Below are 55,540 nucleotides of genomic sequence, written 5' to 3' on the forward strand. Positions count from 1 at the left end.
CCCCCCGCCTCTGTGCCGCTACAGATGTCAGCCCGAATCACGGATGTCAGCCCACACCGCCGATTCGGGCTGACAAGTGTGCGGATCCACTGACATGTGTGCCGGGCTCAGGCGGTGCGGCGGGCTCAGGCGGTGCAGCAGACCCAGGCGGTGCGGCAGGCTCAGGCGGTGCAGCGCCGCGCCGTGAACGCGCCGAGGTCAGATCGTGTCGTCGGCGGCGACGATGTCGAGGCTCCAGCTGCGGGTGGCGGGGTCATCGGGATCGTGCGCGTCCTGAGCGTCCCTGATGACCTCGTGGATCCGCCGCTCGATCTCCTTGAACTCCGCCTCCGTCAGCCGAAGATTGGCCTGCGAGAAGGTGCCGTGCACCACGGGGTCGCGACCGGACACGTACTCCGGCGCCCACGCCATCACACGCCGCATCATCGCGACGTGGTCGTCGGCGAGCGCGTTCATCAGCACACCACCCAGTTCCTCATCGGCGATCGGATGCTCCGGCGAGCCGACGTTCCACGATTCCGGGGTGGCCTTCCAGACGCGATCGCGCTTGTCGCGGGCGTGCTCCGGCGCCTCTTCTATGAGTCCGGCCTCTGCGAGCACGCGCAGGTGGAAGCTGACGCTGTTTGCGGGGACTCCGAGATCGGCGGCGACGTCGGCGGCACGGGCATGGCCACGGCCCGCGACCGACTTCGCGATCCTCCGACGCAGCGGATGCGCGTAGGCCTTGAGCATCGCCGTCGTCGCGTGCTTGCCGTCCGGATGCTCGACCCGCGATTGCGCCCGGTCATCCGCCGGCGTGTTCTCGTCCGCCATCCTCCGATTCTATCCACAACGAATATTGCGCAATTATAGTTGCGCAATTTCTGTTGCGGAACTATTCTCAGTGGCATGACGACCGCACTCTCCCATCGCCTTTCGCGCAACATCCGCTACATCACGTGGCTGATCAGCGACACCGCGAAGGGTCTCGCATCTGCGCTGTTCGGCTTCGCGATCCCGCTGATCGCGCTGTTCGTCACGAACGATCCGGCGCAGGCCGGGATCATCAGCGCGGTCGGCATGACCATCCGCACGGTCACGACCGTGTTCGGCGGCGTGCTCGCCGACCGGCACGACCGCATCGTCATGATGATCGTCGGATCGGCCGCCGGCATCGTGCTCGCCGGGGCGTTCACCGCGCTGGCGCTCGCCGATGCGCTCACCTTCGTGACGCTGCTGGTGATCGACGTAGCACTCGCGGCGCGTGCGGGCTTCTTCGACATCGCCGGCGAGAGCGCGTTGAAGGAGATCGTCCCTGACGACGCGATGGGCAGGGCGCAGGCGGCGAACCAGGGACGAGACGCCGTGCTGCAACTCGCGGGCGGGCCGCTCGGCGGCGTGCTGCTCGCAGCAGGCGCATGGCTGATCGGCGCGGTGATGGCGGTGTGCCACGTCATCGCGGTGGCAACGGCATGGATGCTGCGCCGCTCGGCCCCCTCCACCAGGCCGGCACCCGACCCGGCCGTACCCGAGGTCGGCCTCGCGGCCGCCGCCGTCGCGGTCGGCCGTCCGAACGCCCTACGCGAGATCGCGGAGGGCTTCCGGTGGCTGATGTCGCGCCCCGACCTGCGCGGCGTGCTGTTCGTGGCGACCATCGTCAACCTCGGATTCAGCACGGCCATGACCACCGTCATCTACGCGCTGCAGCAGGCCGGGCATTCCACCATCACGATCGGCCTGCTCGCGACCGGCGCAGGGATCGCGATGCTCGTCGGCGCTCTCGTCGCCCCGCTGCTGGTCTCACGAGTGCGCGCGAGCGTCGTCATCATCGGCGGACTCGGCGTCGCCACACTGGGCGTCTTCGGGATGATCCCGGCCCACGAGCCGCTGGCCCTGGTCGTCGTGCTCGCCGTGACGGTGTTCTTCGTCCCCGCGGTGAACGCCGCACTGATGGGCTACTTCATGGTCGCGACACCGACCGAGCTGCTCGGGCGGGCGAACAGCGCCTCAGCCGTGCTCGGCATGGGGGCGATGCCCTTCGCGCCGCTGATCGCCGGATTCGGGCTCGCCGTGATGGGCCGCGAGAACACGCTGATCACGGCATCCGTCCTGTGCGCGATCTCCGTGCTGCTCGCCGTCGCGGACCGCGGGCTGCGCGCACTCCCCGTCGAAGCAGGATGGTCGGCGCACGCCCGTCGGTTCGAGTGAGTCAGACCGCAGTCGAGGTCACAGCGCCCCGACGAGCCCGGCGACTCCGGCGATCACCGAGACCACTGCGATCACCAGCGCGAGCGCGATCAGCACGGCGTGCACCTTGAGGAACGTCGTCGCCCTGCCCTCGGCATCCCGAGCTCGCGGATCGTTCGCGACCCGTTTGTAGAAACGGGGCCACACGATCACGTTGAAGGCCGCGTTGATGAACAGGAGCACGGAGAGAGCGATCACCTCTCCACGCTATTGCCTCCGCCGCGGTCCGCGACGACATGTATCAAAGACCCCTTGCCCTGCTCCTGGTACATGTGAGCACAATGATCTCCATGACTGACGCCTCTCCCGTGGGCGCCGTCAGCGACGGTTCGACGCGCTGGGAACGCGCCGCCGATCTGTTCGCCGATTGGCGATCCGGAAACCGACACGCCATGGACGATCTGGTGCGACTCATGACCCCCGTCCTGTGGCACGTCGTGCGCGCCTACGGGCTGGAGCGCTCGCTCGCGGAGGACGTCGTGCAGTCCACCTGGCTCGCACTCGTGCGCGGACACGACAAGATCATCGACGAACGCGCGATCTCCGGCTGGCTCACCGTCACCGCCCGCCGTGAGGCGTGGCGCGTCGGCAAGAGCCACCGGCGAGCGGATGCCACGGCAGACGAGCTCCTCGAACCGATGCTGCCGCCACAGGAATCGACCGAGGCCGAGGTGACGGCATCCGACGAGTCCCGACGCATGTGGAGCGCCGTCGGCACCCTCACGACCCGTTGCCAACGACTGCTTCGCATCATCGCCTTCGACGATCGACCCGACTACGCGGGCATCGCCGCCGAACTCGACATGCCGATCGGCAGCATCGGGCCGACGCGCAAGCGGTGCCTGGCGAAGCTGCGCACCGAACTCGTGCGCAGCGGCTTCTCCTCCGTGGAAGGAGCACCCGATGATGGATACGGATGACGCGCTGTTCGCGCGTCTGCGCATCGCGCAGGAACAGATAGATCCGGTGCCCGCCGACCTGGCTGACCGCGTGATCGCCGCGATCGCGATCGCAGACGTCTCCCGCGAGTACGCGCTTCTGACGCTGATCGAGAACGCCGAGGTCGCGGTACGCGGGGACAGCGAGACGACCACCCTGCAGTTCAGCGACGGCACCGCGAGCATCCTGCTGCACATCAGCCACACCGCGAGCGGTCGACGACGCGTGGACTGCTGGGTGGATGCCGGTGCCGCCGAGGTGCGACTCACCCAGGGCGGGCGATCCTGGACAACAGTGCCCGACGGACAGGGACGGTGCGCGTTCGACGAGATCCCGCCGGGGCTCAGCCGGGTGCTGCTCGTCACGAACGCAGACGCGAAGGATCTGCTCACCCCTCAGTTCGAGGTGTGAGTCGCCGGCGGTGACGCCACCAGAGAGGGACGGCAATGGAGCATCCGAATGGCTGGAGCTGGCAGGACCGCGCCGAGGGCTCGATCCCTCGTGGGTCGGCGCTCGATCCGAGCGTGGACCCGGTCGCCGGCATCCGCGCGTTCCCCACCGCATACCTCCCGGATCGGTTGCTGATATCCGAACGTGCGGACGATGAGAACGGCGCGTACGACCGCGACCTCAAGATACTGATGGAGGCAGCGAGCGCCTTCGGGTGGCGGCTGCAAGTGGAGTCGGACGACGTGGTGCGCGCGGGGAGACGGGCGGACACTCTCCCCGGCGTTCCCGGCCTCCGTCGCGCACTGCTCACCACGCCGGATGCGCCTGGCGAGGGCGAATCGCCGGTCGCGCCGGATGCGTGGCGCGTGCTGCAGCGCGCACGCAGGATCGCGGGCGGGCCGATGCCGCGCGCAGGGCTCGAGCATGTGCTGGCGATCGACCCTGTCGGGCTGAATCCGTTCACGCGCACGAACCCGTTCACGCGCACGAACCCCTTCACCCGCTCGAATCCGGTGCGCGGTGCCGGGGCGGTGGGCAGCGACGACTACATGGAGCCGGGGCGGGGTGGCCGCCAGCCGATCGCCTGGATCGGCGCGGCGCCGGTGCGCGGGGCCGATCCTCGGAAGGGAAGGCGCGCGGTCGTCGCCGTACTCGACACCGGATGCGGCGTGCACGAGTGGCTGCCCAATTCGATCGTGACCCGCGATGCCGAGATCGACGGAGTGCCTATCGGCCTCACCGGCGATGACGACCCGGAACGCTACCCCGATCTGTACGGGCAGCTCGACGGCGAGATCGACGCGGTGGCCGGGCACGGCACATTCATCGCGGGGCTGGTGAGACAGACCGCTCCGGATGCGGACATCCTCTCGATCCGGGTCGCCGGTTCGCTCGGAGTGGTGGATGAGACGACGTTCCTGCGAGCCCTCGCCGCCGTGGTCGAACTGCAGCGGCGGTTCATCTCCGGCGAGGAGGGCGGTCGCCCGGTCGACGTGCTGAATCTGTCACTCGGGTACTACCACGAGACCCCGGTCGACGGGCAGTTCTCGCTGGTGCTCTACGAGCTGCTGCGCACTGCGCGCGAGCTCGGCACGGTGGTGGTGTGCTCGGCCGGCAACGACGCCATCGACCGTCCTTCGTTCCCCGCGTCGCTGTGGGCGTGGCCTGCTGCGGACAACGGTCTACCTGCGGACAAGGCAGTACCGCTCGTGTCGGTCGGGGCGCTGAACCCCTCGCGGCGCTCGGTGGCGCTGTTCTCGAACGTCGGACCGTGGGTGCGCACGTTCGCTCCTGGTGCGGCGGTGGTCTCGACGAGTCCGGGGTACATCGGCGGGACGCAGGCGGTCACCAGGGCGGACATCGGCGACATGCCGCGCCAGACGATCGACCCGGACGACTACCGCGGCGGCTTCGTCGCCTGGAGCGGGACGTCGTTCGCGGCGCCGTATGTGGCGGGGAAGATCGCGGCCGGACTCGGCGAGGTGCCGCGCGACAGTTGCGCACCGACCGCCACGGCGAAGAAGACCCTGGATGCCGTGCTGAAGGAGCTGCCTCCCCTCACGCCGTACGGGTGAAGACGCTCAGGCCTGACCTCTGCACGGGGCCGAGCCTTCCGCGCACGCGCCGGACACGGCATCCTGAGAGCATGGGGACTTCTGCGCGTGAGCTGTACGAGCGAGGGCGCGACGCCTCCAACACGCAACGCTACGCAGCGGCGCGCCGACTCCTCGAGCGTGCGGCCGAGCGGGCGACGGATGCCGGCGTGGATCTGCAGTCGCGCATCGCGGGCACCATGGCCTATGTGCTCGCGCAGACCGGCGAACCGGCGCGCGCGGAGGCGCTGTGCCGCGAAGCACTCGACCGCGAGGGTGCGAGCGCCGAGACCCAGGCGATCATCGCAGGACAGCTCGGCGTCCTGTTCACGCGCTCCGGACGCCTGGATGACGCCGAGAAGATGCTCACACGCGCGATCGATGGGCTGGATTCGATCGCGCGCGCCAACTGCCTGCTGAATCGCTCCCTCGTGCACATGCACCGGCGGGCGTTCAGCGCCTGCAGCGCCGACCTCGAGCAGGCGATCGTCCTGTACGAGGCCGAAGGCGACGTGGGCGCAGCCGCTGAGGCACGCCACAACCTCGGTTACACCGCCCTGCTGCGCGGCGACCTCATCGAGGCGCTCGAGCTCATGGCGCAGTCGCGCCCGGTGATCGCTGCGTCATCACGCGAAGGAGCGGCGATGAGCGACCTCGATCGCGCCGAGGTGCTGCGCGACGCCGGGCTGGTGGATGAAGCCGAGTATCTGCTCGCGAGCGTCGCGGCCACTTTCGGCGCGTCTCGGATGCGCCAGGCGCAGGCCGAGTCGGAGTATCACCTCTCCCGCTCGCTGCTGCGCCACGACCCTCAACGAGCACAGCGGGTCGCCAAGGCGGCGGCCCGACGCTTCCGCACGCTCGGCGCCGACAGCTGGGCTGCACGCAGTGACGCCATCCGCCTCGACGCACAGCTCGCCACTGCGCTCGCCCGCGACAGCGCCCGCACCACCGCTGCGCCCTCCGCCGCCGAGTTCCAGCAGACGGCCGAGGCGCTCAAGGCGTGCGGATTCCCCGCAGAGGCGACGGCGGTGCGACTCAGCGCGATCCTCGCCGCAGGCGAACGCGGCGTGGATGAGCGCATGCCCCGTGTTGCGCGTGATTCTCCGACGCCGCTTCGACTACGCGCCGCCGAGGTGCGCACCGCACGCGCGCGCGCGAAAGGGCGATCCGCCGAAGCCCGCCGCCACGCCGCCCACGGACTCGACCTCCTTTCCGACTGGCAGCGGTCGTTCGGCGCACTCGACCTGCAGGCGTCCCTCGCGATGCACGGCACCGGGCTGATCTTCCGCGGGCTCTCCGCCGCCGCCGACAGCCGCGATCCGAGCATCTTGTTCGACTGGTCCGAGCGCGCCCGCCACCTCAGCCAGCAGGTCGCTCCCGTCCGTCCGCCGAGGGACGCGCAGCTCGCAGATGACCTGGCGGAGTTGCGGATGCTGCGCACCGATCTCTCCGGGAGCGAATGGACGACCGACACGAAGGTGCGCACGCTCCGAGATCGCGTACGCGATCGTCAATGGACCGCTACCGGCGCCGGGGACACCCGCCCGCGCATCACACTCGACGAACTGCGCACGGCACTCGACGAGCAGACCGCCGTGCTCTCCTACGTCTTCAGCAGCGACGCGCTGCTGTGCGTGGTAACCACAGCTGATGACAGTCGCATCGTCGATCTCGATCGCGCCGCCGTGCAACGCGCCTCAGACGGCCTGCGCGCCGACCTGGATGTGTCTGCATCGATTCCCAGTGGGCCGATGGCTGCGGTGGTCGCGCGCGCACTCGACGATCGGCTGCTGCGTCTCGACGATGCCCTGCTCGCGCCTGTGCGGCCAGCGATCGGCACCCGCCGACTCGTATTGACGGTGCCGGGGTTCCTCAGCGGCGTTCCTTGGGGGATGCTGCCGACCATGCTCTCGCGCCCATTCACTCTCGCCACCTCGGCGTCGAGATGGGTTCAGGAGCGGCCGGCGGCGCGTCCACTGCGGTCGATCGGGTTCGCCAGTGGTCCCCGTGTGCCGCGAGCAGTCGAAGAGGTGCAGGCTGCGGCATCCGTATGGCGCGACCCGATCGTGCTGTCGGGCGACGATGCGCGTGTGGATGCCGTCACCGAACTCGCCGGCCGGGTCGACCTGCTGCACATCGCAGCGCACGGACATCACGCCGTCGACAACCCGCTGTTCGCCGGATTCGAGCTCGCTGACGGCACGCTCTTCGGTTACGACGTCGATCTCATCCCGCACGTGCCGGACACCGTCGTGCTCTCGGCCTGCGAGCTGGGGCACTCGTCAGTGCGCTGGGGAGAGGAAGCGCTCGGGATGACGCGGGTGTGGCTGCACGCCGGCACTCGGAGCGTGATCGCGGCCCCGGCAGTCGTCTCCGACGATGTCGCGAGCGCGCTCCTCGCCGCAGTTCATGAGGGCCTCAGCCGAGGGGCGAGCCCTGCCGTCGCGCTGGCCGCGGCATCCTCCGCGACCGGTCACCGTACGCCGTTCCAGTGCCACGGCATCGGATTCTGAAAGAATTTCCGATCCGATGTATCAGAAAGGGAGATGCTCACTCCTGATCTGAGGAAGGTGTCAGGCGAAGGGCTCCGGGGAGGGTCACGGAGCGCGAGGGAGGCGCCAGTCGACTGGGGATACGTGCTGGGGACGTATACGACAGACACCGACTACTCGGAGGGTGTGCGCGGTTCACTCGCGCGCACCCTCCTCTCTCGGTCTCGGATTCAGGCCAGCATCCCCCGCCAGACGACGTCCATCGCCGCGCTCACCCTGGCGCTGGTCGCCTCCTCCTCGAGCCGGTCTCCTCGAACGACCAGCTGGTAGTAGACGACGCCGGCGATCGCGTCGAAGCACGCCTCGACGTCGAGATCGTCGCGCAGGATGCCGCGCCTGATGCCCGCAGCGAGGGCGGCTTCGACCGGTGCGCGACGGCGCGCGACGTGCGACTTCCAGTACGCCTTCTGCAGTGCGCGGTCGGCCATCACGAGACGGATGCGGTGCCGGAAGCGCGCCTCGGAGTACCCGGCGGTCGTCGCCGCCCCGGCGGCGCCGAACATCGACGAGAACAGCGCGGTGCGCAGATCGCCTTCCGCATCCACCGCGGGCGGGATCGAACGGCCGACATCCAGTGCGGCGGCGATCAGAGTCGTCAACGACGGCCACCGCCGGTACAGCGCCGCCCTGCTCACTCCGCTGCGCTCGACGATCCTCGCGACGGTCACCTCCTCCTCGGCATCGATCAGACTCAGCGTCGCGGCGATGATCTGGCCGTCGATCTCCTCATCACGAGGGCGGCCGGGGCCGCGGCGAACCGCGGCCCCGGCATCCGCCACGGCGCCCGTCATGCGGCGAGCGCCCGCTCGCGAAGTCGGGCGATCGTGTCGTCGCTGAGGCCGGCGGCACGCAGGGGAGCGAGCGCGTCACCGTGCCGCTCACGCAGGGTCGTGAGCAGTGAGCGCATCGACACCTCCATCGATCCCTCGAGCAGTCTCGACGACGCCTCACGCGCATCCGGTTCGAACCCGAGTGCCCGCCACATCGCGCCCATGACCGGAGCGGTGCGCTGCATGATGGCGACCATGTTCTCACCGGTGCGGGTGTAGTCGGCGACGATGTCGTCGTCGTTCGCCCCCAGCACCAGCAGGAGCATGGCGGCGAGCACGCCGGTGCGATCGCGGCCCGCTGCGCAGTGGAACGCCGTCGCCCCTGGCGTGTACGCGATGACGTTGAGGGCCGTGACCAGCTGCGGGGCCGCGGTCTCGACCATCCGGACGTACATCTTCGCCATGCCCTCGTGGCTGAGATCCGGAGCATCCGCTGTCATGGAATCCGCGACGTTCGCGATGAGCGGGAGGTGGTGATACCCCAGCGCGCGCTCCCCGAACGGGCCGCGGCCGGTCGCGGCGACCTCGGCCGGCGAGCGCAGGTCGATGATCGCGGTGAGGCCTGCGTCGACCAGCTCGTCGACCACTTCCGCGGTGACGTAGGCGAGGTCGTCCGTGCGGATCGCCAGCCCGTGGCGCAGCACTCCTCCGTCGATGGGGATGCCGCCGAGGTCGCGCAGGTTGACGGGCGCGCTGAGGGCGATGTCGATCGTGGGGGTGTCCATGGACGCCGTGGTCATGTGATTCTCCTTCTGATCAGGGCGCTGCCCTGGTCGATTGCCGTGACGAGCACGATGATGCAGATGATGATGGCGCTGAGGTGTCCGTAGTCGTACATCCGCATCGCCGTGGTGAGTTCGAGGCCGATGCCGCCCGCGCCGACGAGGCCGAGGATGGTCGCGCCGCGCACGTTGCCCTCGAACAGCAGCAGCGTGTACGACACGAGCAGGGGTGCGGCCTGCGGCAGAACCCCGTACTGGATGACCTGACGCTTGGATGCCCCGACCGCCTGCATCGCGGTGATCGGGCCGCGATCGACCGACTCCATCGCCTCGGCGAAGATCTTGCCGATCGAGCCGAGCGAGCCCAGCGTCATCGCGAGGATGCCGGCGAACGGGCCGAGCCCGACGGCCGAGACGAACATCAGGGCGAAGACGAGGTCTGGCACGGAGCGGATGATGTTCATCACCCAGCGCGACGGGTAGTACAGCCACCGCGGAGCGATGTTGGATGCTGCACCGAAGGCCACGATCAAGGAGAGCACCGCGCCGAGCACCGTGGCGATGATCGCCATCTGCAGGGTCTCCAGCAGCAGGGTGAGGATGATTCCGATCTTGGAGAAGTCCGGTGGGAACAGCCGGGAGAGGAACTCGCCCATGTTGATCGCGCCCTCGCCCAGCTTGAGGAAGTCGAATCCGACTCCTCCCGCAGACCAGAACAGCACGATGATCGCCACGGGGATGCCGATCAGGAATCGCGTGCGCGGAATCGAGAAGGCGCGCTCGAGCCGCGCCCGATCCGCCGTCGACAGGGTCGGCTGATCGCGCTTCGGACGCGATTCAGGTGCGGTCGAACCAGGTGTGCGCGATTCAGGCGTGGTGATCGACATCGTCATCCTCCTCGTCGTACAGGACTGCGAGCTTCGAGGCGTCCAGGTCGGCCGTGCGCGCGGACACGAGCATCTCGCCGTGGCGCAGACCGACGATCCGGTCGCTGTGCGCGAGCGCGAGGGGCAGCACATGCAGGCTGACGAGCACCGGGATGCCGTCCTCCGTCGCGATCCGTCGCAGCAGCCCGAGCACGGAGTCGGCGAGCTTCGGGTCCAGTGACGCCACCGGCTCATCGGCGAGGATCACGCGCGGCTGCTGCATGAGCGCCCGTGCGATCGCGACCCGCTGCTGCTGCCCGCCGCTGAGGGAGCGGGCTGGGTCCTTGGCCTTGTGGGCGATACCCACACGGTCCAGCAGTGCGAGCGCGCGCTGGCGGTGCGCCGACGAGAATCCGCCGACGAGGTTGATCGGCCCCGCACCGTGCAGCGCTCCCGTGAGCACGTTCGTGAGCACGCTGAGCCGCGGGATCAACTGGAACTGCTGGAACACCTGCCCGACGTCCGAGCGGAGCGTTCGCAGCTCGCCTCTGGCGAGGTTGGTGACGTCATGCCCGGCGATGCGCACAGACCCGCCCGAGACGGGCGCGAACCCGGTCAGGCTCTTCATGAGCGTGGACTTCCCCGAGCCGGACGCCCCGAGCAGAGCGACCATCTCGCCGGGGAACAGGTCGAGGTCGACTCCGTCGAGCACGGGCTTCGTCTCGGGCTTGTCGTCGTACGCGACGCGGAGTCCGCGCACCGTGACGAGCGGAAGCGCCTGGCGCAGCTCTGCCGTCGTCGTGCGATCGGTCGCGGTGACGGATGCCGCAGCATCCGTCACCCGTGTCACGGCGCTGCTCATTCCAGGTCCTTGAGCTCGACACCGGCGACCCCTGCGATCTCCGCGAAGGAGGCGAAGACGCTGGGGTCCGGTGCGATCTCGACCTCGAGGCCGATGAACGAGCTGTAGGCGGCGAGCGCCTCCTCGTTCTCCTCGGAGAACACCTTGGGCAGTGCCTCCTCCAGGAGCGTGCGGGTCTCGTCGTCGAGCGACTGGCGCGCGAGCACGGTGCCCATGACGTCCATCGACGGGCTCTCCCCGACGGCTCGCCACTCACCGTCGGCGAACGGGAACATCGGCTCGCCCATCTCGGTCAGTACGAAGGCGGTGCACGCAGCATCCACCTGATCCTGCTGCAGCGCCGCGAAACTGCCCTCGTGCCCGCCCGCGAAGATGCCCTCGTAGTCCTTGCCCTGTTCGAGGCCGGCCTCGTGCAGCATGTACACCGGCATGAAGTAGCCCGAGCTGGATGCCTGATCGGCGAACGCGACCGTCTTGCCCTCGAGATCAGCGACCGTCTTGATCGGGGAGTCGGCCTTGACCACGCAGGTGGAGACGGGCTCGTCGGATCCCTTCCACGCCAGGAGCGCGTCGACCTCACCGGTGTTGACGGCGAGGGCCGACGGGAAGCCGCTCATGATGCCGATGTCGACGTGGTCGCTGCGGATGGCCTCGACGACGCTGAGGTAGTCGGGCACGTCAGTGATCTCGACGGTGCGCCCCGTCTCCTTCTCGAGGAGTTCGACGAGAGCCTCGATCGGGTTGACCTGGGTGGGATCGTCCGATGCGGGCAGCGTGGCGATCGTGATGGGGGCGTCGGACGCGGGTTCCGCCGCGTCGGCGTCTGCCGCCGGGGTCTGGCAGCCGGTGAGGGCGAGAGCAGCGATGCCGAGCAAGCCCACCGCGGGGAGGGTGTAGCGACGCATGGATGTGACCTTTCCAAGGATGACGGGATTTCGAGAACACCTGTATTCGAACTCTCGAAGGTGTCCAGGAATTACGAGACCGTCATACCTGTAATGGAATGGCAGATGAACAGCGCGTGACCCGCGGGCCCTGGCAGATCAGCGGACGTGGAGCCCGGTCAACCCTCCGACACCCGGGCGAGCCGCTCGAATCGGCCAGGCCGGGTGAGCGCGTGCGCGAAATCCGCGAGGTCGGCGAACTCGCGCGACAACTCGGCCAGGTCCCATACGAGCTCGCGAAGTCCGCTCTCGAGCCATCGCTCCTCCGGAGAGCAACCGGTGCGTACGGCCACCTCCCTGCCCGCTGCGATGTCGGCATCCGTCGGTTCGCTCCATGTGAGCTGCCGGTGCTGCCAGGCGATTCGGCGTCGCCGCCATTCGTCGATCGATGGCACCTTGTGCATCCAGAAACGTCCCGTTCTCGAAGACATGCAGAACTGCAGCGACACCAATCCGCGCCACGCCCGCCGGCTGATCACGCGTGCAAGAGCGGATTTCTGATCTTTCAGACCGTCGTTCCATGCGCTCTCGATGCCGACGACCGCCTTCGTGACCTGATCGGCATACACGTGCTCCCGATCATCCGTCCCGAGATCTTCGAGGCATTCGCGGTTGCAGTTGAGGTGGTCGTCGCGACCCGTGCGCCAGTGATGCCGTGCCGGTGTCGCGCGCTGCGCCCACTCGTGCCACTGTCCGGCGTGATACCTCTCGACATCGAAGGTGCGCACCATCTCTTGCATCTGGTCCCCGACCGCGTTCGCCAGCGCCGTGATGGCCGGCGTCGCGCGGTGAAGCTGCTCGAGGGCGTGCTCGTCCCGACCGCGGCGGAACGCCCGACGCGCATGCGCCGCCTCGCTGACGAGCATCTTGACCGCGATCAGCGTGATCGGCAGGGCAGCTGCAGCGATTGTGGCGACGGCGACCATCGCGGCCGTCGACCAGTTCGCTGCCACCAGAAAGGACCCCACTGCCTCGGCACCCGATCGGATGGCGGAGGGGAACGCGGTCAGCACAGCGGCCAGGAGCACCGCGATGCCGAACGCGGTCAGGAAGAAGCCGGGCAGCGCCGCCAGAAACGCCCCCGTCCACCGCAGCATCAGCCAGAGGCTGCGCAGAGCCCAGCGCACGATCCTGAGCACGGCAGTCTCATCGGCGCTTCCCGGAAGGCGCGTCGGCTGCTCGATGGAGCCATATGAGGTTCGGACGACTCGGGTCGCGAGCCACAGCAGGGCCCATTCGACTCGAGCGCTGCTCGCCTCCAGTCGCCTGACGTCCTCGAGCGTCCCTCCCGTCGCGAGTTTCCTGGCGCACCAGCGCGTCGCTCGCGCGAGTGCGCGGAAGACGAAATGGAGGGCGAATGCGATCACCAGGAACACGAGCGCGTAGCCCAGGAGTGCTGCGACGAAGACCTCGCCTTCGCCGCCGGACCAGTTCAGGCCCGCTCGTATCCGTTCGAATGGCCCGAGCAGCCAGTCGATCCATTCCATTGTTCCCCCCGGACGACGTGATCTGCCGTCAGCGTTTCACGAGGCGCCGACATCGACTCTTCGGCATCCGCCCTCGCGCGCACTGGCGCGTACGTCAACCGGCGACGATGACCTCGTAGCCGGCATCCGCCAGCGCCGTCAGGTCGGCCGCGGTATCCGTGATGACCGTCGGGAAGAGCTCCGGCCCGCCGACGAACGCGAATGCGACCTGGCCGATCTTGCTCGAATCGGCCACCACGACGGCACGGGCCGCGCGCGACGCCATCATGCGGTTCACGGCGGCCTCGCGCTCGTCGTGAGTGCTCGCTCCGTCGTCGGCGGAGAGCGCGTTCACGCCGATGAAGGCGATGTCGAGTCGGATGCCGCTGAGCAGCTGCTCCACGAATGGACCGACGAGCTCGTAGCTGCGGGAGTGGATCACACCGCCGGTGACGACCACCTTGATGTCGGGCCGCGTCGCGAGCTGCGCGGCGATGTTCACCGCGTTGGTGACGACGGTGAACTCGCCGAGGTCGTCGCGGGCGGCGAGAGCCGCCGCGATCGCCGTGGTCGTCGTGCCGCCGGAGAGACCGACGACGGCACCGGTCGTGACGAGTGCGGATGCTGTGCGCGCGATCGCGTCCTTCTCCTGCGTGCGCAGGTGACTCTTGTAACGGACGGGCAGTTCGTATGCGACCGACTGCGCCACCGCGCCGCCGTGCGTGCGGGTGAGCAGTCGCTGCTCGGCCAGGCTGTCGAGGTCGCGCCTGGCCGTGGCGGGTGAGGCGTCGAGCCGCTCGACGAGTTCGTCGACGCTGACCTCGCCCTGAGCCGCCAGCAGATCGAGGATCGCGGTCAGCCGCGCTGCGCGCTTCATCACACGCCCCGCTGATTCGCGGCGACGCCCGTCGCGCCCGCTTCCTGCAGCGCGAACAGTCTCAGCATCCGCGCCGCCTCGTCCACGACCGCCGCGCGGCCGGGAGCGACGTACTTGCGAGAGTCGACCAGACGCTCGTCCGCATCGAGCGTCGCACGCACCGCCCGGGTGAAGAAGCCGTTCAGATGCGTGGACACGTTGATCTTGGTCATGCCTGCATGCACGGCATCCATGATGACAGCATCCGCGACGCCGGATGATCCATGCAGCACCAGAGGGACGTCGAGAGCGGCGTGCAGACGCCCGACGAGGTCGATGTCGAGCGATGCGCTGCGATCGGTCATCGCGTGCGACGACCCGACGGCGACGGCCAGCGCATCGACACCCGTCTCGGCGACGAAGTCGCGTGCCTCGCCGGTGTCGGTGCGCACCCCGGGCGCGTGAGCACCGTCCTTGCCGCCGACCTCGCCGAGTTCGCCCTCGACGTAGACACCGGCGGCGTGCGCGTGGTCGGCGACGGCGCGGGTCATGGCGACGTTCTCGTCGTATGGCAGTGCGCCGCCGTCGAACATGACCGATCCGAATCCGAGGGCGATGGCCTCGTCCACGAGTTCCGGATCCTCGGCGTGATCGAGGTGCACGGCGACCGGCGTCTCGGCGCGGCGCGCCACCGCGAGCGTCGCGAGGGCGATCGGCTCGAGCGCGCCGTGATACTTCGCGCAATTCTGCGAGATCTGAAGTATCACGGGCAGGCGCGCCTGGGCGGATGCTGCGACCAGCGCCTCTGCCGTCTCGAGGTGGATCACGTTGAAGGCGCCGATCCCGCGCCCCTGCGCGGCGGCGGCGCGGACGAGTTCGGCGGCGGAGACGAGGGTCATGCGTGCTCTTCCTGGTCGTGGGACGCGGCGGGCACGGGTGAGTCGCCATCGAGGATCAGCGCCCGTTCGAGGTCGCGCCAGGTCGAGTGGATCTCGCCGGCGAGCGGCATCAGCACCGCCGCGGCCGACCACGCCGTCGCGCGGCGGAGGATCTGCGCGGGGTCGGTGGCGCCGTCGGCGATCAGTGTCGCGGCGGCAGCGACGGCGGCGTCGCCCGCCCCGGTCGGATTGCCGGCGAGCGGCTCGGGCAGCCGGGCCCGCAGCATCCGATCGGCCGTGACCGCGTACATGCCCTCGGCGCCGAGCGACAGCAGCACGAGCCCTGCACCGCGGGCGATGAGGGAGCGAGCCCCATCGATCGGGTCGGCGATGCCGGTGGCTTCGGCGAGCTCCGCCCTGTTCGGCTTGAGCACGGCGACCCCGGCATCCGCCGCCCTGAGCAGCGCAGGACCGGAGGTGTCGACGATCACCGGACGATCCCCGCCTGCCGCGATGAGGTCGGGGAGGAGCGTCGACGGCGCCCCTGGTGGGAAGCTGCCCGAGATCACGAGCACGGACGCCGCGGCGGCCTGCCCGCGCACGGCCGCGATGAACGCCGACCACTCTTCCGCGCTCGGGTTCACGCCGCGCTCGTTGACGATCGTGGTGTCGCCGAGCGCACGATCGACCCATGCCACGCTGCGGCGGGTGGCGGCGGAGACAGGAACGAGCACGTGCGGCACGCCGCTCGCGGTCAGCTCTGCGCGCAGTTCGGCACCGGTCGCTCCACCGCACGTCGCCACCGCGCGAACGTCATGGCCCTGCGAATAGGCGACGCGCGCCACGTTGAGACCCTTGCCGCCGGCGCGCACCGCACCGGCGTCCGCGCGGTGGGCGCCGCCGATCTCGATGCGATCGATCTCCCACGTCAGATCCAGCGCCGGGTTCGCGGTGACCGTGACGATCATGCCGACTCCCTCGCGCGCAGCGCGGCCCCGAGCAGGCCGGCGTCGTCCCCGAGCTCGGCGGGAAGCAACCGGGGCACGCGGTGGAAGCTGAGCCTGGACGCCAGGCGTGTGCGCAGTTCGTCGAACATGGCCCCGCCGGCACGGGAGAGTCCGCCGCCGATCACGATCGCCTGCGGCGCGAACATCGCCGTCTGCTGCGCGAGCGACATCGTGAGCGCCTCGAGCGCCTCGTCCCAGACGCGCGCCGCGACCTGATCGCCGGCGGCCGCGCGTGCGATCACGTCTCTGGCTCCGTCAGGGGCCGTACCGGTCTCGGCGGCGTAGCGACGGGCGATCGCTCCGGCCGAGGCGATCGCTTCGAGGCAGCCGCGCGCCCCGCACGCGCATTGCGGACCGTCGGCGATCGGTGAATGGCCGATCTCGCCGGCATAGCCTCCCGCCGTGTACGGCTCGCCCCCCACGAGGATGGCGCCGGCGATGCCCGTGCCGATGATCAGCACGATGACGTCGTCGTGCGCGCGTGCGCCGCCGAGGCGGTGCTCCGCCCAGCTCGCCGACCGCACATCGTGGTCGAACGCGACGGGGAGTTCCAGCCGCGTCGCCGCGAGCTCGCGCAGCGGTGCGTCGCGCCAGCCCATGTTGCTCGCGAAGACGCCGACTCCGGCATCCGCATCGACGATGCCGGGCACGACGAAGCCGAGTGCGGCGGGTATGACCTGTGGATGCTGCGCCCGCAGCTCGTCCGAGAGACGGGCGAGCTCGTCGATCAGCGCGGTCGCCGGCTCACCGCCCAGCGCGGGGGTCGGAGTACGGCGCAACCCCCGTGCTGCGCCGTCGGCATCGAAGAGCGCCGACTTGATGTCGGTGCCCCCGACGTCGAAGGCGAGCACGGGCGCGCCCTCCCCGATGCCCCGCGGAGTCGACGGCATCAGGCGTCCAGGATGACCGAACGGGTGAGGTTGCGGGGCAGATCGGGGTCGAGCCCCTTGGCCAGAGCGCGGTCCAGAGCCACGCGGTGCAGTCGCACGAGGTCGGCGAGCGGGTCGACGTCGTGCTGCACGAAACGGGCCCCCGTCGCCTCGACCTCACCCGCGAGGCCTTGGGGTGCGGCGCCGAACTGCCACGTGATGCGACCGGGGGCGGCGATCGCGATCGGACCGTGCCGGTAGTCCTTCGACGGGTACGACTCGGTCCACGACTGCGAAGACTCGCGCATCTTCAGCGCCGCCTCATGAGCGAGGCCGATCGTCCAGTTGCGACCCAGGAACGTGTACTGCTCCGCGTCGGAGAGCGCGGCATCGTCGTCCGACGCGAGCACCGCTTCGGCGTCGGCGATCGATCGTGCGACGTCGGCGGTCAGGCCGAGCGAGGAGCGGAACAGCGTGAGAGCCGTGGTCGCGAACCGCGTCTGCACGACCGACTGCTCGTCGGCGAACGGCATCAGCACGGACTCATCGACGAGGTCGACGAGCGGCGAGTCCGGGTCGCCGATCACGCCGATGACCGGGATCCTGCCCTTGAGCTGCTCGGTCACCTCGAGCACCTCGCTGGTGGTCCCGGAGCGGGTCAGCGCCACGACGGCGTCGTAGTCGCGGTCCAGGAACGCCTCGGATGCCGCGTACGCATCCGTCACGCCGAGGCCGGCGGTCTCACGCAGAGCGGCATACGACTGGGCGATGAACCACGACGTGCCGCAGCCGATCACGGCGACGCGGGAGCCCGCCGCCGGCAGCATCCGCTGCTCGTCGCGCATGTCGGCCGCGCGCGCCCACATCTCGGGCTGGGAGACGAGCTCCGCCTGCATGAATGCCCCGGGGACCGAGTCGGTCATCTGAGCCGCCTTTCGTAGAGATGCTGTTTTCTGATTGTTTCTATCCTGATTCAATCATAGAGTGACTCTCATGGTTGTGCGAAGGCGCTCGACATCACCGCAGACCCGCGACGGTCTCGCGGAGTCTGGCGAGCGTATCGGCCGAGACCGCGACGCCGGCGGCCCGCAGCGCCAGCAGCCCGGCGCCGCCGGCGCCGTCGAGGACCGGACGCATCTCGAGCCCGGACGCGGCACCGCCCAGACGCTGCACGAAGGCATCCTGCACCGGACCGGGGCGGGAGATCACGCTGCCTCCGACGACAAGCGGCCCCGGCCCGGTCAGCACAGCCCGCAGCGAGTCGGCGAGGTGACGACCCGCTCTGTGCAGGATGCGCTCGGCCACCGGATCATCGGCGGTGAAGGCGAGCGGGGCGAGCGCCGCGAGTTCGATCGGACGCATCGCATACAGCGACTCGACGAGCTTCTCCAGCATACGCGGGCGTCCTTCCCTGCGCGCGGCATCCACCGCGATGCCGAGGTGCTCGAGCACCGCAGGGGTCAGGGAGGTCGTCGCTCCAGCGTTGTCGAGATCCCTGACCACCGCCCTGGCGACGCGGTGCCCGATCCAGAAGCCGCTCCCCCGATCGCCGAGCAGCCACCCCAGCCCGTCCGCCGTCGCCTCGATCGCACCTCCCGAGACGCGGACGGCGGACGCACCCGTGCCTGCCACGATCGCGTAGCCGAACGGCTCCGCCGATCCGCTGGAGTACGTGGCCATCAGATCGGACTCGAAGGTGAGACGGCCAGTGAACCCTTCGGCCTCCAGCCGGGCGAGCAGCCATCCGCCCTCGCCGTCCTCCGCGCGCTGCCCGGCCATCGCCGCGGTGATCACCGAGACATCGGCCAGGGTTCTCGATGAAGACGCGAGCGCCCGAACGACCGCGTCGACCACGCCGTCCGCAGCACGATCGGGGCCTGCGGATATCGGGTTCCCGCGCCCGCCGGTGCCGTAACCGATGCACTCGCCGCGTCCGGTCGTCAGCACCGCTCTGGTCGAGGTCCCGCCGGCATCCACGCCCACCGTCAGCATGTCGTGACCCATTTGTTACGCGTCCTAACTTGACGTTCCTCAACGGTGAGAATAGTTTTCAACGCAACGCAGACTTACTGCGACGAGTTCTGGGGGCAATGGTGCCACGCAGCATGAACACCGGCAATGGCGCGATCGTCGGCCGTATCGCCGAGCGCCGCCACGCCATGCCGGCTGCGCTGTCGAAGATCGCCGATCTGGTGATCTCGCACCCGACCACGCCGGCGGAGCTGACGATCACCGAGCTCGCCGAGCGAGCGGGCAGCTCCCCTGCCAGCGTGACCCGTTTCTGCCGTTCACTCGGCTTCGCCGGGTACACGCAGTTCCGTGTCGCGATCGCGACCGAACTCGGTCACGCATCAGCGGAGCATGCCTGGATCACGGACATCGGTGCGGAGTTCGAGCCGACGGATTCACCGGAGAAGATCCTTCGGACACTGCTCAACGTGCACGTGAGCGGCCTCGAGACGACGCGGGAGGGCATCGACCTGGATGCCGTCGGCAAGGCCGCGCGCGCGATAACGACCAGCCGCCACGTCGACATCTACGGCCTCGGCGGCAGTGCGGGGATCGCGCAGGAGTTCCAACGCCGGATGCACCGCATCGGCATCAGTTCGCACGCGTGGTCGGATGTGCACGACGGCCTCGCCAGTGCCGTGCTGCAGGACGAGAACTCGGTCGCGATCGGCGTCTCCAGCACGGGGCAGACCAACGAGACCGTGCAGATGCTCGCCCAGGCGGGGTCGGCCGGTGCCCTCACCGTCGCGATCACGCACGACGACGAGAGCTGGATCGCGGATGTCGCCGACGTGTCGATAACGACTGCGGCGCCCGTGGGCTACCTGCGACCGGACGACATGTCGGTGAAGCATTCGCAGCTCTTCGTGATCGACCTGCTGTACCTGCTCATCGCGCAGCAGATGTTCGGCACCGCCACCAGGCGCCTCGCCGCGACCGCGACGGCCGTGTCGGCGCATCGTCGACCTCGAACGATGAAGTCGCATTCGCCTGAGGCGTCATCCGAGATCCAGGAGGAAGCAAGTTGAGCGCCACACCGTCCGATCTGTTCCGTGAGGCGAGCGAACGCCTCGCCCGTCTCACCGCGGATGCCGAGTCGGGGGCCCTCGAGCCCGCGATCGCGCTGATGGTCTCGGCCCTCGACGGCGGCGGCGTGATCCACGCGTTCGGCACCGGCCACTCCGAGGCCTTCGCGATGGAGATCTCCGGCCGGGCGGGAGGGCTGATCCCGACCAACAAGTTCGCCCTGCGCGACCTCGTGATGCACGGCGACCGCGAGGTGGACGTGCTCACGAGCGCGCTGGAGCGCGAACCCTGGCTGGTCGACGAGCTCATGGCGACGGTGCCGGTGGGAGAGGCGGATGTCTTCCTGATCGCCTCGAACTCCGGTGTGAACGGTTCGATCGTCGGCGCGGCGCTGTGGGCGAAGGAGCGCGGACACCGCGTGATCGCCGTGACGAGCATGGAGCACACCATGCGCGTCGAACCGAAGCATCCGTCCGGCAAGCGTCTCGCCGACGTCGCCGACGTGGTGATCGACAACCTCGCCCCCTACGGCGACACGACGCTCGAGGTCACGGGCGGCATCGGCGCAGGGGCCATCTCGTCGATCACCGCCGCCTTCATCGCCCAGCTGCTCACGCTCGGCGTCGCGCGCACCATCGCCGATCGCGGCGACACTCCCCCGATGTACATCTCCGCCAACATCCCGGGCGGCGATGAGCACAACTCCGTCCTCGAAGACCGCTATCGCGGTCGCATCCGTCGGGGAGCCTGACCGGCTTCCCGCTTCACCAGAACCCGAACACCACAACGAAAGGTACGAAGATGGAACTCACACAAACCTCCATCAGCCGCCGCAACCTGTTGCGCGGCGCGGCAGCGACGGCGCTGCTGCTGCCATTTGGCATGTCCCTCGCATCCTGCGCAGCACCCGGCGGTGGCGGAGGCGGCGGCGGTGCCCAGGGCGAGGTCACGGCGGACAATCCCTTCGGTGTCGCGGCCAACACCGAGGTCGACGCGGTGATCTTCGACGGCGGCTACGGCGTCGACTACGTCGAGAACGCGGCCAAGATCATGGCGGCGAACAAGGGTCTGGACGGCGTCACCGCGAAGGTCTCCGCCTCCACCAAGATCGCGCAGGAGCTGCAGCCGCGGTTCGTCGGCGGCAACCCGCCCGACCTCGTCGACAACTCGGGCGCGAACTCGATCGGCTGGAACACCATCCTCGACCAGCTCGAGGATCTCAGCGACGTGCTCGAGTCCGAGAACCTCGAGGGCAAGAAGATCGCCGACACGCTGTTCGACGGTGTGAAGGCGCCGGGCACCTTCGGCGACAAGTTCGCCGCACTCAACTACGTGTTCACCACGTACGGCCTGTGGTACTCGGGCAGCCTGTTCGAGGAGAACGGCTGGGAGCCGCCGACCACGTGGCAGGATCTCAAGGCCCTCGGTGAGGCCGCCAAGGCGCAGGGCAAGTACCTGTTCCTGTGGGGCAAGGAGGCTGCGACCTACTACCAGACCTTCGTCGTGGACTCCGCGGTGATCCAGTCCGGTGACGAGGTGCGCCTGCCGCTGGAGAACCTGGAGGAGGGCTGCTGGTCGCATCCCACCCTGCAGTCCATCCTCACGATCCTGCACGAGCTCATCCAGTCCGGCTACGTCAAGCCCGGCGGTGGCGGCACGCAGTTCACGCAGGCGCAGTCGCAGTGGAGCCTCGACATGGAGGCGCTGCTGTACCCCTCCGGCTCGTGGATCGAGAACGAGATGAAGAAGACGACCGCTGAGAACTTCCAGATGAAGGGCGTGCGCGAGATGCCCCTGGATGACAACGCGACCACCCCGGCGGGCTTCATGCGCGCCGAGGCCGGCGAGCCCTTCATCGTCCCCTCCAAGGCGAAGAACCCTGCCGGCGGAAAGGAGCTGCTGCGCACGATGCTCTCGAAGGAGGCGGCATCGGCGTTCTCGAAGGAGAAGCTCGCCCCCACCGTCGTCAAGGACATCGTCCCCGAGGACGGATTCGGATCGACCGCTCTCGTGTCGCAGGTCGAGATGATCGCGGCGGCCGGAACGGGCATGTTCACGATCAAGTCGTTCAACCTGTACGGCATGAACTCCGACCAGCTGCCGATCTGGAACTCGTTCCTGGACGGCAAGATGACTGTCGCGGAGATCACGAAGCAGCTGCAGGACCTGACCGACAAGATCCGCAACGACAGCTCCATCGAGAAGATCGAGATCAAATGAGCCTCAGTGCTCCCGGTCTCGACGTGGCGCTGGACACCAGCGCCGTCGTCACGGCCCGCGCGGGACGCCGCAAGGCGCCCCGTGCGGGCCTGCGGCGCAGGATGACCTTCGACTACGCGTCCTTCCTGTTGATCTTCCTCGGGCTGCCGGTAGCGATCTTCCTGATCTTCGTCATCTCGCCGTTCATCCAGGCCGTGTACTACGCGATGACCAACTGGACCGGTTTCTCGCCGAACATGGACTTCGTCGGCTTCGACAACTTCGTACGGCTGTTCCAGGACCCGACGTTCCTGCAGGCCATGGGCAACAACATCCTGCTCGCCATCGTCGTCCCGCTGATCACGATCGTGATCGCCCTGATCTTCGCGAGCATGATCACCGTCGGCGGCCCGAGCCACGGTCAGGTGCGCGGGCTGAAGGGCTCGAGCTTCTACCGGGTGGTGTCCTTCTTCCCGTATGTCATCCCGGCGATCGTGATCGCGATCCTGTGGAACATGATCTACACGCCCAGCGGCCTGCTGAACGGGCTTCTCGGTGTCGTCGGGATCGACACGAACGACTTCGCGTGGCTGGGCGATGCGCGCACCGCGATGGGCGCGACGATCTTCGTGATCGTCTGGAGCATGGTCGGCTTCTACATGGTGCTGTTCATCGCCGCCATCAAGGGGATCCCCGGGGAGACCCTCGAGGCTGCGCGCATCGACGGGGCGGGCCGGTTCCGCACCGTCATCTCCATCGTGCTGCCGCAGATCCGCGACAACGTGCAGACGGCGTACATCTACCTCGGCATCCTGGCCCTCGACGCCTTCGTCTACATGGCCGGTCTCAACTCCACCGGCGGCCCTGGCAACAGCACGCTGGTGATGAGCCAGTACCTGTTCCGCACCGCCTTCGAGAAGGGGCAGTTCGGCATGGCGAGCGCGATGGGCGTGGTGCTCGCCGTGATCACCCTGCTGTTCGCCGCGATCGTGATCAGCGTGTTCCGCCTCGCAGGCGGCAAGGATGAAGGAGGACGCGCATGAGCCTGCAGACGCGAGCCGCAGTAACGATCGATCCGAAGTCGGCACGACGCACGGTCACCACGAAGTCCACCAAGGGCGACAAGGCCGTCGGCGGCGCATCCCACGTCGTTCTCGTCATCTGGTCGCTCGTCGTGATCATGCCGATGCTGTGGACCCTCATCGGATCCTTCAAGACCACGAAGGAGATCTTCGCGTCGCCGTTCGGCCTGCCGGCGGACTGGAACTTCGACAACTACATCAACGCCTGGGTGGGCAACAACTTCGGCGGCATGTTCATCAACACGGTCATCGTCGTGGGCGTCTCGCTCGTGCTGGTGATGGTACTGGGGGCGATGTGCGCGTATGTGCTGGCACGGTTCTCGGTACCGGGCAGCCGCGTGATCTACTACCTGATGCTCGCCGGTCTCACCTTCCCGGTGTTCCTCGCGATCGTGCCGCTGTTCTTCATCCTCCAGGGGATGGGCCTGCTGAACACGCTCCCCGGCCTGATCATCACGTACGTCGCGTTCGCACTGCCGTTCACGGTGTTCTTCCTGTTCTCGTTCTTCAAGTCGTTGCCGTACGAGATCCAGGAGGCCGCGTACGTCGACGGTGCGAGCGAGTGGCGCACCTTCTTCCAGGTGATGCTGCCGATGGCCAAGCCGGGAATGGCGGCGGTGGCGATCATGAACTTCCTCGGGCTGTGGAACCAGTTCCTGCTGCCGATCTCGTTGAACACCGACAAGAGCAAGTACGTGCTCTCGCAGGGAATGGCGTCCTACGCCTCCTCGGCGGGCTACGCGCTCGACTTCGGCGAGATGTTCGCCGCCGTGGTCATCACCATCGTCCCCGTGCTGATCGTGTACATCTTCTTCCAGCGCCAGTTGCAGGGTTCGGTGTCGCAGGGCACCTCGAAGTAGCACTTGCCGTGGGGGGCCCCTTCCGCCGCCGGGGCCCCCTCTGGCCAGCGGCCGCACGAGGGGGCGCCGACGGTCAAAGGGGGCGCCGATAGGATCGAATCCATGCGAATCGTGGTCATCGGAGCAACCGGACACATCGGCAGCGTCGTCAGCGCGACGCTCGAATCGGACGGGCACGAGGTGCTCCGCGCGTCGCGCGGCAGCGAATGGACTGTCGACATCACGGATCCGCGATCGGTCCGCGCCCTGTTCGAGAAGACGGGCGAGGTGGATGCTGTGGTCGTCGCCTCCGGATCCGTGCCGTTCGCGCATCTCACCGAACTGACCCGCGACGACTACCTCACCGCGTTCACCTCCAAGGCGCTGTCGCAGATCGACGTCGTGCGCACGGCTCTGGACCACGTTCGCGACGGCGGATCCATCACCCTCACCTCCGGCGTGCTCGCCCGTGAGCCGATCGCGACCGGTGCAGCGGCGGCTGCCGCCAACGGCGCCGTGGAGTCGTTCGTCGTCACGGCCGCCGCGGAGGCGCCACGCGGCATCCGCATCAACGCCGTCTCACCGAACGTGCTCGAGAACTCGCCCGGCTACCACTCCCTGTTCGCCGGCCAGCGACCGGTGACCGACGCTGAGATCGGCCGCGCCTACACGCTGGCCGTGCGAGGGCTCGTGACCGGCCGCGTGATCACGATCTGACGCGCACGCTCTCTCGAGCGTCGAGCGACTGCGCGACAGCATCCATCACGAGCTGTGCCCGGAAGCCGTCCTCGATGCTCGGCAGACCTTCCACATGGTCGCCGCGGGAGACGCGGGCGAAGTCACCGATCTGCGCGCCGGCGCCATCGATGAATGACGTCACCGGTACGGGCCGCCGTCGGATTCCGGATGCTGTCCCGATCACGACATCCGGCTCGTTGGAGTCGGCGCGGATCCACCCTTCGGCGCCGAGGATCTCGATCGTGACGCCGCCCGGCACCGCAGCATCCGGCGCCACACGGCTGATCGTCAACGACACCGACGCACCCGACTCGACGCTCAGATGCAGGTCCGCGTCATCGTGGTTGGTGACCTTGCGAGCGCGACCGGACCCGGCATCCATCCGCTCGGAGATCGTCGTGCGCGCGAAGGCGGTGACCTGCGTCACATCTCCGACCATCCACCGCACGAGATCGATGGCATGCGGGCCGAGGTCGGAGATGACGCCGAGCGGCTCATCGGCGGCGTCGAAATGCCAATCCCATCCCCTCGCCGGCGTCGCGGCGGATGACTGGAGGTAACGGATGCGGACGTGCCGCGCAGTGCCGACGACCCCCGCGCTGATGGCGTCGCGCAGCTGCCGGAACAGCGGATGCCACCGCAGTGTGAAGCCCGTGAGCGCCGGCCGCTCAGCGAGCAGGTCCCGGATGCGACGGGCGCTCTCCACGTCCAGCGCGAGGGGCTTCTCGCAGAGGACAGCCGCTCGGAAGCCCGACACCGCGCGTACGGCATCCTCGTGCTGCGCCGGTGGGGTCGCGATGATGACGCCGTCGAGGTCCTCGGCGACCAGCATCCGCTCGACCGAGTCGTAGGAACGTGGGATGCCGTGCGCCGAAGCGAAGTCAGCGGCCCGTGCAGAATCGCGCCCACACACGGCGACAAGGTCGATGTCGTCCACCTGGCGCGCGCCGGGGACGAGGTACGTGGACGGCCACATGCCATGGCCGATGATCCCGAGCCGAAAACGGCCGTCCCTGTGTTCGATCGCCGACCGAGTCATGCGGTCAGCGCCCCTCTTTGGCCTCGGTGTGGTGGCGGATGACCTCTGCGACGACGAAGTTGAACCACTTCTCAGCGAACTCGGGGTCGAGGTGCGCCTCTTCGGCGAGCGCACGCAGGCGGGCGACCTGCTGCTCCTCACGCTTCGGATCGGATGCCGGCATCTCATGCTCCGCCTTCAGGATGCCGACCTGCTGAGTCGCGCGGAACCGCTCGGCGAGCATGTAGATGAGCGCGGCGTCGATGTTGTCGATGCTGCCTCGCAGTCGCAGCAGCTCAGCGCGGGCGTCTTCTGCCTCGGTCATGTGTCTCCTCCTGGTCGCAGCTACGACGATATCGCGAGGGGCACAGGGAGCGGCTCCCGTCAGGCCGGATTCCACGCCATAGAGTGGGCGCATGAGCACCGATGAGCCTGGGTCGACCGACGACACGACCGCTGCCGAGGCGCCGGTCACCCGGCGGGCCGAAGCCGCGACGAAGGCGAAGCCCAAGAAGCAGAAGACGGTCAAGGCCGAGCCACCGGCAGAGCCTGAGATCAAGACCAAGCCGGTGATCGAGCCGGTGCTGTCGAGCCGTTCCTTCTGGACGCGCATCGAGCGGCCGTTCGCCTTCGGGTTCCTGGTCACGCTCGGGGCTCTCGCCGCCATCCTGCTCGGGCTGGCACTGTCGAACCTCTCGACCGTCATCATCTACATCGCGCTCGCGCTGTTCGCGGCGCTGGGCCTCGATCCCGCGGTGCGTTTCCTCGAGCGACGAGGGTTGAACCGCGGCTGGGGCGTCGTGATCGTGCTGCTGGGTCTCATCGTCGCGCTGGGACTGATCATCTGGGCCATCGTCCCGGTCGTCGTGACGCAGATCGCGACCTTCGTGAAGGACGTACCGGGGATGATCGCAGACTTCCAGGGCAGCGACCTCTACGCGACCCTGGAAGATCAGTTCGGCGACCAGTTCCAGTCGCTCGTGGGCGACGTGCAGACCTTCCTCACCGACCCTGGCAACATCGCCACGATCGGCGGGGGCGCGCTGCAGGTGGGCGCATCGATCGCCAACGGCATCTCCGGTGCGGTCATCGTGCTGGTACTCATCATCTACTTCGTCGCCACGCTGCCCGGCATCAAGACCGCGATGCTGCGCCTCGTGCCGGCGCGCGACCGCGCGAACGCCGACATCATAAGCACGCAGATCACCGACTCGGTCGGCGGCTACGTCATGGGCATGGTGACTCTGGCGTTCATCAACGCCATGGTCGTGCTGGTGCTGTACACCGTGCTCGCTCTGCCGTTCCCCCTGCTGCTGGCCGTCGTCGCGTTCCTCATCACGCTGATCCCTCTTGTGGGCTCGCTGCTGTTCTGGGTGATCGGCACCGGGATCGCGCTGTTCGGCGACAATATCGTGTTCGCGCTCGTGTTCGCCGTGATCTACCTCATCTACATGCAGGTGGAGTCGTACTTCCTCACACCGCGCGTGATGAACAGGGCCATTTCGATCCCCGGATCGCTGGTCGTGATCGGCGCCCTCGTCGGAGGAACCCTGCTCGGGCTGCTCGGGGCGCTCGTGGCCGTACCGGTCACGGCATCCATCCTGATCATCATCAAGAAGATCTGGATACCGCGTCAGGACTCCAGGGTCTAGACGCCCTCGATCGACTGGTCGACCACGCCGACGAAGCGGCTTCCGACGCCGTCGAACTCGCCCCGGTGCTGTCCGGCGGCAGGTTTCGGGAGCTCGCTCAGTGAATGGTGGCGGCACATCACATAGGTGAACTCCGGCCACCACTTCTTGGGTCTGGTCGTCTCGGTGTAGCCGCACACATCGCAGGTCAGCGTGGCCCACACCGGACGAGCACCCTTCTTGCGGTTCTCCCTCGACTGGGTGAGCCATGCGGGCGGGTCCTGCTCGAGGGCCGCGAGCTCGGCCTCGCTCATGCCATCGCCGAGGCCGTGGCGGTCGACCATCTCCAAGGGGATGTCGAGCCGCTGAGCGAGATCGCGCTTCGAGATCATGCGCGTGAGTCCATTGCCATGGGCTCCATTGTCTCAGGCGGTCGCGTCGTGCACGTCGAAGGGGCCGCCCGATGCAGACCGGACGACCCCTCGATACCGCGCGATCAGAGCAGGTCGTTGTCCTCGAGCCACTGCTTCGCGATGTCCTCAGGCGACTTCTCGTCGACCGTGCTCTGCACGCCGAGAGCGACGAGGTCGTCAGCGCCGAGTGCTGCGCTGACCGCATTGATGACGTCGGCGACCTCGTCGGCCACATCGCTCGAGGCGATCGGCACGACGTTCGACGCCAGGATCAGATTCTCCGGGTCTTCGAGCGCGACGATCTCCTCGGTCTCGAAGGCCGGGTCTGCGCTGTAGATGTCGGCGACCTGGATCTCGCCGGCCAGCAGCGCCTCCAGCGTGGTGTCGCCGGTAGCGGAGAAGCCGAGGTCGACGCCGTACAGCTCCTTGGCGCCGGCAGGCCCGTACGGACGCTGCTCGAACTCCGGTGCGGCGCCGATCGTCGGCTTCTCACTGACGTTCGCCAGGTCGGCGATCGTCGTGAGGTCGTTCGCCTCGGCGAACTCCTTCGTGACCGTGTACGTGTCCTGGTCGCTCGCCTCGGCGTAGTCGAGCGCCGTCAGACCCTCCGGCAGCGCGTCCTGGAGTGCCGTGTACACGTCCTCCGGGCTGGTCACGTCGGCCGAGTCGTCGTAGAACTCCAGCAGGTTGCCGGTGTACTCGGGGAAGAGGTCGATCGCGCCCGACTCCAGGTCGGGCATGTAGGCGTCGCGCTGACCGATGTTGAACTCGCGTTCGACCGTGATGTCGGCGTTCTCGAGCGCCTGAGCGTAGATCTCGGCGATGATCTCGTTGGAGTAGTAGGCCTGGGAGCCGATCACGATCGTGTCGGATCCGGCGCTCTCGCCGCCTTCGTCGGTGGGCGCGTCCAGCGGGTTGCTGCTCGCGCAACCGGCGAGCACGAGCGAGGCTGCGAGCCCGATGCCGCCGATGAGGGCGAGGCGTGACTTTCGTGCGGTGAACATGATGTTCCTTCCTGGTGGGGAGTGCTGTTCCTGGTGTGGAGTTCTGGTCAAGTACTGGAGGCCGTGGCGGGTGCAGCCGCGGATGCCGCGCGGCGAGCCGCCTTCGACGTCTCGGAACGCGGCGTCCGGGAACCGGGTTTCGCGGCCCGGATGCCGCCGGGCACGGCTGCCCGCTGGGCGAGCGCGAGCAGCATGTCGGCGACCAGCGCGAGCACCGCGACGAGGATGGCACCGCCGAGCACCTGGTCGAATCGGCGCAGCGGGATGCCCTGGATGATCGGCCAGCCGAGGCCGCCGAGGTTCACATATGCGGCGATGGTGACCGTGGCGATCACCTGCAGGGTCGCAGCGCGCAGTCCGCCGACGAGCAGCGGCATACCGAGCGGCACCTCGACCTTCCAGAAGATCTGCCATTCGGTCATGCCTGTCGCACGGGCGGCGTCGATCACACGGCGGTCGATGGCCTCGAGGCCGGTGTAGGCGCCGGCGAGCAGGGACGGGATCGCGAGCAGCACGAATGTGATGGTCGCGGCCTCCGGCACGCGCAGGACTCCGAGGAGCAGCACGAGCAGCACCATGAGGCCGAACGAGGGCACGGCTCGCGCCGCGCCGGAGATCGCCACCGCGACCTCGCGTCCGCGGCCGGTGTGACCGATGAGCCAACCGACGGGGACGGCGATCACCGCGGCGATCAGCACCGAGATGACGGTGTAGAACAAGTGCTGACCGAGCAGCACGGGCAGCGCGTACTGACCCTCCAGCCGCTCGGGCGAGAAGAGCCAGGCGAGAGCCTCCGCGAAGACGTTCATGCGGCGGCCCTGACGATACGAGCCGGGCGGCGAGCCGCATTCGGAGTCTTCATCGCGCGCGTCCACGGCATCAGCGCACGGCCGGCGAGCAGAAGGAGAAGATCGATGATCAGGGCGATCAGCACGACGGCGATGACCCCGGCGAACACCTCGGCGATGATGCGCCTCTGCAGTCCGTTCGTGAAGAGGTAGCCGAGGTTCTCCACCCCGACGAGTATCCCGACAGTGGCCAACGAGATGGTGCTCACCGCGGTGACCCGGAGCCCGGCGAGGACGACCGGCGCCGCGAGCGGGAAGTCCACCGTCCAGAACCTACGAAGGCCCCCGTAGCCCATCGCGGTCGCAGACTGCCTGATCGCCGGATCGACCGAATCGAGGCCGTCGGCGACCGCACGTACGAGGATCGCGATCGCGTAGATGGTGAGACCGATGATCAGATTCGCCGGATCACGTGTCGATACGCCGATCAATGCGGGCAGCAGGATGAGCAGCGCGAGCGAGGGGATCGTGTACAGCAGACCGGTGAGAACCACCACCGGTCCTCGAACGAGCCGGTAGCGCCAGGCGACCCACCCGAGCGGCAGCGAGAGGAAGAAGCCGAGGACGATCGGGATCGCGCTCTGCCAGAGGTGGGCGAGCGCGAGTTCGAGGATGAGCCCGATGTTGTCGGCGATCCAGTTCACGAGGCGCCGGCCTCCTCAGCGCGGACCTCGGATGGCGCATCCGATGGCGCATCGTCGTCGAGAAGCGCCCCCTGCGTGCGTCCCTCCGAGTCAACGACGACCCGGCCGCGCGGTGTCTGCTTGATGCGCAGCGCCCGCCTGCCGCGCTCGGCGCCGATGAACGCCGACACGAAATCGTCTGCCGGGTTCTCGATGATCTCGCTCGGGCTGCCGACCTGCACGATGCGTGCGCCCTTGTCGAGGATGACGACCTGGTCACCCAGCAGGAATGCCTCGTCGATGTCGTGCGTGACGAAGACGACGGTCTTGTCGAGCTCCTGCTGCAGGCGGATGAGCTCCTGCTGCAGATCTGCGCGCACGATCGGGTCGACGGCACCGAACGGCTCGTCCATGAGCAGGATGTTGGGATCGGCCGCAAGGCCGCGTGCCACGCCGACCCTCTGCTGCTGCCCGCCGGAGAGCTGACTCGGGTAGCGGTCTGCGAGCGCCCGGTCGAGACCGACGGTGTCGAGAAGCGTGCGCGCGCGCTCGTGCGCCTCCTTCTTCGACGTGCCGGTCAGCCGCAGCACAGTGGAGACGTTGTCGATCACCGTGAAATGCGGCATGAGCCCGGAGTTCTGCATGACGTAGCCGATGCTGCGCCGCAACGTCACCGGGTTCTTGTCGAGCACGCTCTCACCGTCGATCTCGACGTCGCCGCCCGTCGGTTCGACCATGCGGTTGATCATGCGCAGCAAAGTGGTCTTGCCGCATCCGGATGACCCGACGAACACCGTCGTCTTGCGTGACGGCAGCACGAGGCTGAAATCGTCGACGGCGAGAGCTCCGCCGGCGAATCGCTTCGAGACCGAACGGAACTCGATCATGCGTGCCCTGCTTCCGTCGCCCGGCTTATGATCCGACCTCCACCTGGCGTGGATCGAACGCGATGTGGCCGGAGATGTCCTTGCCGAGGCGTTCGAACGCGGTCGGGTACGGGTTCGGGTAGCCCCAGGCGGCGTCGGCGTATGTCTCGCCGTCGACGATCGCCGAGTGGTACTGCGCCTCGCCCTTCCAAGGGCACGTGTACGGCGTGGGACTGTCGACGAGCACGCCATCCTTCACAGAGGTCAGTGGGAAGTACCAGTTGCCCTCGATCGAGATGAGATCGCTCTGGTCGGCTTCGGCGATGACGGTTCCTGCGAGTACAGCCTTCATGGTCATGTCTCCTCAGATTCGGTTTCGAGCGTATGGGAAGGGTCGGACATATGGGGGCATATTCTTCGGCTGTTCGGAGCCGAGCACGAGATGGATGGGACCGCAGCGGTCTCAGGCGGAGTCCCGCCCGTACTGCTCGAGCAGCCGCAGCCAGACCTCGCTGACGGTCGGGTACGCGGGTACGGCGTGCCACATCCGCGAGAGCGGCACTTCACCCACGATCGCGACGGTGGCCGTCTGGAGCAGATCCGCGACGTCCGGGCCCACGAAGGTGACGCCGAGGATGACGTCGCGTTCGGTGTCGACGACCATGCGGGCCTGTCCGCTGTACCCGTCTTCACGGAGGCTGGAGCCGGCGACGGCCCCGAGGTCCTGATCGATCACGCGGATCTGGAATCCGGCATCCTCGGCAGCCTTCGCCGTCAGCCCGACCGATGCGACCTCCGGTTCGCCGAACACGACCTGCGGCACAGCGGCGTGGTCGGCGGTCGCGACGTGGCTACCCCATGCGGCGTCGTCGACGTCGCCACCGTTCGCGCGCGCCGCGATCGCATCGCCTGCCGCCCTGGCCTGGTACTTGCCCTGGTGGGTCAGCAGCACCCGTCCGTTCACGTCGCCCACGGCGTACAGCCAGTCGCTGCCTGTCACGCGGAGCGTGTCGTCGGTGGTGATGTACCTGCCCGGCTCGAGGTCGACGGTCTCGAGGCCGATGTCGCTGCTGCGCGGAGTGCGTCCGGTCGCGGCGAGAACTTCGGATGCTGTGACCTCCGTGCCGTCGTCGAGCGTCACGGTGACCCCTGCAGCGCCGCGCGCGACGCGCGTCGTTCCGGTGTTCGTGCGGACGTCGACGCCGAGCTCGCGCAGTCCCTTCTCGACGAGCTCACCTGCGAACGGCTCCATCTTCTCGAGCAGTCCGCTGCGTGCGATCAGTGTGACCTCCGCGCCGAGGCCGGCGTAGGCGGTGGCCATCTCGACGGCGACCACTCCGCCGCCGATGATGGCGAGGGATGCCGGGATCTCCTGCGCACTCGTCGCCTCACGGCTCGTCCAGGGTTTCGCTTCGGCGAGTCCAGGGATGGGCGCGATCGCGGCATCCGTTCCTGTGCTGATCGCGACCGCGTGCCGGGCGCTGAGCACCCGCGTGGTGCCGTCTTCCGCCGTCACGGTGACTTCACGCGGACCGGTGATGCGGCCGTGGCCGCGGGCGAGATCGATGCCGGCAGAGTCGAGCCACTTCACCTGACCGTCGTCGGACCAGTCGCTCGTGAACGAGTTGCGGCGGGCGAGCACGGCGCGCACGTCGAGCGTTCCGGTCACCGCCTCGGCTGCGCCGGCCACGTGCTGCGCCGCGCGCAGCGCCTGAGCGGATCGCAGCAATGCCTTGGAGGGCATGCACGCCCAGTACGAGCATTCGCCACCGACGAGCTCACTCTCCACGATGATGGCGGTGAGCCCGCCCTGGACGGCTCGATCGGCGACGTTCTCACCGACGGGCCCGCCGCCGAGGACGATCAGGTCGTATGAATCCGTTGACATGTCGTCGCCTCTCGTCGGAACCGGTACCGCACCAGTCTTGTCGAGATGCAACGCGATGTCACCGGTCTTGTTCCCCGGCGCGGTCGCATAACTCCGGAGAAACGGGCCGAATCGGCCTCGAGGTGGACCGAATCACGCCAGAGTGCCGAGAAGCTCCGGAGTTATGCAGTCGTGGTGTACCGGCATCCGCCGGATCACGCCGTCGTCACGGGATCAGGACGACCTTCCCGCGCTGACGTCGCTGCTCTATCGCCGCGTGCGCGTCGCCGGCGCGCTCGAGCGGATACTCATCGACCGGCGGATTCACCCGGCCGTCGGCGACCGCGGCGAGTGCCCGCGCCTCAAGCTCGCGCAGCTCCGAGATCGGCCGTCCCAGGGGAACCGTGACGGTCAGCGACCGGTCGACGATGTCGTCGGTATCGATCCGCACGGCCTCACCGCTTGACCATCCGATGATCACCACGCGCCCGCCGCGCCCCAGTGCCTCGAACGCGGCCCGCCCGGTCGCACCGCCCACGCCGTCGATCAGCAGCGACGGCTCGCGCTCCTCGAGCAGTGCGGTCATCTGAGACGGCCAGGACTCATCCGTGGCATCCAGCGCGAAGAATCTCTCGACATCCGACGCCAGCCCCTCCACGACTGCGCGCTTCGCCTCACCTCCGTACAGGGCGACGACGGTTGCGCCGACCGCGAGGGAGAGGTGGACCAGCTGGCTGCCGAGCCCTCCGGATGCTCCGGGCAGGATGACGACGTCCGTCGCCTTCATCCGTGCCTCATCCAGCACGTACTGCGCCGTGCGTCCCGTGCCGATCGCCGCGACGGCCTGAGGGAAGGACACGCCGTCCGGCACAGAGTGCAGCGCGGTGGCCGGGGCCAGGGCGTACTCGGCGTATCCACCGTTCAGGAATCCGACGTGCGCGACGACCCGACTGCCGATCAACGATCCGTCGACGTCCGGACCCACCGCATCCACCATGCCTGCCACTTCGCGACCCGGCGTCATCGGCAGTGCGGGTCGCGGCATGGACGGCGGCCCGTCGGCCTGCCTGATGTTCGTGTCCACGGCATGCACTCCTGCCGCCGCAACCCGGACGCGCACCTGCCCTTCCCCCGGCTCCGGAAGGTCAGCCTCGCCGATCACGAGAACCTCCGGTCCGCCGAACTCCCGCTGCACGATCGCCCTCATGCCGTCGCTCCCTTTTCCATGTCGTCATCTGATGCGGCCTCGACGTCTGCTGCGACTCTGACGGTCGCGACACCGTCCGCGGGCCCGACCCGCTTCGCCAGGACCACCGCCACGGCCGCGATCGCCCCCGCCAGTGCGAACACAGCGGTGAACGGATCCGTGATCGTCGCGAGCGCGGCGAAGAGCGTGCCGGTGATCGCCAGCACCATCGCGCTGCCGAACGAGTCGGCGACCGTCATGGCCGCACTGTTGAAGCCCTGATTCGCTGGCGTCGACAGCGACAGCGTCAGCACGCTGCTACGGGGACTCATGAGTCCCATGCCCGAGCCTGCGACGACCCATGCGACGGCGATGACCAGCGCATCCCACCGGAAGGCCGAGGTCGCCAGCACGATGGCGATGCCCACCAGCACCAGTGCGGTTCCGATCCGCAGGGCGATCACGTTCGGCAGTCGGGCGCCCATCCGCCCTTGCACGGTCGATGCCGTCGACCAGGCGAGGGCGCCGCCCGTCAGTGCGAGCCCGGCGAGAGTGGGCGTGAGCAGGTACCTGTCGGTCAGCAGATACGGCACGTACACCTGCGTGCCGAAGAAGGCACCGGCCACGAGTCCGCGCACGAGGATCACCGATGGGAGCCCTCGACGCGCGATGAACGTCCCCCGAGGCACCAGCGGCCGCACGGCGATCAGCGCGATCACGACTGCGGCCACCGCCAGCACCGGACCGACACCGGGAACGTCGCCGACGAGGTTGAGCGCGAGCACCGCGAACGCCGCGAGTACCGACCAGCCGAGCCGTCCGAGCGCCCACGGCGCCGTCGCATCACCGCCGCCGGACAGGCCGCGAAGCGCCGGAACCACCATCAGCAGCGCGGCCAGGGCGAGCACGACGACGCCGAGGAAGACCCAGTGCCAGCTCCACAGGTCGGTGACGACAGCGGCGATCGTCGGCCCGATCAGCGACGGCACGACCCACGCCGCGGAGAACGCGGCGAAGATCGCCGGATGCTTGTCCTGTGCGTACACCCTGGCGACCACGACGTAGAGCGCGACCATCATCGCCCCACTGCCCAGCCCCTGCACGAAGCGGCCGGCCACGAGGATCTCCATGGTCGGCGCGAGTCCGGCGATGAGCAGGCCGGCGACGAACGCGGCCACAGACGTGTACAGCGCGGCAGTCGGTCCCCGGCGATCGGACCAGTTTCCTGCGACGACCATGCCGATGACTCCCGTGGCCAGCGGTCCGGCGAACGCGAGTGCGTACAGCCGCTCTCCGCCGAGCTCGTCGCTCACGACCGGCATCACCGTCGTGACGGCCAGCGATTCGAACGCTCCGAGGAACACGAGAGCGCATGCCCCGATCGTGATCCAGAGGTACGTGCCGCTCATGATGCCCGGTGCGGGCGGCTCGGCGGCCCGCACTTCTCCTGTGTCCGTCGTCATTCCCCCGACGTTAGAACCTCAACCATGGTTGAGGTCAAGCGGGGCACACTTGTCAGTCCGAAATACAGATGTCAGTCGATCCGGGCCGATTCCGACATGCATGTGTGATCCGGGCTGACAGGTGCACCGGCGACGGGCCGACGAGGGCGCGTGACGGACGAGTCAGACCGTACTCAGAGCGCCTAGCGCGCGAGCAGCAGACTCGTCGGCACCGGCGCGGAGGTGCGGTGCCGGATGCCGCGGGGAGCACCCGTGCGATCGTCGAGGTCGAGCACGCTGATCTCATTCGAGCGCTGCCCGGCGACGAGAAGCGAGCCGTCGTGGACGAGATGGTGGCGGGGCCAGTCCACCCCTGATTCAGCGAGCGCGAGCGGTTCGATCGTCTCGCCGGCGCCGCGCACGCGAAGGGCGGCGATCGTGTTGCTGCCCCGCAGCGCGGTGTACAGGGTCTCGCCGTCTCGGGAGAGGGCGAGCTCGGCGGGGAAGTCGGTGCCGATCTCGGCCGCCGGAGTCACCGTGGTCGCTGCGGCGAGCGCCCAGCGGCCGTCCGGCTGCACGGCGAGCGTGAAGATCTCGCAGGAGTACTCGGTCACGATGTGCAGATGCCCGCTCGGGTGGACGACCATGTGCCGAGGGCCGGTGCCCAGCGGCAGCATGATCTCGTGATCCAGCGTCAGCCTGCCCTGCGCCGGGCGCCAGATGCGCACGAGGTCGAACCCGAGGTCGGTGGTCGCGATGCGTCCGTCCGGCAGGAATGCCGCGGCGTGCGCATGGGATGAGCGAGCGGGCTGCTCATCCTCTTCGACCGCCGCTTCGGGCTCCGGTGCCGCAGGAGTGTTGAACCCGAGCACGTCGTCGAACAGCAGCAGCCCCGAGCGCGGCGGCTCCACGACAGCAGCAGGGGGCTCCTCGAACGTCATGGAACCGCTGCGCAGCATGGCCGCGGCGATCTCCTGCGCCGAGGGCTGCGAAGGATCGTCTCCTGCGGCATGCTGCGCAGCATCCGGATCATAAGGATCGAGCGCATACGCCGCGATCGTCGGCTTCAGGAGCGACCCATCAGCAGACACGTCGATGCGCACGACCCGGCCGTCGCCGTAGCAACTGGCGATCAGGTACGCGCCGCTGGGCGCGACCGCGAGGTGGCAGACGGAATCGCCCGCCGCGACCGGGCGGCCCATCGGCGCAAGTCCAGACTGGCCGGTGCGGGTGAACGCCTGCACGGTGCCGTCGCCTTCGAGCGCCGCGTAGACGACGTCGAGAGACGGATGCCGCGTGAGCCACGAAGGAGACGCGGTCCGGGTCACGACGCCGCGGTAGGCGAGCGTGGCCGGCTCGCGCCCCTCATCACCTTCGAGCAGGCCGATGCCGGTGGCATCCCCACCCATGTCGGCGCCGTAGCCACCGACCCAGAACTGCGTCACGACTCAGTCGAGCAGGTCGTGACGCACGATCACCTGATCGCGCTCCGGGCCGACGCCGATCACCGAGATGCGGGTCCTGCTCATCTTCTCGAGTGCGAGCACGTACTCCTGCGCGGTCTGCGGCAGGTCCTCGAAGGTGCGCGCGGTGGAGATGTCCTCGCTCCAGCCGGGGAAGTCCTCGTAGATGGGCTTCGCGTGGTGGAAATCGGTCTGGTTCACCGGCACGTCGTCGAACCGCTCGCCATCGACGTCGTACGCGACGCAGACCGGGATCTGCTCGAGTCCGGTGAGGATGTCGAGCTTGGTCAGCACGAGGTCGGTGATGCCGTTGATGCGCGTCGCGTAACGCGTGATCGGCGCGTCGTACCAGCCGACCCGGCGCGGCCGGCCGGTGGTGGTGCCGAACTCGAAGCCGGCGGAACGCAGCCAGTCGCCCTTCTCGTCGAAGAGCTCGGTCGGGAACGGACCCGAGCCGACGCGCGTCGTGTACGCCTTGACGATTCCGACGATGCGGTCGAGGCGCCCCGGTCCGACTCCGGAACCGGATGCCGCGCCTGCAGCCGTCGCGGTCGAAGAGGTGACGAAGGGGTACGTGCCGTGGTCGATGTCGAGCATCGTCGCCTGACCGCCCTCGAACACCACGACGTCACCGCGCTCGAGCGCCTCGTCGATCAGATGCCCGGTGTCGGCGACCATCGGACGCAACCGCTCCGCGTAGGAGAGCAGCTCCTCGACGATCTCGTCGACCGTCACCGCACGGCGGTTGAAGACCTTCACCAGCAGGTGGTTCTTCTGATCGAGCGCGCCCTCGACCTTCTGACGCAGGATGTTCTCGTCGAAGAGGTCCTGCACGCGGATGCCGATGCGGTTGATCTTGTCGGCGTAGGCGGGACCGATGCCGCGGCCGGTGGTGCCGATGTTGCGCTTGCCGAGGAAGCGCTCCGTCACCTTGTCGAGGGTGCGGTGGAACTGCGTGATGAGGTGCGCGTTCGCACTGACCCGCAGCTTCGAGACGTCGATGCCCCGCGCCGAGAGCGCGGTGAGCTCATCGAAGAGCACTTCGGGATCGATGACGACGCCGTTGCCGATCACCGGGGTGACGCCGGGCGAGAGGATGCCGGAGGGCAGAAGGTGCAGGGCGTACTTCTCGTTGCCGACCACGACGGTGTGCCCGGCGTTGTTGCCGCCGTTGAACTTCACCACCCAGTCGGTGCGGTCGCCGAGCAGGTCGGTCGCCTTGCCCTTGCCTTCGTCGCCCCACTGGACGCCGATGATCACGATTCCTGGCATGGGTAACCCCCTGGGTAATGCTTCTCGCCGGGTTTGCACCGGCCGATGAGCTGGCCCGATCGGGCCGTTCCATCTTAGCGAAGCCCTCTGAGACGCCCGCGTGGGCGGACCGACGGCGTCGAGCCTGGCGGGAAAAGCGCGGGATCTGGCTCTCGGGCCGGTCGACGATGTCGGCGGCCACTGGGAGGATCGGATCATGCCCGATGCGCCCATCCGCCCCACGCCGCGCGCGACGAACACCGCCGGGCCCGATGGCGCCACGCCCGCTGATGCCGCACCGCGCTCCCGCGGATCGCTCACCCTCATCGCCGCTCTCGTCACCGTCGTGCTGTGGGCGTCCGCGTTCATCGGCATCCGCGGCGCCGGTCCGCACTTCGACCCCGGCTCGCTGGCACTGCTGCGCATGGCGGTGGGCAGCGCCGCGTTGGCGATCATCGCGCTGCGGCACGGCATCCGGCTACCGGAGCGCCGCTACTGGCCTCTGGTGATCGTATGGGGGATCGGCTGGTTCTGCGTCTACAACCTGGCCCTGAACAGCGCCGAGCTGACGCTCGACGCCGGCACCGCCGCGATGGTCGTGAACCTCGCGCCCCTGATGGTCGTCGTCTTCAGCGGACTGTTCCTCCGCGAGGGCTTCCCCCGACCACTGCTGATCGGGGCTCCGATCGCATTCCTCGGCGTGGTGCTGATCGGCATGAACTCCTCTACGAGCGCCGGGCTCGACATCACCGGTCTTCTGCTCGCCCTGCTTGCGGCGGTCATGTACGCGGGCTGCACGCTGGTGCAGAAGCACCTGCTCACCTCAGGAGTCGACGCGACGACGCTGACCTGGCTCGGGGCGATCGTCGGCACCGTCGCACTGCTGCCGTGGGCCGGCCGTCTCGTCGCCGACCTGCAGACCGCGCCGCTGGACGCGACGCTGTGGGTCGTGTATCTCGGCATCTTCCCGACGGCGATCGCCTTCACCACCTGGGCGTACGTGCTTCAGCGGAGTACAGCCGGACAGACCTCCGCGACGACCTACGTCGTGCCTGCGATCGCGATCCTCATGTCGTGGATGATCCTCGGCGAGGTGCCGACGCTGATGATGTTCATCGGCGGGGCGCTGTGCCTGCTCGGCGTTCTCGTCACGCGGATGCGGCGGCGCCCCCGGCGGTGAGCGATCCGGCTACGCGTTCGGAAGTCCCGCGCGTGCTCGCGCCTTCGACACCTGTTCGCGGCGGGCCTCGATGATCTGGCCGAACTCCGTCGCAGTCGCCGGCCGCTGATCGATCAAGCCGTCGAGCACCTCGACCGGCACCCACATGATCGTCGTCATCCCGGAGGCGAGACACGTCACCAGCTGCGGTTGACGCACCAGCGCTGTCGATGCGATGTACTCCCCGGCTTCTGCGACGCCGACTTCGATGCGTCCGGCCTGTTCAGTGTCGAGCACCATCTGCACGGCGCCGTCGGTGATGAACCCGACCTTCTCGAGGGTGTCGCCCTTGCGCACGATCGTCTCGCCCATCCCGAACCGTTCGAGAGTCGCGGCAGCGTAGACGACGTCGCGCTGCTCGGCGGGGAACTGCAGGGCACTCTCGACCAGCTCGAGAGCCCGCGCGCGGTTCTCCGGTTCTTGCAGCGGGTCGGTCGTGTCGCCGTTGAAACCGAGTGCGCGCCGCCTGGCGCCGTACCAGAGCCACGCCAGGAAAAGACTCTTCGCACGCCCCTCGTCCGCTGCGGTGTCGAGGGGCAACGAGACCGAGTAGGCCGCTCCTCCGTGGTACGCGCCACGCGGATGCGCGTTCTCGGCGAGCATCGGCAGCGAGCTCGCGACATCGGTCAGCAGCGCGATCACCTCGTGTGGCGGATCGTCTGTCGTGAACTCGACGTCGACGGACGCGTTGTAGATGGCGCCGGAGCGGCTCTTGTTGAGTATGACCCCGTCGGCGAGCGCCGCATTCGGCACGATCTGCAGTCCGTTCGAGGTCTGCACGTGCACCGACCGCCAGTTGATGTCGACGACGCGTCCCGATGCACCGCCGCCCTCGATCGCGTCGCCGATCTTGAACGGCGACTCGAACAGCAGCAGCAGGCCGGAGAAGATCCCCCCGGCCGCTTTCTGCAAGGCGAGGCCGAGCACGATCGACCCGAAACCCAGACCGGTCCAGATCGCGCCGACATCCGCACCCCACACGAATTGCAGGAGGAGCGCCACGCCGATGATGACGAGGAAGACGCGCGCGAGTTCGACGAAGATGTTCGGCACACGGCGCTGCCACGTGGCATCCGCGTCCTTGCCCTTTCGACGGAACATCGCCACGTTGAACGCCGAGAGCACGAGCAGGACGACCAGAGTTCCCAGGATCGTCGCGACGATCCGCAGCCAGACGTTGCCCGCATCGGACTGGAGGGCGAAGGCGAGCAGAACAAACAGCGCCGCGAAGGGGAGCACCCAGTTGCGCAGGAAGCGCACCGGCTTCGCCGCAGCGGAACCGCGCCGGCTGAGCTCGTGAAGCACCTCGCTGGTGATGACCAGCAGGAGCGGCAATCCGACCGCCAGTCCGAGGGCCCACCAGCCCCACCCTTCCTCGAAGGGATTGGCGATACCGCTCATCCGATCACCCGCCACACCGCCTGCTCAGTGCCGTCGACCTCGAGCGTGCCGACCTGTTCGAAACCGACCGTCTCCTGCAGTCGGCCGTGCACGGCGTCGCTGACGTACACCCCTGGCTCGGTGGTGACGGTGCGCACACGCTGCGAGAGGTTCACCGCCTCACCCCACAGGTCGTAGGCGAGGCTCGCACGGGAGACCACGCCGCTGGTCACCAGGCCGGAGTCGACGCCGGCACGCAGATCGATCGAGGATCCGTGCTGGGCGTTGAATCGGCCAACAGCCGCGCGCATCTCGCCGGCGAACTGCACCGCACGACGCACGGCGTCCACCCTCGGCGTCATCAGGCCACAGGATGCGAGGTAGCCGCCGCGCAGTGTCCGCACGCTCTCGACGCCGGTCTTCTTCGCCGCCTCGTCGAAGAGGCGCATGAGCTCGTTCAGCGCGGTGATCTCCTCCTGTTCGGAGATGTCCCGCGCGAATGCGTCGAAATCGGTGAGCTCCGCGAAGACCACCGACACGTTCTTGTGTGACTGCGCGATGGCCTCTTCACCGGCGCGATACCGCTCCGCCACCTCTTCGGGCATGAGGGTGCGCATGATGCGGTCGTTCTCGGCCTTCTCCTCGTCGAGGAGCTGCTGCTTGAGCTGCAAGCTCTCGGCCATGTCGTTGAAGGCGTTGCCCAGGTCACCGACCTCGTCGCGTCCGCGCACCGGAGCCCGTACGCCGTAGTCGCCTGCGGCGACCTCACGCACGGCGACCGCGAGTCTGCGGATCGGGCGGGAGAAGGTCTGCGCGAGCAGAAGAGCGGCGAGGCTCACGAGCAGCAGCAGCGCGAGAGCCGAAAGGATCAGATTGCGAGTGAAATCGTTCACGCGCGCGTATGCCTCGCTCGTGTCCGCCCGGGCGACGATCACCCAGTCCAGATCGCCGATGTGCAGCGGCTGATACGCCGAGACGCTCTCGCCGCCCAGGTAGTCGCGATTGACACTCACGCCCGACTCGCCGCGTTGCGCCGCCTCGACGGCCGAGGACACGATCGGCTGCTGCAGGATGCTGCCGCCGTGCTGCTGCATCTGATCGACCGCGTTCTGCGCTGTTCCGCCCGCACGAGAGCGCCGTGCGAACTCCTCCGGGTCCTCCACCAGCAACCGGGAATTGCTGCGCATCAGATCGTCGGCACCGACCAGGTACACCTCTCCCGTGCTGCCGAAGCCCTGCTCCTGCCAGCTTTCCCCGCCGGTGGTGAGTTCGTTGATGGTCGCCATCGGAACCTGCACGATGAGCGCACCGTAGATGCCGTCGGCGTCGGCGATCGAGGAGACGACCCACATGTTCGGCTTGTTCTCTCCCGGCTGCCAGCGTTCGAAGTCGGTCGTGACGACCGCGGTGGGGGATCCGGAGGAGATCACGCGTCGGAAGGCGTCGGCCAGCAGGCTGTTGGCGTACGTCCCCTCGGTGAGGCTGATGCCGAGGTCTTCGCCCTTGTACGCGGAGTACACGATGTCGCCGTGCTCATTGGCCACGAGCATGTCCTCGTAGCCGAGGTCTTCGATCGCGCTCTTGTAGATGCCCTGGTACCGCGCGTTCAACGCCGAGAACGTGCTGCCGTCTCCTGGGTCGATAATCGCGAGACGGTCCGCCGACTCCGGCGTGGACGCGGTGTACACGGACTGCAGGTACTTGCCTGGCGTCGACTGCGGAATCAGTCCCACGCCGTCGTAGTCGTTGCCCGAGCGCTCTTCGAGCGCAGGGATGAACACATCGTCGTAGAAGGTCTCGAGCGCCTGTTCGCGCTCCGGATCCAGTGGCTGCTCCTCGAGTTCGTGCCAGGCTCCATCGAACGCCCGCGTGGATTCGACGACAGACTCGCGCTGCGACATCGCGACGACGTACTGCTGGAGAGAGGTGAGAGACTGCTCGATCTCGTGCGCGCGCATCTCGCGGATCGAGGTCATGTGCGCCTGCGTCGCCTGTAACAGCGACTGCCGGCCGTTGACCACGCCGATGATGCCGACAACGAGCGCCGTGATGAGCGCGGTGACGAGCATCATGAGGAGCAGCTTCGATTGAATGCTGATGCCGAATCGTCGCGGCGAGCGCAACCTCTCCGCCCTGGTCTGCTCCACCGTCTCATGGATCTCTGACACGCCGTTCCCCCTCGCGAACTCGTGGCGTCGCAACTACACAGGGACATTCCTATCGCATCAGGATGGCTCTTATCGAGCATCCAATATATTGCGGCTGTGAATCGTCTCCGACAGACTGAGGAAATGCGTCACGATGACTCTTCCCCCAGAAACCCCGCACGTCATCGCAGGCGCCGGGGAGCCCTCGCGACCGTGGTGGCGACCGCCGCACTGAGTCTTGCCATCGCCCCAGCAGCCTCGGCCGCGACGACGACCGCGTGGGCATCGTGGGATCCGCTCGCCGGAACGGGCGGGAACTACACGTCGTCGATGACGCTCGCCGGACAACCGACCCTGACCGCCACGATAACCAGCGACTCGCTCGGCGGTGGAGGAATCGGCGTCATCTCCGGCGCTTCGACGTGGCTCTCCGACAGCACGCCGATCGGCGCGGAGTACGGGTCCAGCCGCAACCAGCCCTATCTGAACCTCCGCCCGCAGGCGAACAGCGCAGCCTCCCCCTCCACCACGACGTACACGTTCGACACTCCTGCTCCGGCTTCCGGCTGGGCCTTCGCGCTCGGTGACATCGACGCCGACTCGCTGCGCATCTCGGGCACCACTGCGACGGGCGCAGCGCTCACCGCCGCGGATCTCGGCTTCCGGGACGCATTCAACTACTGCGACCCCGGCGTCGGCGTCGGTATGTCGTGCGCCGGATACGTCGGCGACGTGCCCACGTGGGACCCGGCGACGCTCACGCTCATGGGAAACCCGACGGCAGCGGACACGGCCGGCGCGGCGGCATGGTTCGAGCCGACTGTGTCGATCAGCACGCTCACCTTCGAGTACTCCCAGCGCTCCGGCTTCCCGATCTACCAGACCTGGTTCGCGTCGATGGCGCGAGACATCACCGGCACGGTCAGCGACGTGGAAGATGGACCGCTCGACGGCGTCGCACTCTCGCTCACCGATGCGAACGGTGCAGTCGTTGCCACCACGACCACGTCCGGTGGCGGTCTCTACTCCTTCCCCGGATTCTTCGCGACCGACGGGTACCAGGTCACGGCCACCCCGCCGCCCGGCAAGGTCGGAGTGGTCGCGACCGGAACCGCTGACCTGCGCACGGCAGACGCCGTGGTCGACCTCACGGTGCGCGACATCGCCTCGCTGGACGGCACCGTGACTGCGGCCGGCTCCGGGATCGGTGGCGTCACGGTCACCGCGACCGGCCCGGGCGGCACCCTCACGACCACGACCGCGGCCGACGGCACGTACTCGTTCCCCCTGATCGGAGACGGCACGTACGACGTCGCGATCACCGTGCCAGCGGGCACGGTGGCGGTCACACCGGCGACGAGGAACGAGACCGTGGCGGGAACGGACCTCACTGGCATCGACTTCGAGCTCGCCAGGCTCGGGTCGATCTCCGGGACGATCACGGACTCCGACGGCGATCCGCTCGACGGCGTGACTGTTTCGCTCGACGGCCCCGCCGGCACGACCACCGCCACGAGCGGCGCGGACGGGACGTACTCGATTGGCGACCTCCCGCCCGGCACGTACGACATCTCGGTCATCGCCCCCGACGGGTACACGGTCGACGGGCCCGCGGTTGTGACTGCGACGATCACAGCATCCGGTGACGTCATCGTGGATCGCGACTTCGCGCTGATCGCCGACCCGGTCGCGCCTGTGGACCCGATCGATCCGCCCGCCCCCACGGTTCCACCCCCCGGGCAGGCCCCGGGCAGCAGTGGATCCGGCCCGCTCGCCGTGACCGGTGCCGACAGCAGCCCGTTCATCGTGGCAGGCGCCATCGCCCTTCTCGGCGGCGGCCTGCTACTGGCGATCGGTCGTCGCCGACTGCAGCGCTGACGCCGTCAGCCGTGGGATGCCGGCCTGCCTCCCTCCGGGGGCGGGCCGGCATCTGATCATGCGGGAGAGCCGATTCCATGCTGAACACGGAACCAGTGCTCTGCCGCGTCAGCATCGCGCTCCTGCATCGCCGCACGCATCCGCCGATAGCAGTCGCTGCGGAACTCGGGCGGCTGGAGCGGCGGGGCGGTGTGCCGAAGATTTCGCTGGACCATGAGGCTCGCCTCGTGCATCACACGGCTGAGGACGGCATTGCCGGATTCCTTGGTCAGGAACCCGACGAACATCCGCGAGGCGAGCATGAGCGCGCTGCTGTCGTCCAGATCCGATGCGTCGATCATGCGATCGAGCAGTTCGATCGCCGACTCCAGCGCTGAATCATCCATGCGCATGACCGCCAGGTGCAGGACGATCCCCGCCTGAAGCCCGGTGTACTCGAGGGTCTTGGCGACGATCTCGTCGGAGATCAGGGTCACTCGTGTGTACCGGTTCGGCGACACTTCGACGAGGCCTATCCACGACAGGCGCTGCAGCGCCTCACGAACAGGAGTACGCGAGACGCCGAGCGTCTCTGCGAGCTCTTTGTCGCTCAAGCGCTCGCCGGGCTCCAACCGGCCCTCGACGCTCGCGTCACCGATCGCCTCGTAGACCGACTCACTCAGCGCCACGGTGTCGGACGCGATCGCGCCGACCCGCCGCCGCAGCAGCTGCTGCGAATCCTGCTCTCGAACCACGTCCCCGACTTTCATCGACCGGTATCGACCGGCCCCCCTGTGAACCGATGATACCCGTGCCTACCGACGCGCACTCGCAGCGATATATCGGATGTGAGTAGTCTGAACACATGCGCACGAGGCCACCCCACCGACGTGCGAAGAGCCGCGGCGGCGCCCGGTTCGCCCTGTCGGCGTTCATCTGCGTGCTCGTGGCAACTGCCACCTCCGTCGCCCCATGGACAGCCGCGCCGGCGCAGGCGATGACGCAGGTGCAACAAGCGACGGGGTATCCCGGGGACCAGGTCACGATCGTCATCCGCAACGACAACACCGGGCCGGCTTTCTCCCCTTGGAACGTGAATGCACCAGCCGGAACGAGCATCGTATCTGCGAGTGGATCCGCCGCATCCGGATCCTCTCAGTTTCCCTGCAGTGGATCCGGGGCATCCGTGGTGTGCGGACCGTCGGGAGCGGGCGGCTGGGCGGCAGGCAACCTCGTCACCGTCGTATTGCAGATCGACGCCGCAGCGGCCGCCGGCGTCACCACCGGCGCGTCTGACATTCCCGGAAGCGAAAGCGGCTCGTACTCGATAACCGTGCTCGCGCCTCCTGCCCCGGAGATCATTGCGCCGAGCGATGGCTCGCGCACGCTCGACACGCAACCGACGATCACAGGTACAAAACGCGCCGGCTACGGCTCGAACGTGCTCATCGATGGCGCCGACTCGTGCGCGATCGCGGCCGATGCGGGGACGACATGGTCGTGCACGCCCTCGACGCCCTTGGCGATCGGGATTCACGCCATCACCGCGACCCAGACCAGCCCCGGCGGTGATGTCTCGCCGTCCTCTGCGGCGGTCTCGGTCGAGGTGCTGGAGCCGGCCGCGCTCGCCGTCACTCACGCCGGAGTGACCACGACCCCGCCCGCGGTCGTCGTGGAGCGCATCGTCAGCGTCGCCAACGGAGGTCCGGGCATTGCGGAAGCAGTCAGCGCATCCGTCGACCTCGGTGGGTTCCCCGCGACCACCTGCACGGTCGCCGGCGTCGACACCGACTGCGCGATTCTTCCGGGAGGCGTCGCGCTCGGAGACCTCGCCTCCTCGGCGACCGTCGAGATCCGAGCAACCGGAAGTGTCCCCACCGGGACGGCGGAAGGCACCGTATTCACGCTCACCGCGTCCGCGGACTCGATCAACGACGCCGCGTCACCGATCTCAGCATCCGACACGCTCACCGTCGTCGCCCCCGCACCGCCGGCCATCTCCCGGCCGGCCGTGGGGAGTTCGACGACTGACCGCACACCCGCGATCGGCGGGACTGCGCTCCGCGACGCCGGAGTGACCGTCAGCGATGCGTCCGGTGCCGTGTGTGAAACGACAGCCGATGCCTCGGGCAACTGGAATTGTTCGCCGAACCGTGCGTTCGGCGTCGGTGATGTCGCCCTCACTGCGGTGCAGAGCATGGGTGGCCTGACGTCCGATCCCAGCACCACGCACCGGTTCACGGTCGCTGCCATTCCCGTCCGACCGCCACCGCCTCCGCCGACGAACACCGAAGAGCCGCCTCAGACATCGTTCCCGCCGGCCGCGCCGAGACCGCTTCCTTCTCCTGAGGAGACAGCACCGCCCACTGCGCCTGAGGAGACAGCACCGCCCACTGCACCGCCCACGACCACCGAACCGGATCGTGCCCCGCTGCCGTTGTCGCTGTCCTTCGCGGCTGACGAGATACAGCCGGGGACCGTGTCGACGCTGCGAGGTACGATCGGCCCGGTCTCCGGAGACGAGCCGATCGAGATCTCGCTCTCGGGACGCGTCAACCAGGGCATGGTCTATCGACTGGTGCGCATTCTGGTCGACGACGCGGACACGGAGTCCTGCGTGACCGAGACCCGTTCGTTCTCTTGCACGGTCGTGCTGCAGCCGGGTGAGCGCGCACAGATCGAAATGCGACTCTTCGCGGATGCCCTCAACGCGCCCGATCGGGCGATCCAGCAGGTGTCGCTGAACACCGGCGACGGCTCCGGCGACAACACCCGCACCGTGACCACCGCCATCGCGTCCGACGACAGCGACACCGATGAATGGAAAGCCGCGTTCACTCTCGACATGTCGACGCTCGAGGGCGCCTTCCTCCCTCTCACCGCCATGCTTCTGCTCGCACTCGCCGCATCCGTGGCCGAACGACGTCGACCTTGACCCCCTATCTGGAGCCGATCCATGTCTGACACCGCACCCAAGAAGCGCCGCAACCCCGCGCCGATCATCCTTGCCGTCGTCGGGGTCGTTCTCGTCGTGTACTACGTGGTCGTGTCATTCTCGGGGGTGCTGGACGCGAACACCGAGGTTCCCATCAGCGGCGACAACGAGACCTCCGACAGCAATTACCTGACGCTGCGGATGTCCACGCAGGACATCGATCTCACGAACCGCGTGGTCGAGGCGAACGTCATCCCCATTCCGCATGGATCGCTCGTCGGCGACAAGTCCGGCGAGATCTCACGCAACCTGCGCATCGAGGTCTCCAGCGGAGGCATCACCACGTCTGTGGTGACCTTCCCCGGCGAGTCGATCGTCGACCCGACATCGCTGACGCTGTCGCTCGAGCGCGGAGACAGCGCCTACCCGTTCGACACCCCCTACGCCGACTTCCAGCTCAGCGTGCAGGACGACGAGACCGGACGCGCGGTCCCGTTCGTCATCGAACTCAACAACTCCGCACGACCCTGGGTGCTCGCCGGACATCGTGGCGCCGACATCGCCGAAGGCGAGCGCACGCTGGTGCCGGTGACCATCGACGGATCGCGCGACCTGCTCAGCATCACCCTGGTCAGTTTCTACGTCCTCGCGATCCTTCTCACGACGCTCATGGCCGTCGTGATCATCGGCAGCGCGATCATCCGGCGCAAGCTCGAGTTCTCGAACGTCATCTGGCTGTCTGCGACGCTGCTGTCGTTTCCGGCGCTGCGCGGCTCGATGCCAGGCGCTCCTCCCATCGGCACCGCGATGGATTTCATCGTGCTCTTCCCCTGCCTCGTACTCATCGCCGGGATGCTGCTGTGGACCGGCATCTACATGCTGTGGCGCGAGAGCACGGTGCTGCGTCGGCGGACCCTCGAAGAGGAGGAGGTCGCCGCAGCGGCGGCTCGTGCGACGGAAGCAGATGATTGAACGTCCGCAGAAGGAGAGACGCCGCCCCGGCGACCTCGCTAAAGTGATCCCGCAGGAGGCAACATGACAACCTGGTGGCCCTACGCCCGTCTGGCATTCGCCGTGCTCGCCGCAGCGGCGATCATCGCGCAGCTGGTCCAGACGATGACCAACGCGCTCACGGCGACCACCGAATGGGGTGGCCACATCCCCACGGTGGCCACGAACTTCATCAGTTTCTTCACCGTCGAGTCCAACATCCTGGCTGCCATCGCGCTCACGATCGGCGCGATCTGGGCCTGGACGTCCGGTAAGAACTCCGACCGTGAGCCGGCGTGGCTGGCCACTCTTCTCGTCTGCGTGAGCACGTACATGATCGTGACCGGCATCGTCTACAACCTCCTGCTCCGCGGATACGCACTGCCGCAGGGTCAGACCGTGCCATGGTCGAACGAGGTCCTGCACGTCGTCATTCCGCTGTTCATGCTCGTCGACGTGCTGTTCGCGCCGAAGCGTCGGGCACTGCCGTGGAAGGCGATGTTCATCGCGGTCGCGTTCCCGATCGTCTGGGCGGTGTACACGCTGATCCGCGCGAACTTCATCATCAGCCCGGCGAACGGAAACGCCTGGTGGTATCCCTACCCGTTCCTCGATCCGCACCGGCAGGGCGGCTATGGCGGGGTCGTCGTCTACATCATCGGCATCGCCGTCGCGATCATCGGCGTGGCCGCGCTCGTCATCTGGGTCGGACGCCGTCGCGGCGCACGTTCCCTTGAGCAGGCCGACCCGATGGTCCAGGCCCGCACGGTCTGAGCGTCCTCTCGCCACGAGGAGTGCTCGGGTGATCGATATGGTGTCGTTGTGGATGGATCCGTGCCGACACCCGTGATGAGCCCCCGGCGTCGCGACAACCGTGTCCACGCCACCGAGACGCCTCTGCCCGCCGCGCAGCCTGTGCAGAGCGCCCGCGCGTCCGTCCCGGCGCATGCTCGAAGGCGACGGATCGCCCCGTGGCTCCTCGTGAGCGCAGCCGCACTGGTGCTCGTCGGCGTGATCATCGCAGGTGCCCTCGCGACCGGTCTGCGCGATGACGCCGCGGTCACGGCATCCGGCAGCGACCCGATCATCGGTCGCGACGCGCTGAGTGCGCACTGCGTGCCGAGAGCGCTCGGCGAGAGCGGCGAACGCGTCGAACGGTGCAGCGAGACGGCTGACGCCGTCGATGCCCCGCCGCACGCACCGGACGCACCCGCCCTCGACGCCGTCGAGGAACAGGATTCCGCCGCCGAGGAGGGCGTTCGGGACGATCCGGCGGCAACGGTCGGCACGACGCCGGATGCAGCCGGCCCGTCGGACGAGTCCGCCGGAGTATCCGATGACGCTCCTCCCGCCTCGCCCCCGGGATCCGCCGCACCCGCACCCGCACCCGCACCCGCGATTCCCGCACCTCCTACCTCGGCACCCGCACCCGCACCGGCCGCACGGCCCCTCGCCTTCACAGGGATCAGCGAGACCCACGCGATCGGCCTCCTGGGCATCCGGATCCTGTCGAGCTACACGCTGTCGCTCTCGGGGCAGCCAGGGGCGACGGCATCCGTCGTGTATGACGGCGCCACCGCCGGTTCCGTGACCTTCGACGCCGGTGGTCGGGCCCGGATCACCCTGGGCGGATCGTTGATCAGCGCAGGCCTCCGTGATCCGGTCATCCGCGTCTCGTACACGGGCGGCACGGTCGGCGCCGACATCCAGGCGACGCGCGACTCGATCTGAGCTCAGACCGGCACGACGTCGCGGTCGACGAAGTCCACGATCGTTCTCGTGAACAGCTCCGGGTCCTGGATGCTCCACACGTGGCGCATCCCCGGTGCGATCCAGGTACGCGTCTGCGGCATCGCCGCCGTGAGCGCCGGGAACGCCGCGGCGACGCTCCTGGACTCCCTCCCCCCGGCGATCGCGAGCATAGGCCCGGCATATCGGGAACGCCCCTCGGGCATCGCGCCCGCGAAGATCTCGCCGTACATGCGCATCGCGGCATCCTTGGCGACGCCCATCCCGTCCGAGACGAACAGCTCACGAGAGTCGTCCGGGATGCGGAACATCGCCGCCTGCATACTCCAGAACCAGCGCCTGTCCCACGAACGCAGCTGCATTTCGGCGAGTCGACGCTCCCACCCGCCGACTCCGGTCATGGCCGCGCCGGTCACCATGCACGAGCGCACGACATCCGGATGCCGCATGGCGAGATGCACGCCGATCACACCGCCCATCGACAGGCCGACGACGTGCGCTCTCCCCTCCGCCGCCCGTTCGCGGATGATGTCGGCGATGTCGTCGGCCGCGCCGGCGAGACCGGGCCATCGCTCACCCGACCGCGCGCCGAAGGCCACGACATCGGGCGTGATCACGTGCCGGCCTGCGAGCCCCTGCACCTGCGGTTCCCACATCCAGTTGCCCACGTTGCCGCCGTGCAGCAGGATGATCGACTCGCCCGCGCGAACGCCGTGCTCGATCGGATACCGGTCCATCAGGGCGTCTCCTCGGTGACGGCGACGCGCACGTCGGAGAGCCAGGCGAGCTCGGCATCCGCCACTCGCAGCCCCGCGTCGAGGGTCGCGTTGCGCAGCACCGCCCCGAGCCCGTTCGTGGGCCGCGGAAGGTCGGCGAGCTGCTCGCGTTCCGCGCGGATCGCGTCGGCCCGTTCGTCGAGCAGAGCGAGCACACCATCGACGCCGAGCGGCTCGGCGAAGAAGAGCCGGGCGAGGAACGGCTCCTTGGGCAGCGGCGCCTCGATCGGCGAACGCAGCCAGGCATGCAGCTCCTCCCGTCCGACGTCGGTCAGCGCGTGCACGCGGCGGTCGGGGCGTCCGGTCTGGACGATCAACTCCGTCTCCACCGCGCCGTCGGCCTCCAGCCGGTCGATGGTCCGGTAGATCTGCGATTGGTCGGCATGCCAGAAGTGCGCGACCGATCCGGCGAATGCCCGGCCCAGGTCGTAACCGCTCTGCGGGGCGATGTCGAGCAGGCCGAGGATGGCGTGTCTCAGGTGCATGGATCTAGTAGACCACGCATATATAGGACTGCACAAGTATGTGATCGGTATGGGGATTTCTGCCCGTGCTTCCGGGATGTCCGAGGCGGATGCTGCGATTACGCTGGTGCACGGGGGAGAGCGGAGCACCGTCTCCCCCGCGCATGCGAGGAGACAGTGATGAACGAGTCGAACGCCACCGCTTCCGGGGCAGCCTCCCCACCGCCGCCCCCGCGGCCGCCAGCGCCCTCCGCGGCACCGGCGCCGGCACCGTCACCGTCCGCAACGCCCGCCGTGGCACAGGCGTCGGCACAGGCACAGGCGCCCGCCGCCCCGCGCACCGCCCCGTCACCTGCGCCGGCCACGGGATCGGACTCCACGCCGAGCGACGCCGAGATGACCCGTGCCGCGAACGTGCTGAAGGTCGTCTCCGACGCGTACTCCGCGAAGATGGTGGGGCAGGAGCGCCTGCGCACCAGCCTGCTGGTCTCACTCATCGCCGGCGGCCACATCCTGCTCGAGTCCGTACCGGGACTCGCCAAGACGACCGCGGCATCCACCCTCGCCGACACCGTCAAGGCCAGTTTCAAGCGCATCCAGTGCACGCCCGATCTGCTGCCCAGCGACATCACCGGCAACCAGATCTACGACGCGCAGGCAGGCTCGTTCCGCACCGTGCTCGGTCCTGTGCACGCGAACTTCGTGCTGCTGGATGAGATCAACCGCTCGAGCGCGAAGACGCAGTCGGCGATGCTCGAGGCGATGCAGGAGCACCAGACCACGATCGGCGGAGAGGTGCACCACCTGCCCAAGCCGTTCCTCGTGATCGCGACGCAGAACCCGATCGAGCAGGAGGGCACCTACGAGCTGCCCGAGGCGCAGATGGACCGCTTCCTGCTGAAGGAGATCGTCGAGTACCCGAGCCCCTCCGATGAGTTCGAGATCCTCCGTCGCATCGACTCCGGCGTGCTCGATCCCGACCGCCACGTCGCCAGCGCCGTCACGCTGGAAGACGTGCAGCTGCTGCAGGACGTCGCGAGCCGCATCTACGTCGACGCCGCGATCCGCAACTACATCGTCTCGATCGCCTATGTGACCCGTAACCCCGGCCCGTACATCGGCGAGGAACGCGCCCGCTACATCAAGTACGGCGCGAGCCCCCGCGCGAGCATCGCGTTCCTCCAGGCATCGCGTGCGCTGGCCCTGCTCAACGGCCGCTCGCACGTGCTGCCCGAAGACATCCGCACCCTCCGCCACGTCATCCTCCGCCACCGCGTGCTGCTCACCTTCGAGGCCGACGCCGAGGGCATCCGCAGCGAGGAGATCATCGACCAGATCTTCGCGGCAGTACCGACGCCGTAATCCCTTCATGGCCAGCCTGATCACCCAGGTGAAGAGCAAGCTCTTCATCCACTCGTCGCAGAAGTCGATGCACGCGCTCGACGGCGCCTACGCGTCGCTGCTGCACGGGCGCAGCCTCGACTTCGAGGATCTGCGCAAGTACGAGTACGGCGATCAGGTGCGCGACATCGACTGGCGAGCCACTGCGCGCCTCGGCACCCCGCTCGTGAAACGGCACCGCGCGAACCGGATGCACACCGTGCTCTTCGTGGTCGACACCGGCAGGTCCATGACGGCGCTCGCGCACGATGAGAAGCCGAAGAAGGACCTCGCGATCCTCGCCACAGGTGCTCTCGGCATCCTCGCCCTGCGACACGGCGACGATTTCAGCGTCGTCCACGGCGACGCCGAGGGCGTGCGTCGACGTGCACCGGGCCGTAGTGAAGGGGCGCTCGAGCACGCCCTCCGCACGATCGATCAGGCCATCTCGGAGGGTCGAGCGCCCAGCGACCGGGACGCTCTGCTCTCGTTCGTCGCGCGCACGATCGCGCGGCGCTGCATCGTCGTGATCATCACGGACGACGCGCCGGTCACCGATGACACCGAGCGGATGCTGCGCCGGCTGCGCGTGCAGCACGATGTGCTGTGGATCACTCTCCGCGACGCCGACCCCGTGCTCGATCATGCATCGCACTCGGTGCGCGCAGACGTGAACACCAGATGGGCCGTCCCCGACTTCGTGCACGGCGACCGCGAGGTGCTCGGCGAGCTCATCGCCAGGACACAGGCGGATGCCGCCAGGCTCAACGAACTGCTCGATCGCCTCGAGATCAGCCACACCGCCCTCGACACCCAGGATGACGCGGTGGCCCAGCTGCTGCGCATGCTGAACCGGAGGGCGCATGTCCGGAACTGACGAGCTCTACCCACCCGCGCAGTACGGGTGGGGATGGATGCTGCTGGCACTCTGCATCATCGCCGTGCTCATCGTGGCCGCCTGGTTGCTGCTCTTCCTCACGAAGCCGCGGCGCGGCATCGTGATGCAGGGCGACGCGCAGGGCTCTGCGCCGATGACCGCCGACGTGCTCACGCAGCTGCGGCAGGAGTACCACGAGCGCATCGGCCAGATCGAGGCGGACTACCGGGGCGGGTCGCTCACCGCGCGGCACGCCAACCTCGAGCTGAGCCGCGTCGTGCGCACGTTCGTCAATGAGTACAGCGGCCTCGAGGCCCCCGTGCTCGCGCTCGACGACCTCGTGCGCCTCGGTGTGCCGCCGTCGCTGATCGACGCGCTGCAGCGGCACTACTACCCCAGCATCTTCCGCAAGGGCCCGGCGGTCGACCCGATCGCCGGCGCCGAGGCAGCGCACAAGGTGGTGGGCTCATGGCACTAGCGAACTGGTGGGTGCTCCTCATCGCTGTGGCCGTCATCCTGATCGCGATCGGGGTCGGACTCGCGATCGGCCTGCGCCGCGGCGCGCGCCACCGTGAACAGCAGAGCGCCCCGATCGCCAGGGCGGAGCGGCTGCGCGCACTGCCGTCGTTCCAGCACGCCGTCCGGCGCCGCACCGTCGCCCTCGCGGGTGTGCTGGCTCTCGGCGTGCTCGCCAGCGTGACCGCCGGGATCGTGGCCGCACGCCCCATGGCCTCCGAGACCATCCAGCCGGTCAACACCAGCCGCGACATCATGCTGTGCCTCGACGTCTCAGGGTCGATGAGCGAGGTCGACGTCGAGGTGCTCGGAGTGTTCGAAGAGCTGCTCGACGGTTTCGAGGGCGAGCGCATCGGCCTGACGATCTTCAACAGCTCACCGGTGCAGATCTTCCCGCTCACCGACGACTACGACTTCATCCGCGAGCACCTGCAGAGCATCAGGGAGAGCTTCGACTACCTCGAAGAGGTTCCGGAGCACTGGGTCGGCACGCTCAACGGCCCCGGCGCCTCGCTCATCGGTGATGGGCTCGCCTCGTGCGCCATGCGGTTCGATCACCTCGACGACGAGCGCTCCCGCTCGATCATCCTCGCCACCGACAACGAGGTGAACGGCGACTCGATCGTCACCCTCGAGGAGGCAGCGAACTACGCCGCCTCCGTCGGCGTGCGCGTCTTCGCACTCA

At 68.2% G+C, this 55,540-nt stretch carries 54 protein-coding genes (1 of these 54 running past the window's edge); 22 read left to right on the forward strand and 32 right to left on the reverse strand.

The window, feature by feature from the left end:
- Positions 1 to 198: 198 nt before the first annotated feature.
- Positions 199 to 813 carry a winged helix-turn-helix domain-containing protein gene (locus tag ACNPNP_RS15990; protein WP_448967015.1) on the reverse strand — a complete coding sequence of 205 codons (615 nt, stop codon included), beginning with the start codon at positions 811 to 813 and terminating at the stop codon, positions 199 to 201.
- Between the two features lie 75 nt (positions 814 to 888).
- On the opposite strand from ACNPNP_RS15990, the gene ACNPNP_RS15995 reads away from it, so the two are divergent.
- On the forward strand, positions 889 to 2,187 hold the full coding sequence (locus ACNPNP_RS15995; protein ID WP_448967016.1) for an MFS transporter: 1,299 nt from the start codon (positions 889 to 891) through the stop codon (positions 2,185 to 2,187).
- An 18-nt stretch (positions 2,188 to 2,205) separates the two neighbouring features.
- Here the strand turns inward: ACNPNP_RS15995 and ACNPNP_RS16000 are convergent, their stop codons facing one another.
- Positions 2,206 to 2,424, reverse strand: coding sequence for an SCO4848 family membrane protein (locus ACNPNP_RS16000; RefSeq protein WP_448967017.1), 219 nt, complete (start codon positions 2,422 to 2,424; stop codon positions 2,206 to 2,208).
- A 92-nt stretch (positions 2,425 to 2,516) separates the two neighbouring features.
- Between ACNPNP_RS16000 and ACNPNP_RS16005 the strand changes: the two genes are divergently transcribed.
- The 4 genes from ACNPNP_RS16005 to ACNPNP_RS16020 all read left to right on the forward strand — a co-directional run bounded on the left by ACNPNP_RS16005 (position 2,517) and on the right by ACNPNP_RS16020 (position 7,720).
- Positions 2,517 to 3,146, forward strand: coding sequence for an RNA polymerase sigma factor (locus ACNPNP_RS16005; RefSeq protein WP_448967018.1), 630 nt, complete (start codon positions 2,517 to 2,519; stop codon positions 3,144 to 3,146).
- Entirely contained in the window at positions 3,130 to 3,576 is a 447-nt protein-coding gene (locus ACNPNP_RS16010; protein WP_448967019.1) for a hypothetical protein, read from the forward strand. Before ACNPNP_RS16005 ends, ACNPNP_RS16010 begins: the two co-directional genes overlap by 17 nt.
- A gap of 35 nt (positions 3,577 to 3,611) precedes the next feature.
- Positions 3,612 to 5,189: a S8 family peptidase gene (locus ACNPNP_RS16015; RefSeq protein ID WP_448967020.1), complete on the forward strand. Its 1,578-nt coding sequence runs from the start codon at positions 3,612 to 3,614 to the stop codon at positions 5,187 to 5,189.
- Positions 5,190 to 5,260: 71 nt separating this feature from the next.
- Positions 5,261 to 7,720 (forward strand): CHAT domain-containing protein, encoded by a 2,460-nt coding sequence (locus tag ACNPNP_RS16020; protein ID WP_448967021.1) that lies wholly within the window; start codon positions 5,261 to 5,263, stop codon positions 7,718 to 7,720.
- Between the two features lie 209 nt (positions 7,721 to 7,929).
- On the opposite strand, the gene ACNPNP_RS16025 is transcribed toward ACNPNP_RS16020, so the two are convergent.
- The 12 genes from ACNPNP_RS16025 to ACNPNP_RS16080 all read right to left on the reverse strand — a co-directional run bounded on the left by ACNPNP_RS16025 (position 7,930) and on the right by ACNPNP_RS16080 (position 19,063).
- Positions 7,930 to 8,550, reverse strand: a complete 621-nt coding sequence (locus tag ACNPNP_RS16025; RefSeq protein ID WP_448967022.1) for a TetR/AcrR family transcriptional regulator — start codon at positions 8,548 to 8,550, stop codon at positions 7,930 to 7,932.
- Positions 8,547 to 9,329: a tyrosine-protein phosphatase gene (locus ACNPNP_RS16030; protein ID WP_448967023.1), complete on the reverse strand. Its 783-nt coding sequence runs from the start codon at positions 9,327 to 9,329 to the stop codon at positions 8,547 to 8,549. The genes ACNPNP_RS16025 and ACNPNP_RS16030 overlap by 4 nt, the downstream gene beginning before the upstream one ends.
- The gene (gene phnE, locus ACNPNP_RS16035; protein WP_448967024.1) at positions 9,326 to 10,198 is read right to left on the reverse strand and encodes a phosphonate ABC transporter, permease protein PhnE; all 873 of its coding nucleotides are present in this window, start codon (positions 10,196 to 10,198) and stop codon (positions 9,326 to 9,328) included. Before phnE ends, ACNPNP_RS16030 begins: the two co-directional genes overlap by 4 nt.
- A complete protein-coding gene (locus tag ACNPNP_RS16040; protein ID WP_448967025.1) occupies positions 10,179 to 11,039 on the reverse strand; it encodes a phosphonate ABC transporter ATP-binding protein in 861 nt (286 codons plus the stop codon). The genes phnE and ACNPNP_RS16040 overlap by 20 nt, the downstream gene beginning before the upstream one ends.
- Entirely contained in the window at positions 11,036 to 11,944 is a 909-nt protein-coding gene (gene phnD, locus ACNPNP_RS16045; protein ID WP_448967026.1) for a phosphate/phosphite/phosphonate ABC transporter substrate-binding protein, read from the reverse strand. The genes ACNPNP_RS16040 and phnD overlap by 4 nt, the downstream gene beginning before the upstream one ends.
- A 158-nt stretch (positions 11,945 to 12,102) precedes the next feature.
- Positions 12,103 to 13,470 carry a hypothetical protein gene (locus tag ACNPNP_RS16050; RefSeq protein ID WP_448967027.1) on the reverse strand — a complete coding sequence of 456 codons (1,368 nt, stop codon included), beginning with the start codon at positions 13,468 to 13,470 and terminating at the stop codon, positions 12,103 to 12,105.
- 94 nt (positions 13,471 to 13,564) lie between these two features.
- Complete coding sequence (locus ACNPNP_RS16055; protein ID WP_448967028.1) at positions 13,565 to 14,326, reverse strand: DeoR/GlpR family DNA-binding transcription regulator; 762 nt, start codon at positions 14,324 to 14,326, stop codon at positions 13,565 to 13,567.
- Positions 14,326 to 15,204, reverse strand: coding sequence for a class II fructose-bisphosphate aldolase (locus ACNPNP_RS16060; RefSeq protein ID WP_448967029.1), 879 nt, complete (start codon positions 15,202 to 15,204; stop codon positions 14,326 to 14,328). Before ACNPNP_RS16060 ends, ACNPNP_RS16055 begins: the two co-directional genes overlap by 1 nt.
- Positions 15,201 to 16,151 (reverse strand): 1-phosphofructokinase family hexose kinase, encoded by a 951-nt coding sequence (locus ACNPNP_RS16065; protein ID WP_448967030.1) that lies wholly within the window; start codon positions 16,149 to 16,151, stop codon positions 15,201 to 15,203. The genes ACNPNP_RS16060 and ACNPNP_RS16065 overlap by 4 nt, the downstream gene beginning before the upstream one ends.
- Positions 16,148 to 17,080: an ROK family protein gene (locus ACNPNP_RS16070; RefSeq protein WP_448967031.1), complete on the reverse strand. Its 933-nt coding sequence runs from the start codon at positions 17,078 to 17,080 to the stop codon at positions 16,148 to 16,150. The genes ACNPNP_RS16065 and ACNPNP_RS16070 overlap by 4 nt, the downstream gene beginning before the upstream one ends.
- Positions 17,080 to 17,982, reverse strand: a complete 903-nt coding sequence (locus ACNPNP_RS16075) for an SIS domain-containing protein (protein WP_448967032.1) — start codon at positions 17,980 to 17,982, stop codon at positions 17,080 to 17,082. Before ACNPNP_RS16075 ends, ACNPNP_RS16070 begins: the two co-directional genes overlap by 1 nt.
- A gap of 94 nt (positions 17,983 to 18,076) precedes the next feature.
- The gene (locus ACNPNP_RS16080) at positions 18,077 to 19,063 is read right to left on the reverse strand and encodes an N-acetylglucosamine kinase (RefSeq protein WP_448967033.1); all 987 of its coding nucleotides are present in this window, start codon (positions 19,061 to 19,063) and stop codon (positions 18,077 to 18,079) included.
- Between the two features lie 101 nt (positions 19,064 to 19,164).
- On the opposite strand from ACNPNP_RS16080, the gene ACNPNP_RS16085 reads away from it, so the two are divergent.
- From ACNPNP_RS16085 to ACNPNP_RS16110, 6 genes are all read left to right on the forward strand, one after another.
- Complete coding sequence (locus ACNPNP_RS16085) at positions 19,165 to 20,097, forward strand: MurR/RpiR family transcriptional regulator (RefSeq protein ID WP_448967034.1); 933 nt, start codon at positions 19,165 to 19,167, stop codon at positions 20,095 to 20,097.
- Positions 20,094 to 20,846, forward strand: a complete 753-nt coding sequence (locus ACNPNP_RS16090; RefSeq protein WP_448967035.1) for a sugar isomerase domain-containing protein — start codon at positions 20,094 to 20,096, stop codon at positions 20,844 to 20,846. The genes ACNPNP_RS16085 and ACNPNP_RS16090 overlap by 4 nt, the downstream gene beginning before the upstream one ends.
- 50 nt (positions 20,847 to 20,896) lie before the next feature.
- Positions 20,897 to 22,315 carry an N-acetylglucosamine/diacetylchitobiose ABC transporter substrate-binding protein gene (ngcE, locus tag ACNPNP_RS16095; protein ID WP_448967036.1) on the forward strand — a complete coding sequence of 473 codons (1,419 nt, stop codon included), beginning with the start codon at positions 20,897 to 20,899 and terminating at the stop codon, positions 22,313 to 22,315.
- On the forward strand, positions 22,312 to 23,337 hold the full coding sequence (locus tag ACNPNP_RS16100) for a carbohydrate ABC transporter permease (RefSeq protein ID WP_448967037.1): 1,026 nt from the start codon (positions 22,312 to 22,314) through the stop codon (positions 23,335 to 23,337). The genes ngcE and ACNPNP_RS16100 overlap by 4 nt, the downstream gene beginning before the upstream one ends.
- Positions 23,334 to 24,236 carry a carbohydrate ABC transporter permease gene (locus ACNPNP_RS16105; RefSeq protein ID WP_448967038.1) on the forward strand — a complete coding sequence of 301 codons (903 nt, stop codon included), beginning with the start codon at positions 23,334 to 23,336 and terminating at the stop codon, positions 24,234 to 24,236. The genes ACNPNP_RS16100 and ACNPNP_RS16105 overlap by 4 nt, the downstream gene beginning before the upstream one ends.
- A gap of 102 nt (positions 24,237 to 24,338) precedes the next feature.
- Entirely contained in the window at positions 24,339 to 24,932 is a 594-nt protein-coding gene (locus ACNPNP_RS16110) for a short chain dehydrogenase (protein ID WP_448967039.1), read from the forward strand.
- On the opposite strand, the gene ACNPNP_RS16115 is transcribed toward ACNPNP_RS16110, so the two are convergent.
- Together ACNPNP_RS16115 and ACNPNP_RS16120 are read right to left on the reverse strand one after the other, a co-directional pair.
- Complete coding sequence (locus ACNPNP_RS16115) at positions 24,922 to 25,992, reverse strand: Gfo/Idh/MocA family protein (protein ID WP_448967040.1); 1,071 nt, start codon at positions 25,990 to 25,992, stop codon at positions 24,922 to 24,924. The two genes, ACNPNP_RS16110 and ACNPNP_RS16115, sit on opposite strands and share 11 nt — an antisense overlap.
- Before the next feature lie 4 nt (positions 25,993 to 25,996).
- Complete coding sequence (locus tag ACNPNP_RS16120; RefSeq protein ID WP_448967041.1) at positions 25,997 to 26,296, reverse strand: chorismate mutase; 300 nt, start codon at positions 26,294 to 26,296, stop codon at positions 25,997 to 25,999.
- A 91-nt stretch (positions 26,297 to 26,387) separates the two neighbouring features.
- On the opposite strand from ACNPNP_RS16120, the gene ACNPNP_RS16125 reads away from it, so the two are divergent.
- Positions 26,388 to 27,623: an AI-2E family transporter gene (locus ACNPNP_RS16125; RefSeq protein ID WP_448967042.1), complete on the forward strand. Its 1,236-nt coding sequence runs from the start codon at positions 26,388 to 26,390 to the stop codon at positions 27,621 to 27,623.
- Here ACNPNP_RS16125 and ACNPNP_RS16130 read toward each other — a convergent pair.
- The 11 genes from ACNPNP_RS16130 to ACNPNP_RS16180 all read right to left on the reverse strand — a co-directional run bounded on the left by ACNPNP_RS16130 (position 27,620) and on the right by ACNPNP_RS16180 (position 38,586).
- Complete coding sequence (locus ACNPNP_RS16130; RefSeq protein ID WP_448967043.1) at positions 27,620 to 27,994, reverse strand: hypothetical protein; 375 nt, start codon at positions 27,992 to 27,994, stop codon at positions 27,620 to 27,622. The genes ACNPNP_RS16125 and ACNPNP_RS16130 overlap by 4 nt on opposite strands.
- A 104-nt stretch (positions 27,995 to 28,098) precedes the next feature.
- Positions 28,099 to 29,019 carry an ABC transporter substrate-binding protein gene (locus ACNPNP_RS16135; RefSeq protein ID WP_448967044.1) on the reverse strand — a complete coding sequence of 307 codons (921 nt, stop codon included), beginning with the start codon at positions 29,017 to 29,019 and terminating at the stop codon, positions 28,099 to 28,101.
- 47 nt (positions 29,020 to 29,066) lie between these two features.
- Entirely contained in the window at positions 29,067 to 29,828 is a 762-nt protein-coding gene (locus ACNPNP_RS16140; protein ID WP_448967045.1) for an ABC transporter permease, read from the reverse strand.
- Positions 29,825 to 30,511, reverse strand: a complete 687-nt coding sequence (locus ACNPNP_RS16145) for an ABC transporter permease (RefSeq protein WP_448967046.1) — start codon at positions 30,509 to 30,511, stop codon at positions 29,825 to 29,827. Before ACNPNP_RS16145 ends, ACNPNP_RS16140 begins: the two co-directional genes overlap by 4 nt.
- A complete protein-coding gene (locus tag ACNPNP_RS16150) occupies positions 30,508 to 31,377 on the reverse strand; it encodes an ABC transporter ATP-binding protein (protein WP_448967047.1) in 870 nt (289 codons plus the stop codon). The genes ACNPNP_RS16145 and ACNPNP_RS16150 overlap by 4 nt, the downstream gene beginning before the upstream one ends.
- Before the next feature lie 25 nt (positions 31,378 to 31,402).
- The gene (locus ACNPNP_RS16155) at positions 31,403 to 31,708 is read right to left on the reverse strand and encodes a DUF427 domain-containing protein (protein WP_448967048.1); all 306 of its coding nucleotides are present in this window, start codon (positions 31,706 to 31,708) and stop codon (positions 31,403 to 31,405) included.
- Positions 31,709 to 31,819: 111 nt separating this feature from the next.
- Positions 31,820 to 33,244: a dihydrolipoyl dehydrogenase family protein gene (locus tag ACNPNP_RS16160; RefSeq protein WP_448967049.1), complete on the reverse strand. Its 1,425-nt coding sequence runs from the start codon at positions 33,242 to 33,244 to the stop codon at positions 31,820 to 31,822.
- Between the two features lie 205 nt (positions 33,245 to 33,449).
- A complete protein-coding gene (locus ACNPNP_RS16165; protein WP_448967050.1) occupies positions 33,450 to 34,430 on the reverse strand; it encodes an alcohol dehydrogenase catalytic domain-containing protein in 981 nt (326 codons plus the stop codon).
- Complete coding sequence (locus tag ACNPNP_RS16170; RefSeq protein WP_448967051.1) at positions 34,427 to 35,872, reverse strand: MFS transporter; 1,446 nt, start codon at positions 35,870 to 35,872, stop codon at positions 34,427 to 34,429. The genes ACNPNP_RS16165 and ACNPNP_RS16170 overlap by 4 nt, the downstream gene beginning before the upstream one ends.
- A 182-nt stretch (positions 35,873 to 36,054) precedes the next feature.
- Positions 36,055 to 37,296: a lactonase family protein gene (locus ACNPNP_RS16175; RefSeq protein ID WP_448967052.1), complete on the reverse strand. Its 1,242-nt coding sequence runs from the start codon at positions 37,294 to 37,296 to the stop codon at positions 36,055 to 36,057.
- Between the two features lie 3 nt (positions 37,297 to 37,299).
- A complete protein-coding gene (locus ACNPNP_RS16180; RefSeq protein ID WP_448967053.1) occupies positions 37,300 to 38,586 on the reverse strand; it encodes an adenylosuccinate synthase in 1,287 nt (428 codons plus the stop codon).
- Between the two features lie 196 nt (positions 38,587 to 38,782).
- Between ACNPNP_RS16180 and ACNPNP_RS16185 the strand changes: the two genes are divergently transcribed.
- Positions 38,783 to 39,745, forward strand: coding sequence for a DMT family transporter (locus ACNPNP_RS16185; protein ID WP_448967054.1), 963 nt, complete (start codon positions 38,783 to 38,785; stop codon positions 39,743 to 39,745).
- A gap of 9 nt (positions 39,746 to 39,754) precedes the next feature.
- Here the strand turns inward: ACNPNP_RS16185 and ACNPNP_RS16190 are convergent, their stop codons facing one another.
- Both ACNPNP_RS16190 and ACNPNP_RS16195 read right to left on the reverse strand, forming a co-directional pair.
- Positions 39,755 to 41,185: a mechanosensitive ion channel domain-containing protein gene (locus tag ACNPNP_RS16190; RefSeq protein ID WP_448967055.1), complete on the reverse strand. Its 1,431-nt coding sequence runs from the start codon at positions 41,183 to 41,185 to the stop codon at positions 39,755 to 39,757.
- On the reverse strand, positions 41,182 to 43,332 hold the full coding sequence (locus tag ACNPNP_RS16195; RefSeq protein WP_448967056.1) for an adenylate/guanylate cyclase domain-containing protein: 2,151 nt from the start codon (positions 43,330 to 43,332) through the stop codon (positions 41,182 to 41,184). Before ACNPNP_RS16195 ends, ACNPNP_RS16190 begins: the two co-directional genes overlap by 4 nt.
- A 123-nt stretch (positions 43,333 to 43,455) precedes the next feature.
- On the opposite strand from ACNPNP_RS16195, the gene ACNPNP_RS16200 reads away from it, so the two are divergent.
- Complete coding sequence (locus ACNPNP_RS16200) at positions 43,456 to 45,189, forward strand: carboxypeptidase regulatory-like domain-containing protein (protein ID WP_448967057.1); 1,734 nt, start codon at positions 43,456 to 43,458, stop codon at positions 45,187 to 45,189.
- Positions 45,190 to 45,245: 56 nt separating this feature from the next.
- Here the strand turns inward: ACNPNP_RS16200 and ACNPNP_RS16205 are convergent, their stop codons facing one another.
- A complete protein-coding gene (locus ACNPNP_RS16205) occupies positions 45,246 to 45,923 on the reverse strand; it encodes a GntR family transcriptional regulator (protein WP_448967058.1) in 678 nt (225 codons plus the stop codon).
- 110 nt (positions 45,924 to 46,033) lie between these two features.
- On the opposite strand from ACNPNP_RS16205, the gene ACNPNP_RS16210 reads away from it, so the two are divergent.
- The 4 genes from ACNPNP_RS16210 to ACNPNP_RS16225 all read left to right on the forward strand — a co-directional run bounded on the left by ACNPNP_RS16210 (position 46,034) and on the right by ACNPNP_RS16225 (position 50,824).
- Positions 46,034 to 48,103, forward strand: coding sequence for an Ig-like domain-containing protein (locus tag ACNPNP_RS16210; RefSeq protein ID WP_448967059.1), 2,070 nt, complete (start codon positions 46,034 to 46,036; stop codon positions 48,101 to 48,103).
- Between the two features lie 21 nt (positions 48,104 to 48,124).
- Positions 48,125 to 49,075 carry a DUF4436 family protein gene (locus ACNPNP_RS16215; protein WP_448967060.1) on the forward strand — a complete coding sequence of 317 codons (951 nt, stop codon included), beginning with the start codon at positions 48,125 to 48,127 and terminating at the stop codon, positions 49,073 to 49,075.
- A 63-nt stretch (positions 49,076 to 49,138) separates the two neighbouring features.
- A complete protein-coding gene (locus ACNPNP_RS16220; RefSeq protein WP_448967061.1) occupies positions 49,139 to 49,867 on the forward strand; it encodes a Pr6Pr family membrane protein in 729 nt (242 codons plus the stop codon).
- A gap of 60 nt (positions 49,868 to 49,927) precedes the next feature.
- A complete protein-coding gene (locus ACNPNP_RS16225) occupies positions 49,928 to 50,824 on the forward strand; it encodes a hypothetical protein (protein ID WP_448967062.1) in 897 nt (298 codons plus the stop codon).
- A gap of 2 nt (positions 50,825 to 50,826) precedes the next feature.
- On the opposite strand, the gene ACNPNP_RS16230 is transcribed toward ACNPNP_RS16225, so the two are convergent.
- The gene (locus ACNPNP_RS16230; protein ID WP_448967063.1) at positions 50,827 to 51,579 is read right to left on the reverse strand and encodes an alpha/beta fold hydrolase; all 753 of its coding nucleotides are present in this window, start codon (positions 51,577 to 51,579) and stop codon (positions 50,827 to 50,829) included.
- Positions 51,579 to 52,103, reverse strand: coding sequence for a PadR family transcriptional regulator (locus ACNPNP_RS16235; protein WP_448967064.1), 525 nt, complete (start codon positions 52,101 to 52,103; stop codon positions 51,579 to 51,581). The genes ACNPNP_RS16230 and ACNPNP_RS16235 overlap by 1 nt, the downstream gene beginning before the upstream one ends.
- Before the next feature lie 375 nt (positions 52,104 to 52,478).
- Between ACNPNP_RS16235 and ACNPNP_RS16240 the strand changes: the two genes are divergently transcribed.
- The 4 genes in view from ACNPNP_RS16240 to ACNPNP_RS16255 are tightly spaced (at most 7 nt apart) and all read left to right on the forward strand, a layout consistent with a single transcriptional unit that may run on beyond the window.
- Positions 52,479 to 53,444 (forward strand): AAA family ATPase, encoded by a 966-nt coding sequence (locus ACNPNP_RS16240; RefSeq protein WP_448967272.1) that lies wholly within the window; start codon positions 52,479 to 52,481, stop codon positions 53,442 to 53,444.
- 7 nt (positions 53,445 to 53,451) lie between these two features.
- Positions 53,452 to 54,339, forward strand: a complete 888-nt coding sequence (locus tag ACNPNP_RS16245; protein WP_448967065.1) for a DUF58 domain-containing protein — start codon at positions 53,452 to 53,454, stop codon at positions 54,337 to 54,339.
- The gene (locus tag ACNPNP_RS16250) at positions 54,326 to 54,817 is read left to right on the forward strand and encodes a hypothetical protein (RefSeq protein WP_448967066.1); all 492 of its coding nucleotides are present in this window, start codon (positions 54,326 to 54,328) and stop codon (positions 54,815 to 54,817) included. The genes ACNPNP_RS16245 and ACNPNP_RS16250 overlap by 14 nt, the downstream gene beginning before the upstream one ends.
- Positions 54,808 to 55,540 carry the 5' portion of a VWA domain-containing protein gene (locus ACNPNP_RS16255; protein ID WP_448967067.1) on the forward strand. Its footprint extends 254 nt past the window's final position, so only the first 733 of its 987 coding nucleotides appear in the window; its start codon is at positions 54,808 to 54,810; its stop codon lies beyond the right edge, outside the window. Before ACNPNP_RS16250 ends, ACNPNP_RS16255 begins: the two co-directional genes overlap by 10 nt.

This window comes from Microbacterium xerophyticum (genome assembly GCF_053543555.1).

Excerpts from the sequence above, each read along its gene's own strand:
- ACNPNP_RS15990 (WP_448967015.1), bottom strand. The coding sequence starts at position 813 with ATGGCGGACGAGAACACGCCGGCGGATGACCGGGCGCAATCGCGGGTC.
- ACNPNP_RS15995 (WP_448967016.1), top strand. The coding sequence starts at position 889 with ATGACGACCGCACTCTCCCATCGCCTTTCGCGCAACATCCGCTACATC.
- ACNPNP_RS16005 (WP_448967018.1), top strand. The coding sequence starts at position 2,517 with ATGACTGACGCCTCTCCCGTGGGCGCCGTCAGCGACGGTTCGACGCGC.
- ACNPNP_RS16010 (WP_448967019.1), top strand. The coding sequence starts at position 3,130 with ATGATGGATACGGATGACGCGCTGTTCGCGCGTCTGCGCATCGCGCAG.
- ACNPNP_RS16015 (WP_448967020.1), top strand. The coding sequence starts at position 3,612 with ATGGAGCATCCGAATGGCTGGAGCTGGCAGGACCGCGCCGAGGGCTCG.
- ACNPNP_RS16020 (WP_448967021.1), top strand. The coding sequence starts at position 5,261 with ATGGGGACTTCTGCGCGTGAGCTGTACGAGCGAGGGCGCGACGCCTCC.
- ACNPNP_RS16025 (WP_448967022.1), bottom strand. The coding sequence starts at position 8,550 with ATGACGGGCGCCGTGGCGGATGCCGGGGCCGCGGTTCGCCGCGGCCCC.
- ACNPNP_RS16030 (WP_448967023.1), bottom strand. The coding sequence starts at position 9,329 with ATGACCACGGCGTCCATGGACACCCCCACGATCGACATCGCCCTCAGC.
- phnE (WP_448967024.1), bottom strand. The coding sequence starts at position 10,198 with ATGTCGATCACCACGCCTGAATCGCGCACACCTGGTTCGACCGCACCT.
- ACNPNP_RS16040 (WP_448967025.1), bottom strand. The coding sequence starts at position 11,039 with ATGAGCAGCGCCGTGACACGGGTGACGGATGCTGCGGCATCCGTCACC.
- phnD (WP_448967026.1), bottom strand. The coding sequence starts at position 11,944 with ATGCGTCGCTACACCCTCCCCGCGGTGGGCTTGCTCGGCATCGCTGCT.
- ACNPNP_RS16050 (WP_448967027.1), bottom strand. The coding sequence starts at position 13,470 with ATGGAATGGATCGACTGGCTGCTCGGGCCATTCGAACGGATACGAGCG.
- ACNPNP_RS16055 (WP_448967028.1), bottom strand. The coding sequence starts at position 14,326 with ATGAAGCGCGCAGCGCGGCTGACCGCGATCCTCGATCTGCTGGCGGCT.
- ACNPNP_RS16060 (WP_448967029.1), bottom strand. The coding sequence starts at position 15,204 with ATGACCCTCGTCTCCGCCGCCGAACTCGTCCGCGCCGCCGCCGCGCAG.
- ACNPNP_RS16065 (WP_448967030.1), bottom strand. The coding sequence starts at position 16,151 with ATGATCGTCACGGTCACCGCGAACCCGGCGCTGGATCTGACGTGGGAG.
- ACNPNP_RS16070 (WP_448967031.1), bottom strand. The coding sequence starts at position 17,080 with ATGCCGTCGACTCCGCGGGGCATCGGGGAGGGCGCGCCCGTGCTCGCC.
- ACNPNP_RS16075 (WP_448967032.1), bottom strand. The coding sequence starts at position 17,982 with ATGACCGACTCGGTCCCCGGGGCATTCATGCAGGCGGAGCTCGTCTCC.
- ACNPNP_RS16080 (WP_448967033.1), bottom strand. The coding sequence starts at position 19,063 with ATGGGTCACGACATGCTGACGGTGGGCGTGGATGCCGGCGGGACCTCG.
- ACNPNP_RS16085 (WP_448967034.1), top strand. The coding sequence starts at position 19,165 with ATGAACACCGGCAATGGCGCGATCGTCGGCCGTATCGCCGAGCGCCGC.
- ngcE (WP_448967036.1), top strand. The coding sequence starts at position 20,897 with ATGGAACTCACACAAACCTCCATCAGCCGCCGCAACCTGTTGCGCGGC.
- ACNPNP_RS16100 (WP_448967037.1), top strand. The coding sequence starts at position 22,312 with ATGAGCCTCAGTGCTCCCGGTCTCGACGTGGCGCTGGACACCAGCGCC.
- ACNPNP_RS16105 (WP_448967038.1), top strand. The coding sequence starts at position 23,334 with ATGAGCCTGCAGACGCGAGCCGCAGTAACGATCGATCCGAAGTCGGCA.
- ACNPNP_RS16110 (WP_448967039.1), top strand. The coding sequence starts at position 24,339 with ATGCGAATCGTGGTCATCGGAGCAACCGGACACATCGGCAGCGTCGTC.
- ACNPNP_RS16115 (WP_448967040.1), bottom strand. The coding sequence starts at position 25,992 with ATGACTCGGTCGGCGATCGAACACAGGGACGGCCGTTTTCGGCTCGGG.
- ACNPNP_RS16120 (WP_448967041.1), bottom strand. The coding sequence starts at position 26,296 with ATGACCGAGGCAGAAGACGCCCGCGCTGAGCTGCTGCGACTGCGAGGC.
- ACNPNP_RS16125 (WP_448967042.1), top strand. The coding sequence starts at position 26,388 with ATGAGCACCGATGAGCCTGGGTCGACCGACGACACGACCGCTGCCGAG.
- ACNPNP_RS16130 (WP_448967043.1), bottom strand. The coding sequence starts at position 27,994 with ATGATCTCGAAGCGCGATCTCGCTCAGCGGCTCGACATCCCCTTGGAG.
- ACNPNP_RS16135 (WP_448967044.1), bottom strand. The coding sequence starts at position 29,019 with ATGTTCACCGCACGAAAGTCACGCCTCGCCCTCATCGGCGGCATCGGG.
- ACNPNP_RS16140 (WP_448967045.1), bottom strand. The coding sequence starts at position 29,828 with ATGAACGTCTTCGCGGAGGCTCTCGCCTGGCTCTTCTCGCCCGAGCGG.
- ACNPNP_RS16150 (WP_448967047.1), bottom strand. The coding sequence starts at position 31,377 with ATGATCGAGTTCCGTTCGGTCTCGAAGCGATTCGCCGGCGGAGCTCTC.
- ACNPNP_RS16155 (WP_448967048.1), bottom strand. The coding sequence starts at position 31,708 with ATGAAGGCTGTACTCGCAGGAACCGTCATCGCCGAAGCCGACCAGAGC.
- ACNPNP_RS16160 (WP_448967049.1), bottom strand. The coding sequence starts at position 33,244 with ATGTCAACGGATTCATACGACCTGATCGTCCTCGGCGGCGGGCCCGTC.
- ACNPNP_RS16165 (WP_448967050.1), bottom strand. The coding sequence starts at position 34,430 with ATGAGGGCGATCGTGCAGCGGGAGTTCGGCGGACCGGAGGTTCTCGTG.
- ACNPNP_RS16170 (WP_448967051.1), bottom strand. The coding sequence starts at position 35,872 with ATGACGACGGACACAGGAGAAGTGCGGGCCGCCGAGCCGCCCGCACCG.
- ACNPNP_RS16180 (WP_448967053.1), bottom strand. The coding sequence starts at position 38,586 with ATGCCAGGAATCGTGATCATCGGCGTCCAGTGGGGCGACGAAGGCAAG.
- ACNPNP_RS16185 (WP_448967054.1), top strand. The coding sequence starts at position 38,783 with ATGCCCGATGCGCCCATCCGCCCCACGCCGCGCGCGACGAACACCGCC.
- ACNPNP_RS16190 (WP_448967055.1), bottom strand. The coding sequence starts at position 41,185 with ATGAGCGGTATCGCCAATCCCTTCGAGGAAGGGTGGGGCTGGTGGGCC.
- ACNPNP_RS16200 (WP_448967057.1), top strand. The coding sequence starts at position 43,456 with ATGCGTCACGATGACTCTTCCCCCAGAAACCCCGCACGTCATCGCAGG.
- ACNPNP_RS16210 (WP_448967059.1), top strand. The coding sequence starts at position 46,034 with ATGCGCACGAGGCCACCCCACCGACGTGCGAAGAGCCGCGGCGGCGCC.
- ACNPNP_RS16215 (WP_448967060.1), top strand. The coding sequence starts at position 48,125 with ATGTCTGACACCGCACCCAAGAAGCGCCGCAACCCCGCGCCGATCATC.
- ACNPNP_RS16220 (WP_448967061.1), top strand. The coding sequence starts at position 49,139 with ATGACAACCTGGTGGCCCTACGCCCGTCTGGCATTCGCCGTGCTCGCC.
- ACNPNP_RS16230 (WP_448967063.1), bottom strand. The coding sequence starts at position 51,579 with ATGGACCGGTATCCGATCGAGCACGGCGTTCGCGCGGGCGAGTCGATC.
- ACNPNP_RS16235 (WP_448967064.1), bottom strand. The coding sequence starts at position 52,103 with ATGCACCTGAGACACGCCATCCTCGGCCTGCTCGACATCGCCCCGCAG.
- ACNPNP_RS16240 (WP_448967272.1), top strand. The coding sequence starts at position 52,479 with ATGACCCGTGCCGCGAACGTGCTGAAGGTCGTCTCCGACGCGTACTCC.
- ACNPNP_RS16245 (WP_448967065.1), top strand. The coding sequence starts at position 53,452 with ATGGCCAGCCTGATCACCCAGGTGAAGAGCAAGCTCTTCATCCACTCG.
- ACNPNP_RS16250 (WP_448967066.1), top strand. The coding sequence starts at position 54,326 with ATGTCCGGAACTGACGAGCTCTACCCACCCGCGCAGTACGGGTGGGGA.